Source organism: Spirillospora sp. NPDC047418, from assembly GCF_040643275.1.
In the GTDB taxonomy this organism is placed as follows: domain Bacteria; phylum Actinomycetota; class Actinomycetes; order Streptosporangiales; family Streptosporangiaceae; genus Spirillospora.
In genome coordinates, this window is record NZ_JBEYTW010000006.1 from 1 (window position 1) to 55356 (window position 55356).

Genomic DNA, 55356 nt, shown 5'->3' on the forward strand with positions numbered 1-55356 from the left:
GACGGCAATGGCTTTGACCAGGTGGCCGGCCTTGCCGGGGCTGCAGCGGAGCCTGCGCAGTAGTTTCCATGACTTCAGCTGGGGTCACCGTGGCGGGGTCGGGGCAGAACCAGCCATCGGTCTTGTTGACGGTCTGGTCGGCGAAGGTGGCGGTCACCGGCAGGTCGGAGCCGGTGAAGGTGCCGGCCAGGTTGCCGCCGTAGGTGCAGCCGATGGCGCTCATCGCGAACCCGTTGATGGTCGCGACGCCGCCGTCGAGCTTGCCGCTCCACGGCAGGTTCTGCGGCGTGACGGTGACGCCGCAGCCGCCGACGGAGGCCGAGGTGATGGACAGCGTGCCGTCCGAGGCGATCGTGCCGGACAGGGTCGAGCTGGTGCAGGTGGCGGAGATTCCCGCGTTGATGGTCATGTTCCCGTTGAGGGTGGCCGTGAAGTCGCCGGCCGTCCAGGCCAGCGCGGGGGTGGCGGTCATGGCGACGGCGACGGCGGCCGCGGCCGTGATCGAGGCGATCGCGGCCGGCTTCTTGATGCGGGACAAGGGAGTCCTCATTTCGAACGGTGGGCGTCGCGCCTGCACCCTGATTACGGGGTGGGTGCCCCACCGCCTCCTGCGCCCGCCCCGCCCTGGCCAAGGGGCGTGGCGGCACCGAATCGGGGGGCCGGGAGCCGGACGCCGTCTCGCTTCATCACGCGGGCACCGACTCCAAGTAGAACGCGTTCTATCCAGAAGATAAGAAAAATTCCCCGGCCGGTCAACGATCGGCAGGAGATCATCTGCTTTCCTTTTCTTAGGGCGTCCGCAACAGGCTGTAATGAACGTCCGTTAAGATCCCCCCGCCCATGAGAACTCGTTACATGTAGCAACCATCCGTCCGGCGGCCCACTCCGGCGGCCCCGGGCCGTCAGCCGAAGCGTTCGCGGAGGACGGGGAGGAGGTCGGCCTCAGCCCAGGTGCGGAAGTCCTTCTGGTGGTCCGGACCGGACTGGCAGAACGACACGTGCGTGAAGCCCGCGTCGGCCCACTGCTGGACGACCTGGACGTAGTCGTCGATGTTGTCGCCGCACGGCACGGACTCGGCGACGTCCTCGGGACGGACGGTCCTCGTCGCCGCCTCGAAGTTCACCGGACCGGGAAGCTCCGCCATCACCTTCCAGGCCGGAGCGGAGAACTTCCAGATGCGGTGGGCGCGCCGCTTGCACTCCTCGTAGTCGTCGCCGAAGGCGACGGGGATCTGCCCGTAGGCGGGCTTGCCCGCGCCGCCCTCGCGGCGGAAGAGGTCCGCGACGGCGCCGATGGGCTGGTCGGAGACCAGCATGTCGGCGTGCCGGGCCGCCAGCCGCCCGGCCTGCGGGCCGAACGCGGCCATCCCGATCCGGACGGGCTGGTCCGGCACGTCGTAGAGCTTGGCCGAGTCCACCCGGTAGTGCCGGCCGCGGTAGTTGACGTAGTCGCCGCCGAACAGGGCCCGGATGATCTCCACGGCCTCCTCGAACATCTCGTGCCGGACGTCCACCGGAGGCCAGTCCCGCCCGACGACGTGCTCGTTCAGCTTCTCGCCCGCGCCGAGGCCGAGGATGAACCGGCCGTCCGACAGCACGCCCGTCGTCGCGGCCTTCTGCGCCACGACGGCGGGGTGGTAGCGCATGGTCGGGCAGGTGACCAGCGTCATCAGCGGGACGCGGTGGGTCGCGTGGGCGAGCGCGCCGAGCACGGACCACGCGTAGGCCGAATGGCCCTGCTCCTCCAGCCACGGGAAGTAGTGGTCGGAGATGGTGAGGTAGTCGAAGCCGGACTCCTCGGCCTCGACACCGTCGGTGACGAGCTGCTTGGGCGGTGTCTGCTCGCAGAGCAGCGAGTATCCGAATTCCATGCCGCCTCGCATACCCGCGAGGCGGCCCCGAATCGTCAAGCGGGCGTCATTGTCCGAGGAGGTCCATGAGGTCGTCGGCGTGCTCCTCCTCCTCGGCGAGGATGTGCTCCATGATGCGGCGCGTGGTGACGTCGCCGTTGCCGAGCCAGCGGATGATCTCCTGGTAGGACTCGATGACGATCCGCTCGGCGACGAGGTTCTCCTTGAGCATGCTCTTGAGGTCGTTGTCGTCGAACGTCACGTAGGTGGTGTGGGAGCGCTCGGCGATCGTCTTCGGGTCGAAGTCGGGGTCGCCGCCGAGCTGGCTGATGCGCTCGGCGGCGCGCATCGCGTGGTCGCGCTCCTCGTCGGCGTGCTCGGTGAACTCCGCGGCGACCTGCGCACGGTCGATGCCGGTCGCGCTGATCGCGTGCCTCGCGTAGCGCATCCAGCAGACGATCTCGGTGGCGAGGACGTCGTTGAGGACGCCGATGACCTCCTCGGGGCTCCTGCCGTAGTTCTCGGTCACCGGACCGTCGGTCATCTTCGCGCGGGCGCGCTCCCGGATCGCCGCCACGTCGATGCTGAAGCTGTTGTCGGCCATGCGCTCTCCTCCTGATCATGCGTGGACAGTGGCGTCCTACCCAGCACGGGACCGTCATGCGCGGGCACGCGAAACGACGCGAGATCGCTCCCGGGCCCCCCGTACTTGGCCACGGTGCGTCACATCTGCTATACGTAGAGCTACCTTGCTGCGATACCCGTAGCGAGGAAGGGACATCCGGTATCCACCTTGAGATCCGGGCGTGACAAGGAAGAAAAGGAACCACATGAAGTCCTTCAGCTACACCGAGCTGGACATGATGGCCGGCGAGGTCCTGCCGGAGCGCGCCGTGCTGTCCACCCTCCTCGTCGGGGGCGGCGCCGACGACAACCACAACTTCAACCTCAACGGCGGCCACGGCGGCGGCGACGACAGCACCGTGCTGTCGCAGCAGTCCTGCTCGGTCGTGAACAACCAGCAGAACGCCGGCCTCCTGTCGGCGCTGGGCATCGCGTCCCAGAACCCGACCAGCACCCACAGCTGCCTGCCGGGCACGGCGATCGCCAACAACGGCTGAGTCGCCTCGATGTAACGGCGGGTTCCGGCTCGCCAAGGGAAGGGCTGGCGATCTTCTGCCAGCCCTTCCCCCTTACTCCGTCCACGCGAAAGCTGTCACATGAGCATCGAAGACCCTCAGATACTCAGCTACGCCGACCTCGATCGGCTCGACGCGGAGATCCTGCCGCCGCGGCTCGCCATGTCGGTGCCGCGCGGCGACGGCCACGGCTCCACGGTCGTCATGTACGCCTGCCAGGCCACCTACTCGCCGGGCACCACCGGCCTGCTCGGGACGGGCCTGCTGGCGCAGCCGGCCTACTCCACGCTCAGCTGCGTACCGGCCACCGCAGTCGCTCAGCACTGATGAGCACTCCAGCGATGCCGGCCGTGGCCGGCGAGCCGCCGGCCCTCACCCTGCCCGCGCTCACCGACGGCGCGGAACTCGTCGGCGAGTTCAGGAACTCCGGCTACCGGGAGACGCCCCAGCTCGTCTACCTGCCCAACCGGCAGCTGGTCCGGCTGCCGCCGCTGTTGTTCACGGTGGCGAAGGCGCTGCACGAGAACCGCGACCTCGCGGACGCCGACGTGCAGGAGGCGCTCGACCGGGTGGCGGACGCGGTCACCGAGGAGGCCGGGGCCCGGCTTACCGCCGAGCAGGTCGTCTACCTCGTCGACCGCAAGCTCGCGCCGCTCGGGGTCACGACCTACAGCGACGGGACGCCCGCGCCGCTGGCGAAGTCCGACCCGTGGCTGGCGCTGCGGTTCAAGATCGCGGTGTTCCCCGAGTCGTTCACCTGGTTCGTCGGCGGGCTGTTCGGATGGCTGTTCCGGCCGGTGGTGATGGCGGCCATGATCGCCGTGTTCCTGGTGAGCGAGGGCTGGCTGCTCAGCTCCCGGTCGATGTCGGACGCGATCTCGCTGGCGATCATGAACCCGGTCAGCATCCTGCTGGTCATGGCGCTCGGGGTCGCCTCGTGCGCGTTCCACGAGGTCGGGCACGCCACGGCCTGCCGCTACGGGGGCGTGCGGCCCGGCGCCATGGGCTGCGGGCTCTACCTGGTGTGGCCGGCGTTCTACACCGACATCACCGAGTCCTACCGGCTCGGCCGCGCCGGTCGGCTGCGCGCCGACCTCGCCGGCGTGTACTTCAACTCGATCTTCGTGGTCGGGCTGACACTGGTGTACCTGCAGACCGGTTTCGAGCCGCTGCTGGTCGCCGTGCTGTACGTCAACTTCGAGATGATCCAGCAGTTGCTGCCGACGCTGCGGTTCGACGGGTACTACATCATGTCGGACCTGGTCGGGATCCCCGACCTGTTCAAGTACATCGGGCCGATCCTGAAGCGGACGCTGCTGCGCCGCCCGGCCGACGCCCGGCTGAACGAACTCAAGCGCCGGCCGCAGATCTTCGTCACCCTGTGGGTGCTGACCGTCATCCCGATGCTGGTGTTCCAGATCGGCCTCATCACCACCCAGATCCCCGGCCTGATCGCCAAGGACTGGTGGATGATCCGCCGGCTCGCGGCCGAGGCGTCGGCGGGGGCGGGAGCGCTGGAACTGGTCACCTCCGGGCTGCAGATCCTGCTGCTCGTGCTGCCGATCGCGGGGCTGGCGCTGATCTTCTACGGCCTCGGCCGCACGCTGGTGCGGTGGGCCGTCCGCTACGTCCAGGGCCCCGCGCCGCAGCCGATGCCGGACGCCTGACCCCGCCCGGACCGGACGCCGGATGCCCGCGCCGGGCATCCGGCGTCCGCGTACCCGGCCCCGGGGAAATGCATTTTATACAATTTTTGCCTTGCGCTTCAGAGGCGCGATCGGCGGGAATCTACTCAGCATAAGGGGAGAAATAGGCCGTATCCGGCACTCCCTTTCCCCACGGCCGGCGCGACCCTCTGCCGGTGTTCCCGGAAGGCCCCGCATTGCTCCGTCGCATCACCCCCGCCGCATGGCTGGGGGCCTTCGTCCTGCTCATCCCGTCCCCCTTCGTGGATCGCTCCACCGCGGTCGCCGGCACCGGCGCGCGGGTCGTCGCCGAGACGTCCGTCGCGTCCCGCACCGTGGACCTGACCATCGACTCCCCGGCCATGGACGGCGACCAGAAGGTCCGCCTCCTGCTCCCCCGCGGCTGGTCGAAGGACGCGCACCGCACCTGGCCCACCCTGTGGCTGCTGCACGGCGGCGTGGACGACTACACCGCCTGGACGCGCGACACCGACGTCGCGGACCTCACCGCGCGCAGCGGCGTCATCGTCGTCATGCCGAACGGCGGCCGCTGCGGCAATTACTCCGACTGGTGGAACTACGGGAACGGCGGCTCCCCGCGCTGGGAGACGTTCCACATGACCGAACTCCGGCGCATCCTCGAAAGCGATTACCACGCCGGGACGAAGCGCGTCATCGCGGGCAATTCCATGGGCGGTCTCGGGGCCATGCTGTACGCGGCCCGGTTCCCCGGCATGTTCCGGGCCGCCGCCTCGTTCAGCGGGTACGTCGACACGCTCTACGGCCACGAGCCGGGCGACGACTCGACCGGCTGGGGCCCGTCCTTGGCCTGCCCCGGCACCGACTGGCGGCGCGTCTGGGGCGACCCCGACGACCAGGCCGCGATCTGGCGCGCGCACAACCCGGCCGACATCGCCGGGCGGCTGCGCGGCGTCCGGCTGTGGGTGGCCAGCGGCAACGGCAGGGCGGGCTCGCTCGGCGGGCTGCCGTTCACCGACCCGGTGGAGGCCGCCGCCGACGACAACGCGCACGCGTTCGCGGACCGGCTGCACGCCCTCGGCATCCCGGTGACCACCCGGTTCTTCGACGGGCAGCACGACTGGCCGTACTGGCAGCGCGACCTGCACCAGGCGTACCCGATGCTCCTGCACGCCCTCCGCACCGGCTGACCCGAGCACCGGCTGACCCGAGCACCGGCTGACCCGAGCACCGGCTGACCCGAGCACCGGGTGACCCGAGCACCGGGTGACCGCGCGGCGGCCGGAGGGGTCAGGTCTGCCGGATCGCGTCCAGGGCGGCCTTCCGTCCGGACCAGCCGTGCCATTCCAGCAGCAGGACGGTGGCGTCGTCGTCCAGCCGTCCCGCGTGGTGCGCCAGGATGCTGTGGATGAGGCGCCGCAGCGTCTCGGGGGCCGGCAGCCCGTCGGCCTCCCGCTTGATGATGAAGTCGACGAACCGGTGCAGCCCGAACTCCCGCTTGCCGGGGTCGCGGGCCTCCACGATGCCGTCGGTGTAGAGCAGGATGCGGTCGCCCGGTTCGAGCTGCTCGGTGCACACCTTCGGGACGATGCCGAGGCCGGTGCCGAGCGGCGTGCCCGGACGGCATTCGAGCGTGGTCACCCAGCGCCCCTTGCGGATGATGACCGGCGGGGGATGGCCGTAGGCCGCCCAGGAGAGCACACCGGACCGCAGGTCGAGCTCCGCGAGGACCGCCGTGACGAAGCGTCCGCTGCTGTCCTGCTCGGCCAGCACCTCCTCGATCCCCCGCCCGACCCCGATGAGGTCGGTGCCCCGGAGCCGGTGGTTGCGGAACGCGGCGACGGCGAGGCTGGAGGTCAGCCCGGCCGCGGTGTCGTGCCCCATGGCGTCGAAGACGCCGAAGTGCGCGGTGTCGCCCGCCAGCGCGTAGTCGAAGGTGTCGCCGCCCAGGTTGTAGGCGGGCTCCAGCGCCGCGCTGATGACGACCTGGTCGTTGGCGAAGGTCAGCGGCGGCAGCAGGCGCCACTGCATCTCCGCCGACACGGTCATCTCGCGCGTCCGCACCAGCCGGGAGAACGAGTCGCTGTAGGGGCCCTTGCTGACCATGATCAGGGCGATCATCCCGGCCAGGTACTCGGCGTCGTCCCGGCACCGCCGGTCGTCCCGGCCGATGGTGACCCGGACCGTCCCGAGCCGCTCGGTGCCGTCGAGGATCGGCAGCCAGTACTGGCAGGTCCCGTCGTCGAACACCTGCCCGACCACCGGCGCCATGGTCTGGTAGGCGCGGCCCGCGATGGTGCCCTCGATCTTCAGCTCCGGGCTCTCGGCGCCGGGCTCGCCGCCGGCGTCCGGGCCCCGCCCGGTCAGCAGCCGCAGTACGTTCTGCTGGAGGTCGGCGACGTAGATCACCACGTCGTGCAGGCCGACGCCGGCGGCGTGCCGGGCGGCCGCGCCCGGCAACTGCTCCATGGACATCAGGTGGCTCTCCGCCACCAGTTCCCTCAGCATCGGTGCACCGTCCTCCCGGGGCCCGTCGTCCGCGCCGTCCCGCGGGTTCCTACCCGTCATCACCGTCCCCATGAGGCATCCGGTCGGAGCCGGGCCAGACATAGGGCAGGTCGTCCGGCACGCCGGGGAACAGGGGCCGGTAGAAACCGGGGTCCTTGCGGACGAGCGCCGAGCGGTGGCTGCGGTGGAACGCCGGGTCGCCCAGCCAGGGCGGCACCTCCCCGGCCGCCGCGAGGCGCCGCTGGCCGCGCGGGTTCCGCACGCCCCGGGCGGCGGCGAGATCGGCCGCCAGCGTCCCGGCGCAGGTGTCGGCGTGGCCGAGGCCGCACCACCGGTCGCACATCTCCAGGCCGTACCGGACGAGCGCCTCCTCGTAGCCCGTCCACATCAGCGCCGCCGGGTGGTGCCGCCAGCCGTACCCGGGCACCGTGAGCGCGCGCAGCACCTGGATCGTCTCGACGCGCTGCTTGCCGAGCCTGCGCCGGTCCAGGACCCGGGCCGTCGCGGCGAAGTCCGCGTACGGCAGGAAGGTCTGCATGGCCGCCCCCTCTCGCCGCCCCCTCTCGCCGCCCCCTCTCGCCGCCCCCACGCGGCCGTCCCTACCCGCTGGACGGCCCGGCGCGCGGCGGGTGAGATGGACCACACCTGCGGAGCGGCGCGCTCCGGGCCGGGAACGTTCGAAGGCACAGGTCACGGGCCGGGCTTATCGTTTTCTGACAAACCGCTCCGGAAAGGCGTGCCATGAATTCCCGGAAGGACTGTGCTAAAACCCGTCTGGGGTTCGGCGAAGCGGAGGGAACGCTATGGGCGCGGCGGAGGCTCTCGCACAGGTGGCCGACACGGAACGCCATCCGCTGGCCGAGCCGGGCGGTGCCGCCTGGAACGCCATGGTCTCCCGGACACGGGACGAGCTGGCGAAATCGGGGTGCTGCGTGCTGCCCGACTTCATTCGTCCCGCATTGCGGGAGACGCTGCGTGCGGAATGTTCCAAGATCGCGCCGTCCGCCCATTATGACGTCGAAACGGTCAACGCCTACAACATCGATGTCGATACGCCATTGCCGGACGGCCATCCGGGGCGGATCACCGTCGAGCGGGGCAACGCGTTCGTCGCCCGCGACCGCATCCCGGCCGGCTCCATCGTCCAGCGGCTCTATTCGAGCGGGCTGTTCCAGCGGTTCGTGGCCAGCTGCTTCGGGCTGCCGCGCGTGCACGAGCTGGACGACCCGCTGTCGGGCCTGGTCCTCAACGTCGTCAAGCCCGGGATGGAGCATCCCTGGCATTTCGACACCAACGAGTTCACCGTCAGCCTGCTCACGCAGGAGCCGGACGACGGCGGCGTCTTCGAGTACTGCCCGAACATCAGGACGGCGGAGCGGGAGAACTTCGGCGACGTCCGGGACGTGCTGACCGGCCGCGGCGAGCGCCTCGTCCGGCGGCTCGCGCTGCGGCCCGGCGACCTGCAGCTGTTCCAGGGGCGGTACTCGCTGCACAGGGTCGCCGCGGTCCGGGGGGACACGGCGCGGCACACGGCGATCTTCGCCTACAGCGAGCGCCCGGGGGTCATCGGCAGCGTCGCGCGCACGAGGCAGCTCTTCGGCCGCGTCCTGCCCGAGCACCTGGCGGCGGAGGGGCGCGCCGTCCGGGTGGACCAGCTGCTCGACTAGGAGGCCGTTGTTGCGCGTCGACACGACAGGCAAGATCTCGCTCGACCACATCTACACGCGGCCCGACCCCCGCGCCTACTTCGGCACCCTCCGCGGCCTCGACTACAACATCCCGGAACTGGCGAAACCGCACTTCCAGCGGCTCATCGCCGAATACCGGGAAACGCGCGGCGTCCCGGTCCCGACCGTGCTGGACATCGGCTGCTCGTACGGCATCAACGCGGCCCTGGTGAAGCACGGCGCGACGATGGCCGAACTGTACGACCGCTACAGCGGGCGGCACGCCGACCGGCAGACGCGCGACACGCTGCTCGCCCGCGACCGGGAGCTGACCGATTCCGGGGAACCCGCGAACGGCGTCCGCTTCCTCGGCCTGGACGCGTCGGAAAGCGCCCTTTCCTATGCGCTCGACGCCGGATTCCTCGACGGCGCCGTCCACGCCGACCTGGAGAACCGTGAACCGACCGGGGAGCAGCGCGCGCAGCTCGCGGCGGCGGACCTGGTCATCTCCACCGGCTGCCTCGGCTACGTCACCGAACGCACCATTTCCCGGATCATCGGCTCGCAGGAGGGGCGCCTGCCGTGGATGGCGCATTTCATCCTGCGCATGTTCCCGTTCGACCCCATCGGCGAGGTCCTCGCCGCCGCCGGCTACGAGACCGTCCGCCGCGACGGCCTGTTCCGGCAGCGGCGGTTCGCGACGAACGAGGAGCAGGCGTCCGTCCTGGACAGCCTCCTGGACATCGGAGTCGACCCGTCCGGCCTGGAGGCCGGCGGCTGGTACTACGCGCAGCTCTACATCTCCCGCCCGCGCGGCTGACGCGCCGGCGTCAACGCATCGGCTAGCGGTCAACGCATCGACGACACGAGGAACGAAGTGAACGCCAGCGAAGAACTCTCGTCCCGCACCTTCGGCAACGAGGCGGGCCTGCCGCGCGTGCCGCTGCCCACGCTCGACGCGACCTGCGAGCGGTTCATGGAATGGTGCGGGCCGCTGCTGACCGACGACGAGCGGGCCCGGACGGAGTCGGCGCTCGCCGCGTTCGTCCGCCCGGACGGCCCCGGCCGCCGGCTGCACGCGGCGCTCGAACGCTACGACGCGGCCGAGGGCGTGCACAGCTGGCTCGACACGTTCTGGCCGTACCGCTACCTCGGCCGCCGCGACCGGATCGCGCTGAACGCGAACTTCTTCTTCCTGTTCAAGGAGTCGCCCGAGGGGCAGGTGGAGCGCGCCGCCGGGCTCATCGCCGGGGCGCTGGACTACAAGCTGCGGCTGGACGAGGAGCGCGTCCCGCCCGCGATGCAGCGCGGCCGCCCGCTGTCGATGGTGCAGAACCGGTTCCTGTTCTCCACGACGCGCATCCCCGGCACCCGGCAGGACACCGTCCGGGCGCCCTACACCGACGCGTGGCCGGGCCCGTCCGAGGCCCGGCACATCGTGGTGTTCTTCCGCGGCAACATGATCCGGATGGACGTGCTGGGCCCGGAGGGGCGCCCGCACAGCCTGGAGGAGCTGCGGGCCGGCCTCGGCACGATCATGAAGGCGGAGGCCGCGGCGGAGCCGTCCACCGGGCACCTCACCACCAAGGCGCGCGCCGAGTGGGCGGCGAGCCGCGACGCGCTGCTGGCGCTCGGCAACGGCCACGCCCTCGACGCCATCGAGACCGCGCTGTTCTGCGTCTGCCTGGAGGACTTCACCCCGGCCGGCACCCTGGACGCCTGCGACCACCTGCTGCACGGCGACAGCGGCAACCGCTGGTTCGACAAGGCCGTGTCGTTCATCGTGTTCGGCGACGGCACCGCCGGCATCAACGTCGAGCACTGCGGCCTGGACGGCACCACGATCCTCAGCTTCGTGGACGCGCTGCTCGGCGCGTCGCCCGGGGAGCTGTCCCGGCGGTCGGGCGCCGTGTCGCAGGGCCTGCCCGTCATCGAGCCGATCGAGTTCGTGCTGGACGACGCCATGCGGCGCGACATCGACGACGCCGCGGCCTCCTTCGCCGGGTACGCCGCCGCGACCGCCACGACGACCGTCTCGTTCGACGACTTCGGCGCCGCCGAGGCCAAGCGGCTGAAGACGTCCCCGGACGCGTTCGTCCAGATGGCCTACCAGCTCGCTCACCGGCGCGCGAAGGGCCTCACCGGCACCACCTACGAGTCGATCGCCACCCGCCAGTACCGGCACGGGCGCACCGAGGCGATGCGCGTCATCACGCCGGAGGTGCTCCGCTTCGCCGAGGTGATGGACGACCCGGTGGCCGGCCCCGAGGCCCGCCGGAACGCCTTCCGCGCCGCCGCCGAGGCGCACGTCCGGCGGGCCAAGGAGTGCCAGGCCGGACAGGCCCCCGAGCAGCACCTGTGGGAGCTGCAGCTGATCGCCGAGCGACGCGGCGCCGAACTCGGCGTCACCGGGCCGCCGACCCTCTTCGAGACGCCCGGCTGGCTCAAGATGCGGGACGACTACCTCAGCACCAGCTCGGCGCCGTCCGCCAGTATCCGGTACTTCGGGTTCGGCTCCACGAGCGAGCAGTGCATCGGCGTCGCCTACGTCCTGCTCCCGGACCGCTTCAACGTCTACCTGAGCACCCCGCAGCCGGTCGCGGACGCCATGTACACGTTCGCGAACCGGCTCCGCGAGGCCGTCCGGGAACTGCGCGACCTCCTCTCCTGACCGGACCCCGGTCAGGAGAGGCGCTCGCCGCCGGCGTTGGTGTCAGGAACGAAGGGCGCGCAGGCCGGTGCGGATTTCGCTGACCAGGATCTCGGGCTGTTCCAAGGCGGCGAAGTGCCCGCCCTTGTCGGCCTCGCCGTAGTGGATCAGATTGCTGTAGGTGTCCTCGATCCAGCTTCGCGGCAGGCGTGGGATGTCCCTCGGGAAGACGGTCACCGCGACCGGAAGCGTCAGCTTCGGGCCGGCGAGAGTAGCCGATTTGTTCTCCCAGTAGATGCGGGCGGACGACGCCGCGCTGTTGGTGAACCAGTAGAGGGATATCACGTCGAGCATGTCGTCGATGCCGATGGCGTCTTCGGCGAGCCCGTGGTTGTCGGTCTTGGACTGGAACTTCTCGTAGATCCAGGCTGCCTGACCGGCGGGAGAGTCCGCCAGGGCGAATCCGGCGGTCTGCGGCTTCGTGCGCTGAAGGTGGTTCGACCCACCGAGATCGCCGGTGTAGAGGGCGAGGCTCTCCACGGCGTAGCGCTCTTCGGGCGACAAGGTGTCGGGTATCTGTGCGGGAAAGGCGTACTGGCTGTTCAGATGAATTCCGAGAAGCCCCTCAGGTCGCATGGCTCCGAGGGCGGTGGTGACGACGGCACCCCAATCGCCGCCTTGCGCGGCCCATCTCGTGTAGCCGAGACGCTTCATCAGCTCCACCCACGCGCTTGCGACGCGCGATACCGTCCACCCGGTCTCCGTGGGCTTCTGGGAGAACCCGAACCCGGGGAGCGACGGGATGACGACGTCGAATGAATCGGCGGCGTCTCCTCCGAACGAAACCGGATCGGTCAGCGGGCCGATCAGCTTCAGGAACTCGACGATCGAGCCCGGCCATCCATGCGTGAGTATCAGCGGCATCGCGTTGGGATTCTTGGACCTGACGTGGACGAAGTGGATGTCCAGCCCGTCGATCTCGGTCAGGAATTGGGGGAAGTGATTGAGTTCGGACTCGAGGCGCCGCCAGTCGTAGCCGCGCTCCCAGTAGTCGACCAGAGATCTGGCGTTCTCCACCCGAACCCCTTGCGACCAGTCGCCCACCGTTTCCGGATCCGGCCATCGAGTTCTGGCCAGTCGCTGCTTGGCGTCGTCGATCTCCGAATCCGGAATCGAGACGGTGAACGGGCGGACGAGGGACGAGGTGGGTGGCGTCGGTGCGGTCATTGCCTTCTCCTCGGCTGTGAGGCACAGCGCAACTGTCCATTGCACACTGGTGTGCAGTGTACTTCGCTTCACACCGGTGTGCAACGATGGTGTCGTGCCCACCGAGTCCTCCCGCGTGCGCTCGATGACCGAGACACGCGACCGCATCCTCGACGTCGCCCTCGACGTGCTGGGAGAGAACCCCGACGCCGGAATGGGCGACATCGGGACCGCTGCCGGCGTCGTCCGCCGCACCGTCTATGGCCATTTCCCCTCGCGCCTCGACCTGGTCCGGACACTCACGGAACGGGCCGTCACGGAGATGACGGCCGTGCTCACCGAAGTCAACGCCTCCGGCGCGGAAGCGGACGCGACGTGGGCCGAATTCGTTGCCCGCCTCTGGCCGGTGGCGCACCGGTACCGAGTGCTGCTGGCACTGCGCCGCGGCGAGTACGGCGAGGCGATCCACGGCCTGCTCGGGCCACTCGACGAACTCCTCGCCGACCTCGTGAAACGGGGCCAGGACACCGACGTGTTCGCACAGCACCTGCCGGCGGGCATTCTGAGCCAGGTCGCCTACGGCGCCGTGTTCGCCATCGCGGACAGCGACCTGTCGAACGGTCCCCTCGGCGCCCGAGCGGCGGCGATCACGAGCCTGCTGATGCTGGGAGTTCCCGAGACGCGCGCAATCGCTCTCGTCGACGACCAGGTCACGCGGCCGGGCGGCTAAGCGGGTGGGAAGAGCGCGTCCACGAAGGAGTTGCCGAACTTGCCGGTGGGATCCAGTTCGCGGGCCAGCCGGGCGAAGTCGGGTGCGCGCTCGTAGCCGGAAATGACCTCCGCGGCGGGCGCGGCGCTGACCTTGCCCCAGTGCGGCCGGGCGCCCAGCGGGAGGAGCCGCTCCTCCAGCCGGCCCACCACGGGCAGCACCCCGGCGGGGTCGTCGCGCCAGGTGAAGTGGAGGGTCACCGAGTCGCGCCCGTGCGCCGGGCTCAGCCAGAGATCGTCGCCGCGGACGGTCCGGATCTCGGAGATGTGCAGGACGGGCGCGACCAGCTCGGCCAGCCGCCGGACCTCCGCGATGGCCTCGGCCGCCGCCGCCCGGGGCAGGAACCACTCGGACTGGAGCTCCTCCCCGGCGCTCGGGGTCAGCTCCGGCCGGAAATGCGGAAGGCGCTCGTGCCACGGGCCGGGCGTCCCGAGCTGGACGGTGCAGGCGGCCGGGTCCATGCCGGGCACGGGATGCACCGGGCCGGGCGCGGCGCGCCCGCCGCCCCACACCGGCTCGGGCCCGCCGCCGCGGCACTTGAGCCACACGGACGCCTCGCCGCGCCAGTCGGTGAACACGCTGACGCTGTAGGCGGCACCGAAGACCTCGTCGAACCGGGCCACGACATCGTCGAGCGCGACACCGACCCGGACGCTCTGCGCCACCTCGAACGCGGGCTCCACGTCCAGCGTCAGCCGGGTGACGACGCCCAGCGCACCGAGCGCGACGACCGCCCCCGGGAAGTCGGCGTCGGCGTCCCGCCGGAGTTCGACCAGGTCGCCGTCCGGGCCGACGAGTTCCAGCGCGGCGACGGACGCGGACAGGCACCGCAGCCCGTCCCCGGATCCGTGGGTGCCGGTCGCGCACGACCCGGCGACCGAGATGTGCGGCAGCGACGCCATGTTCGGCAGCGCGAGCCCGCTCCGGTACAGCTCCGCGGCGACGTCCGCGTACCGCATCCCGCCCGCGACGGTCGCCGCCCGCCGCGCCGCGTCGACCTCCACCAGCGGCGGCAGCCCGTCGAGCCGGACGAGATCGCCGCCGGTGTCGGCGACGAGGCTGAACGAATGCCCGCTACCGAGCGCCCGCACCCGCCGGCTCCCCGCCACGACGCGCCGCAACTCGTCCACCGACTCCGGCCGATGCGTCCGGACGGCCCCGAAGGTCACGTTCCCGGCCCAGTTGCTCAAACGCACACGCTGATCCACGTTGGCACCGTACTCGCCCGCCGACCCCGCACGCGGGCCCGGCTGGGGCCGGGTGGAGCGGGGTGGAGTCAGTCGGTGTGGGTGATCTTGTTGCCGAGGACGAGGTCGCCGCGGATCTGGATGTCGCCGCTGAAGACGGTGGTTCCCTGGGGGCCGTCGGGGTCGGGTGAGGGGCGGGCCGGCGGGGTCGCGGTGCCGGCCAGGTACATCCAGGCCTCGGTGGTCATCTCCTTGACCTTGAGGGTCACGCGTTCGAAGGCGGCCGGGTCCAGCGGGCCGTGCAGGTGGGCCACGTAGGCGTCGTAGACGAACGGCGAGACGATGAAGCCCAGGTCGGCGCCCCTGTCGGCGAGGGCGGCCTTGAGGACGGGGGCCTCCAGGATGCGGGCCGTCTGGATGATGGCCTGGCCGTTCAGGCCCTCGGCGTCGCGGGTGACCGGGCCGACGTGCAGGGCGACGCGGAGCTGGACGCGGACGGCGGCGCTCGCGCGGTGGTTGTGCCGGCGCAGGGCGACGGCCAGGTGCCCGGCGAGCGGGTCGATCAGGGACGCCGTCGGGACGGCGGGCGAGACGATCACCAGGGCGCCGTCGCCGCGGTCCTCGCGGTAGATGTCGGCGGGCGGGACGTCCGAGGCCTCCAGGGCCGACAGCAGCACGTTGTAGACGACGTCGCGGACGACCTGGCGGTCCTCGTCGTCGCGGGCCGGGTCCCCGAACCCGGCGATGTCGCAGAACAGGACGGAGCAGTTCAGGCCCGACCAGCGGGTCAGCGCGCCGGCGGGCGTGCGGTCGAGGGGGGCGTCCACGGTACGAGTGAACGCCCCGGGCGGCGGGTTGTCCATGTCACCGGGCACAAAGGGCCGGGCATGCCGGCGTGTTATGGCCTGCTGGCATTTCCCGGGGTTCGGCCGGCAGTGCGACTTTTGTGGCGTTCCTTGGACCCCTCGCGCGGGGATCTCCGGCCGGAATCCCCCCGGCACCGGCAACGGGAGTCGCGCGGGGGGCATCGCACGGCGCCGGGAGAACGGCGGAGACATGAGAACGCGTACCCGACCCGCCCGGGCACGCCGGCGGCTCGCGGCCGGAGTCGCGGGAGTGGCCGCGGCCACCCTCGCGGCGACGACCGGGGTCGCCTCGGCGCAGGACCTGCCGATCACGCAGCAGGTGCAGCAGCAGAACCAGTGGTGCTGGGTCGCCAGCGGCCTGACGATCGCCACGTTCTTCGGCAAGGGCAACGTCAGCCAGAACGACTTCTGCAACCTCGGGCGCGGCTACCCGCGCGGCAGCTACTGCCCGAACCAGGCCGGCTATCTGGAGTACGACCAGCGGGCGTTCCAGGCGCTCGGGCTGTCCCCGGGCCAGGTGTCCGGCCCGCTGTCGTTCGCGTCGGTGCAGGGCGAGATCAACGGGCAGCGGCCCATCCTGACCGGCATCTACTGGACGGCCGGCGGCGGCCACGCCCAGGTCATCTACGGCTACTCGGGCCAGACGGTGTCCTACGGCGACCCGTGGCCGTCCAGTCCCCGGTACGGGGAGATGGCGTACAGCAGCTACGTCAGCAACTACCAGTTCCGCTGGGGGCAGGCCCTGTCCCGGATCGGGGGTTGAGATGCGCACGATGATCATCGCAGGGGCGGTGCTCGGCGGGACGGTGCTGATGGGCGGGAACGCGGCGATGGCCGCCGGGCCCTCCGGCGGCGGCGCCGCAGGGCCCGCTGGCGGCGGCGCCGCGGAGGCCGCCCGGTCCGCTGCGGCCCAGCAGCGGCTCGGGGAGTTCTTCGTCCACCTCGACCAGCACCAGAAGGGGCAGCTGACCAGCCCGTCCGTCCCGAAGGCCGCGGTGCGGGCCAAGGCGCCCCGGCTGGAGACGCCGGTCCGGCGGGTGTACTCGCTGAACCCGGCGTTCGTGAAGGGTGGGAGCGTCCCCGTCGCAACGTTCGCCTACATGGCGGTCGGCGCGGCGTCGGCGAGCGGGCAGCACGCGACGATGTGGCTGACCGGGTCCGGCGGAAGCTGGAAGATCATGAACATCATCTCCGGTTCGGACGAGGCGGCCTACCCGGCGCGGGCGGACGGCGGCACGGTGTTCACCGAGCCGCAGATCCACGCCTGGTACCGGCTGAAGGACGGCCGGGTCACCGCCCTCAACGACACGGCCAGGACGTCGGTCGGCGAGAGCGGCGTGACGGTGGCGGCGTACCAGCGGCTCGTCCACGCCCGGTATGCCGACAAGCTCCCGGGGACGGAGTACCAGCGGTCCGGGAAGCTCGGCGGCTACTCGCCCGCGACCGGCATCGGCGAGCCGGCGCCGGATCGGGGCCCGGCACCCGCTCTGCTGGCGCTCGGCGCGGGCGGGGCGGTGACGGCCGCGGGGATCGCCGCGGCCAGGCGCCGCAAGGGCGGCTACTAGCGGCCCGTGCGCGGGTTCCGGGGGTTCCCGGGACCCGCGCTCAGCCGGCGGCGGGCAGTTCCGGGTGCGCCTCGGGATGCTCGTCCCACCATTCGCCGTACACGCGCTGGGCCCGGACGAGGTCGAGGTAGACGTCGGTGAAGAGGCCGCGCAGCCGCCCCGCCGCCCGTTCCGCCTCGGGGCGCCACACGAGCACGACGCGCTGCCCGAGCGGGTCCCCGGTGATGCGGCGGAACGCGATCCCGTCGCGGGGGCCGGCGGTCGGCTGGTAGATGCCGACGGCGCGGCCGGACCGGACGAGCGACGAGGAGATCTGCCAGTCGGTCGACCAGAACCGCACCCGCGGCCGGAACCCGGCCCCGGCGCACACGCCGCGGAAGTAGGCGGGCCACGGGCCGTCGTCGAGCGGGTCGTCCAGCCAGTCCTGGTCGGCGAGATCGCCGAGGTCGACGGTGGCTCCGGCGGCGAGGGGGCTGGCCGACGCCATGCCGACCAGTGCCGGTTCGCACGCCACGAGGACGAGCCGCCGCAGCCCGTCGCGCGGGCGCGGATCATGGCCGACCGGCTCCTGGAACAGGCCGATGTCGAGCGCGCCGGACGCGAGCAGCGCGGGGATGCGGCCGCCGCCCGGGTCGACCCGCAGGTGCAGCCGCGCCTGCGGGCTCAGCTCGCCGAGGTGGTCGCCGAGCCGGGTCAGCGCCGGGCACGCCTGGATCCCGATCCGCAGCAGCGGCATCGCCGCGCGGTGCCGGTGCGCGAGGGCGGCGTTCAGGTCGTCGATCCCGGCGAGCGCGGCGCGGGCGCGGGTCGCGACCTCGGCGCCGACGGGCGTCGGCGTGACGCCCTCCGGGGAGCGGACGAACAGCTGCACGCCGAGGTGGCCCTCGACGCGGCGGAGCATCGTGCTGACGGCGGGCTGGGTGAGGCCGAGCCGCGCGGCGGCCTTGCTGATGCTGCCGGTGGCCGCGATCGCCTCGATCATCCGGAGGTGGTGGGGGCCGAGGTCCACGGGCGCTCCTGACCTGTGCGTGCCCCGTCCGGTCCGTTCTCAGCGGCATGGTAACCCCGGACCACTGCGGGCGGGTTGGCAATCCGTGCCGGGACGGTCAGGGGCGGGCGGTGCGGCGGCGCAGTTCGCGGGGGCTGACGCCGAAGCGCTGGCGGAACGCGTGGCTGAGGGCGCTGGCGGAGGAGAAACCGGTCGCGTGGGCGAGGTCGGTGATGGTGACGCCGCGGAAGAGCGGGTCGCGCAGCCGGTCCCGGACGAGCCGGAGCCGCTCCTCGCGGACCAGCGCGCGGGGCGTGGTCCCGGCCCGCTGCAGGGCGAGCTGGATCTGCCGCAGCGACCAGCCGAGGTCCTGGGCCATCGCCGCTCCGGTGAGGCCGGGGTCGGTGGCGTGCTCGCGGACGTACCGGCGCACGACCGCCTCGACCTCGGCGAGATGGCCGGTCGCCGGCGGCCGCCCGGTGCCCGCGAGGACGAGGCACAGCAGTTCGGTGATCCGGTCGCAGGCGGCGTCGAACTGCGGTTCGGAGAGGGTGGCGCGCTCCTCGCCGACGGCCCGCACCATGTCGGCGACGACGCGGCCGAGGCCGGCGGTCAGGTCGAGGCCGGTCACCGGCCGGGCGGGCAGGTTCAGCCGCTCGTGCGCCGGGATCGTCATGACGAGCGCGCGGGCGGGGCCGCGCCGGACGACCCGCAGCGGCGCGGCCGGCGGGACGAGGCCGCCCGTCCCCGGGCGCAGCCGCGCCTCCCGGCCGTCCTGGAGCATGAGCAGCTCGCCGTGCAGCGGCAGCAGGAACCGGTAGCCGCCGCCCGCGGGGACGGGCGCGGCGCCCGGGGCGGCGTGCGCGGCGGTGGGGTGCTCGGTGCGGTCCGTCCCGTACAGGACGAGCCGGTAGGCGCCGTCCGGCCCGCCGAGGTCGTCCACCGCAGGCCCTTCCGCCGGTCCGCGCCGCGCCCGGCACGATGATCACTTGCGCGCCCGAGCGTAGTACGATCACCGCCCCCAAAACAGGTGAATCCAGCAGAAAGTAACGCGATTCAGACTGTGGGTGATCTTGCGATGCGCCCGGCCGCAACTTCCTTGCGCGCGAGCACAAGCACGCCCCCGCGAACCGCCCTACGGTGCCGGTTCTGTGGCCTGTTCGGCGCCACTCCCCCAGCCCCCGGCCGCAGCGGCCGGTCCACCTCGCCCGAATCCCCTCTGCACCGAGGATCTGATGGAGCAATTCCTCTTGGTGGCGGCGTTCGTCATCGTGGCGGGCGCCGGCATCGCCGCCGGCGTCCTGCTGGCACGCCAGCGCCAGGCGACGGCTGCCCTCCGCGCGCAGAACGCCGCGCTCGCCCGCGGCCTCGACCTGCGCGAGAAGGAGCTGCGGCACCTCGCGGACGTCCGGCTGCCCGAGCTGATGGAGTCCCTCACCAACCCGGGCGTCCGGGTCGCCGGCCCGCTGCACGACCTGGACCGCGAGGCCCCCGCCTACGGCCAGGCGGTGCAGACCGTGGTCGACCTGTTCGCCGGGTCCGCCGCGCGCGTCCAGGAGCGCGCCGACCGGTCCGCGAAGTCGACGCTGCGCGCGATGATGCGCGCCGTGCAGAGCCTCGCGAACGAGCAGCAGCTCGCGATCTCGCACATGCAGGAGCGCCACGACGACCCGGACGTGCTGGAGGGCCTGCTCCGCATCGACCACATGAACGCCCAGCTCGGGCGGCGCGCGCAGGCGACCGCCGTGCTGTGCGGGTCGTGGCCGGGGCAGCAGCGGTCGGCGTCCACGCTGACCGATGTGGTGCGCGGCGCGACCTCCCGCATCCGCGACTACCTGCGCGTCAACCTGGAGGGGACGCTGAACGGCGCGGTGACGAGCCGGGCCGTCGAGCCGGTCGTGCTGACGCTCGCCGAACTCCTCGACAACGCCGCGCGGCATTCCCGCCCCGACACCGCCGTCGAGGTCAACTTCCGCTCCGCGCACAACGGCGTCGCGATCACGATCGACGACGCGGGCGTCGCGATGGACGCCGACGAGCTGCAGCGCGCCGCCGAGCTGCTGTCCGGCGACGCCTCGGTGGACATCCACCGGCTCGGCGACCCGCCCCGCGTCGGGTTCGCGGTCGCGGGCGTGCTCGCCGCCCGGTACGGGTTCCGGGTGTCGGTCGACAGCCAGTCCCCCTACGGCGGCGTGCGCGCCGTGGTGTTCGTGCCGAGCGCGCTGCTCACCGCCGTCCCGGACGGACGCGCGCCCGAACCGGCGGCCGCGTCCCGCGCGGCGGAGACCACCGCGGCCGCCTCGACGCCCGGCGGGCTGCCCAAGCGGAGCCGCGTCGCCGTCGCCGAACGTCCGGCCGAGCCCGCCGCACCCGCCGAGCCCTCCGAGCCCGCCGCCGCGCCCGCCCCCGGGGACAAGCCGCCGGCCCGCCCGGCACGGGAGACCGCCGCCGGCCTCGGCGCCTGGCAGCGCGGGACGCGCTCCGGCCGCGCCGCCACGCCGCCGGACGGCACGGACACCGACAGCAAGGAGCCGCGGCCATGAACTCCGCAGCCGACGACGAGGGATGGAACGGCTCGATGGACGACGGTACGAACCGGCTCGGCTGGATGCTGGACGACGCGCTGCGCATGCCGGAGACCCGCTACGCGATCCTGCTGTCGGCCGACGGGCTGCTGATGGCGCACTCCGAGCGGATCGGCCGGGACGAGGCGGAGCGGCAGGCCGCCGGGATGGCCGGCCTGCAGTCCCTCGCCCGCAGCACCGCCGAGTTCTGCGGGGACCCCGGCACCACCTGGCGGCAGACCGTCAACGAGTTCGACGACGGCTACGTGTTCCTCGTCGCCGCCGGCCCCGGCGCCTACCTCGCGGTGTCGGCGACGCAGCGGGTCGACATGGAGACCGTGTCGTTCCGGCTCCAGGAGCTCGTGCAGCGGCTGGGCAAGGAGCTGACCAGCCCGCCGCGTCCGGGCGCGGGCAGTCCCGCATGACCCCGCGCCGGAACGAGCGCGCGCTGGTGCGCCCGCACGTCGTCACCGGCGGCCGCGCGCACCCGACCCGCAACGTGTTCGACCTCGTCACGCTCGTCATCGCCACCGGCGACCTGCCGCTTCGTTCCGGGGGGACCGGCCTGTCCCCGGAGAAGGCCCGCATCCTCGCGCTGTGCCGGGGCGGCGCGCTGTCGGTCGTCGAGATCGCCGGGCACCTGCGCCTGCCCGTCGGGGTCGTCAAGGTGCTGCTGTCCGACCTCGTCGACGGCGGGCACCTCACCACCCGGGCGGCCGCGCCCGCCGCCCGGCAGTCCAAGGCCCGGCTCCTTCAGGAGGTGCTCGATGGACTCCGCGCCGCCCTCTGACCCGTCCCGCTCCGACCCGCGCTACGTGCGCGCCAGCGTCCGGACGGCCGTGAAGATCCTCATCGTCGGCCACTTCGCCGTCGGCAAGACCACCTACGTCGGGACGCTGTCGGAGATCCGCCCGCTGCGCACCGAGGAGCGGATGACGCAGGCCGGGGCGACCGTCGACGACCTCGCCGGCATCCGCGACAAGACGACCACCACCGTCGCGATGGACTTCGGCCGCCTCACCCTCAGCGACGACCTCGTCCTGTACCTGTTCGGCGCGCCCGGCCAGCAGCGCTTCACCCGCCTCTGGGACGACCTGGCGCGCGGCGCGCTCGGCGCGCTGGTCCTCGTCGACACGGCGCGGCTCAAGGAGTCGTTCGACGTCATGGACCTCGTGGAGAAGCAGGGCCTGCCGTACGCGGTGGCCGTCAACCACTTCGACGGCTCGCCGGCCTTCCCGGACGCCGAGGTGCGCGAGGCCCTCGACCTCGCGCCGGGGACGCCGCTCGTCACCTGCGACGCCCGCGACCGCAGGTCGTCCGCCGAGGCGCTGATCTCGCTCGTCGACCACCTCCTCACCCTCGATCGGGAAACCGCATGACCGAACCGCAGCGCTTCCCCCTGTACGGCCCGGAGTACGCGCGGGACCCGGCCGCCACCTACGCGGCGATGCGCGCCCACGGCGACCTCGTGCCGGTCGAGCTGTCGCCGGGCGTGCCCGCGACGCTGGTCATCGGGTACGAGGCGGCGCTGGAGATCCTGCGCGACCCGGACACGTTCCCGCGCTGCAGCGAGGTGTGGGAGGAGGAGGTCGGCCCGGACTGCCCGGTGCTGCCGATGATGATGGCGCGGCCGAGCGCCCTGTTCACCAACGGGCCGGTCCACGCACGGCTCCGGTCGGTGATCGTCGACAGCCTGGACCGCGTCGACCCGGTGACGCTGCGCGAGCACGTCCAGCGGAGCGCGGACACCCTCATCGACCGGTTCGCCGCCGACGGCAAGGCCGACCTGATCGGCCAGTACGCGCGGACGCTGCCGCTGCTGGTGTTCACCGAGATGTTCGGCTGCTCCCGCGACATCGGCGACAAGCTCGTCCGCGGCATGCGGGCCCTCTTCGACGCCGAGGGCGCCGCGGAGGGCAACGCGCTGCTCGCGGAGGCCGCCGGAGAACTCGTCGCGCAGAAGCGGCGGGCGCCGGGCGCGGACGTGACGTCGTGGATGATGCGGCACCCGGCCGGACTCGACGACATGGAGATGGCGCACCAGCTCACGCTGCTCGTGGGCGCCGGCACCGAGCCGGAGCAGAACCTCGTCGCCAACGGCATCCTGCTGCTGCTGTCGGACGACCGGTTCGGCGGCGACCTGTCCGGCGGCAGCCTGCCCGTCGAGGACGCCCTGGACGAGATCCTGTGGACCGACCCGCCGATGGCCAACTACGGGACGACGTTCCCCCGCCGGGACACCGACTTCCACGGCCGCACGCTGCCCGCCCACCAGCCGGTGCTGATCAGCTACGCGGGCGCGAACACCGACCCGTCCCGGGCGGCCGCCGACCGGAAGGGCAACCGCGCGCACCTGTCCTACGCGGGCGGGCCGCACACCTGCCCGGCCAAGAGCCACTCCCGGCTGATCGCCTCCGCCGCCATCGAGGTGCTGCTCGACCGGCTGCCCGACCTGGAGCTGGCCGTCCCGAGGGAGGCGCTGGAGTGGCGGCCGGGCCCGTTCCACCGCGCCCTGGCCGCCCTGCCCGTCACGTTCCCGCCGGCGGAGACCCGGCACTGACGGACCCGTCCGCATGGGCGCGCAGCGCGCCGATCACGGCGGTCAGCTGCGTGATCAGGCCCGCCACGCTGGTCTGGTCGGCGCCGTTGACGGTGACGGTGCGCAGCTCGTCCGGCTTGGGGAGCCTCGCCATGATCTCCGGGAGCGAGGCGATGAGCCGCGCCTGCAGCGCCGCGGGCGTCCGGTCGTTCTCCAGCGCGGCCGCGGCCGCCTCCCGCTCCAGCTCCAGCAGCGCCTGCTCGTGCCGGGACCGCGCGCGGGACTCGGCCAGCGCCAGCTCGCCCTCGGTGCGGAGCCGGGCCAGCTCGTGGTCGCGCTCGATCCGCAGCCGCCCGGTCTCGGCCTCCTCCGCGTGCCGCTCCCGCTCCATCCGCAGCGCGTGCCGCGTCGTCTCGGTCTCCAGCCCGGCGACCTCGCGGGCGTCGTCGTGCTCGCGCCGCGTGCGGCGCAGCTTCTCGGCGGCCTCGGCCTCGAACAGCCGCGCGTCGCCCGCCGCGCGCAGCTCGGCCAGCTCCCGCTCGTGGTCGAGCCGCTGCGACTCCTTGGTCCGCGCGGCCGCCATCTCCCGCTGCCCGACGACCTCCTCGGCCTCCAGCTCGGCCAGCCGCGCGACCTGCCCCTGCTGGGCCCGGTAGGGCTTCTGCAGGTTCTCCCACAGCTGGGACGAGCTGACCACCGCCTCCTTGATCTGCACGGTGACGATCCGCAGCCCGAGGCCCTGGTCGCTGTTGTCCTCGCCCTCGGCGACCGCGCGCAGCCGGGCCGTCAGCTCCTCGATGATGGGCTGCTTGTCGCTGAGGACGTCCCGCACGCCCATCGTGGAGACCTTGTCCTTGATCGCCGCCTCGGCCTGCTCGCGGAGCTGCAGGTTCACCAGGCGCATCGAGTCGCCGCCGTCGCCGAAGTCGAGCTTGCGGTAGGCGGTCCCGAAGTCCTGGATGATCCACTGCACGTAGCCCTGGACGAGCACGCCCTGCAGCTCCCGGCAGATGCAGTACGCGTTGATCAGGATCGTCTGCGTCGCGCCCGGCACCACGATGAACGAGTCGGTGGACGGGTTGAACCGGAACGACACCCCGAGCCCGATGTGCAGCGGCTCGGCGCGCCCGCGCCGGGTGTGCACGACGAACGCGTTCGGCGGGACGAGCACGTTCTTCCACCGCCAGAACCCGGTGACGCGCACGTCCACGGGACCGGGCCCGCCGCCGTCGCCCGCGCCGCGGCCGAGCGCGCGCTCGCGCTTGGCCAGCGGGCCGGGGGGCGGCGGCGGGAGGGCGCCCGGCGCGGCGGGCATCGGCATCGGCGCGCGCCTGCCCTTGAGGTCGTCCTCCAGCACCGCCTGCTGCGCGACGACCTTCTCCAGATACGTGTTGCTCCCCGGCTGCTGGGCGCTCATCTCGCTCCTCGGTGCGATCAGGGGGCCGGGCGGACCGGCCGGAACGGAGGCCGCCTCGGCGGTCGGTCCCCGTGCGAGATGCGGCTTGGCGGCCACATTAATGAACTTTCCACCCGGCTGTACGCGTATTTCGACCCGTGACGACACATGAGGCGAACCCGGCCCGGCCCCCGGCCCCGGCCGACCGGGCGATGCTCGTCATCGGGGCCGGGGCGCTGGCGCTGGTCGTCCTCGTGCTCGTCATGCGGCTCGGCGGCGCGTTCAGCGGCAGCGCGACCCCCGGGCTGTCCCAGGCGGGCGCGCTGACCAAGACCGGTCTGTCGGTCGCCAAGCTCGGCGGCGACGTCGCGGCGGTCCTCACCGTCGGCTGGCTGCTCGTCGCTGCCGTGTTCGTGCCGGGGGCGTCCGCGCTCGGCCGGCGCTGCCTGCGCGCCGCCGCGCTGACCGCGCTGGCGTGGGCGCTGTCAACCCTGGCGCTGATCCTGTTCACCGCCCTCGACCTGTTCGGGATCGGGTTCGCGGGCCTCACCGGCGACATGATGCGGACGCTCCTCGTCGAACTGCCGCAGGGACGGGCGCTGCTCCTCGTCCTCGCCGCCGCGGTCGCGCTGGCGGTCGCGGCGAGCCTGCCCCGCGCGGCCGGCGGCGCCGGGTACCTGCTGGCGGGCGCGCTCGCGGGGATGCTGCCGCCGCTGTTCACCGGGCACGCCGCGAACGCCTCCAACCACGCACTCGCCGTCTACAGCCTCGCCGCCCACGTGCTGGGCGTCGCGCTGTGGGTCGGCGGGCTCGTCGCCCTGGTCACCGTCGCGCCGGACGTCCGCGACGGGCTCCCCCAGGACGCCGGGCACTCCCCCCGGGACACCGGGCGACAGAACGAAGCGCGGCAGGACGCCGAGCCGCGCTGCCTCGTGCGGGTCGTGGAACGGTACAGCTCCCTCGCGCTCGTCGCGTTCGCGGTCGTCGGGGTCAGCGGCGCGGTGAACGCCTGGGTGCGGCTCGGCGGCGTCCACCTCGGGTCCCGGTACGGGATGCTCGTCGTGGCGAAGGGCGCGGCGCTCACCGCGCTCGGCGTGCTGGGGTGGCGGCATCGCCGCGCCACAATCCCGGCGCTGCGGGACGGGACGGGCCGGCGCCCGTTCCTCCGCCTCGGCGCGGTCGAGATCCTCGTGATGACGGCGACGATGGCGCTCGCGACCGGGCTGTCCCGCACACCGCCGCCGGAGAACGCCCCCGGCACCCTCGACATCACCGCGCTGCGGCTCGGGTTCCCGCTGCCCGGCCCGGCCGGGATCGGCCCGTACCTGGCGAGCTGGTGGATCGACCCGCTGTTCCTCGTGCTGGTCACCGCCGGCGCCGCCGGGTACGGCGCCGGTGTCGCACGCGTCCGGGACTGGCCCCTCCGGCGGACCGCGGCCTGGACGGGCGGCCTGCTGGTCCTGCTGCTCGCCACCGGGAGCGGGATCTCCCGCTACAGCATGGTGCTGTTCAGCGCCCACGCCGTCCAGCACGTCCTCGTCGGGCTCATCGCGCCACTGCTGCTGCTCTACGGGGCCCCGGTACGGCTGGCGCTGACAGCGATGCGCGGCGAGGGCCGAGCGCTGGTCGCCGCTGCCGCCGGCAGCCGGGCCGTGCGGGCGCTGACCAACCCGATCGTCGCGTCCGCGCTGCTGCTGCTCAGCCTCTACGCGTGGTACGTGTCGCCGCTGTTCCCGCCGTCGCTCGGCAACCACGCCCTGCACTCGCTGGCGATGGTCGACTTCCTCGTCATCGGGCTCGCCTACTTCCACGGGACGGCCCGGCCGTCCGGGCCGGCGAACACCGGCCCCGCCGGGGGAACGGGCCGCGGGACCGTCCCCTTCGCGGTGCTTCCGCTGCACGTGGCCGCCGGGGTCGCGCTCATGCGGGACGGGACCGTCCTCGGCGGCTGGTACGAGACCCTCGGCCGCCGCTGGGGCGCGTCGCCGCTGGACGACCAGCACCTCGGCGCGCTCCTGCTGTGGACGGCCGCGGCGGTGGTCACGACCGCGCACGCGGCCTGCGGCTACTGGCGGAGCCGCCGGTCGACGACGCGGCTGAGCGCCTCCACGACCGCCGGGTCGTACTCGGCGGCCGAGTCGAGCCGCAGCCGCTCCAGCACGGCGGCGCCCCGGTCGCGGTCGGCGGAGTCGCCGACGAGGTCGTCGTAGGCGTTCGCGACCTTGATGATGCGGCCCGCGAGCGGCGGCGGGAGCGGCCGGTCCGCCGCGTCGCCGGCGGGCTCGTGGCCCGTCCGGTACGGGTGCGAGGACAGCTGCACGATGTAGGCGACCCGGTCCAGCACACCGGTCTGCTTGATCACCTCGGCGCCCAGCTCGGCGATGCGGCGCTGCTCCACCGGGGACGCCAGCACGGTCGCGCCGCCCGGGATCGGGTCGCCGAGCGACAACTGCCCGATGTCGTGCATCAGCGCCGCGTACTCCAGTTCGAGCAGCTCCTCCTCGGACATGCCGAGCTCGCGGCCCATCGCGACCGCGAGCCGCGCGACCCGCCGCGAGTGGCCCGCCTCCACGTAGCCGCCGACCTCGGTGACCCGCGACAGCGCCCGGACGGTCTCCAGGTAGGTGGCGCGGATCCCCGCGTACCGGCGGAACGCGAACTGCGTCACCAGGATCGGCACCGTGAAGATCAGCAGCGCGGCCTCGCCCATCGCGGTCGTCGCGACCGCGATCAGCATGGCGGTCGCGCTGGTCGCGGCGCACAGCGCCATCTTCGCGTCGATCTCGTCGCGCAGCGCGATGCCGAACCGGGCCCGGACCGCCTCCGCCCGGATCATCGCGGCGATCAGCACGTCGGTGAAGCAGGACGCGATCACCACGACGCCCATCACGGCCAGCAGCAGGTACCAGGCGAGGTCGAGGCCGAGCACCGGCCGGAAGCACAGCGCGATCACCGCGACGTTGAACAGCCGGCGCGCCATCGCGTCCGGCCGCGGCGTCCGGCCGACCGCGATGTGCGGCAGCGAGCCGACCAGCATGCCGACCGCGGTGACCGCGACGACCTGCAGCGCGGAGTGCTCGGCCGGGACGACGCCGAGCGCCGCGTCCGGCGCGGCGCCCTCGGGACCGACGCCGACCAGCAGCGCGTACCCCATCGCGCCCGCGCTGGCGATCGGCGCGACCTCCCGGTTGCCCGGCATCACCATGCGGAACAGCTCGCCGAGCGCGATCAGCACGCCGAAGATGAGCGCGACGTTCGGCTGGTACAGGCCGACGGCCGCGACCTGCGTGATCGCGACGACGACGAACAGCCCGGCGGTCGCGATCAGCAGCAGCTGGCCGGAGTCGATGGTCTGCCACGCGGCCCGCTCGCGGGCGGGGATACGGCCGGTCGTCACTGGTGCCGCACCTCGTCGCCGCCGGTGACCCGCAGCGGCGCGCTCGGGTCGTCGTGGTCCTGCTGGGTGGTCTCGGCGACGGCGTCGTCGGGCAGGACGACGGGCCGCGGCGGCTCCCAGCCCTCCCGCTCGACCGCGCGCAGGAACGCCTCGACCATCATCGGGTCGAAGTGGTCGCCCATCCCGCGGCGCAGCTCCTCGACGGCCTCGTCCTTGGTGCGGGCCGCCCGGTAGGAGCGGTTGGAGGTCATCGAGTCGAACGCGTCCGCGACGGAGATGACCCGGGCGAACTCGGGGATCTCGTCCCCGGCGAGGCCCATCGGGTAGCCGCGGCCGTTCATCTTCTCGTGGTGGTGCATGATCCCGGCGAGCGCCTCGTCCAGGAAGCCGATCTCCCGGACGATCTCCAGCCCGCGCATCGGGTGCAGCTGGATCGCCGCGAACTCCTCCTCGGTGAGCGAGCCCGCCTTCTGCAGCACCTTGGTGGGGACGCCGAGCTTGCCGACGTCGTGCAGCATCCCGGCGTAGCGGATCGCCTCCACCCGGTCGGCGCGCATCCCGATCTCCTGCGCGATCATCACCGAGCCCCGGGAGACGCGCTCGGAGTGGCCGCGGGTGTAGAAGTCCTTGGTCTCGACCGCCTGGCACAGCGCGGCGAGGGTGGCGGCGTGCGCCTGCTGCTGCGCGTACGCCTGGTCCATCGCCCAGCGGGCGATGAACAGCGGGAGCAGGACGAGGACGGCGGCGAACGGCCCGACCCGCGGCCACAGCCCGGCGATCAGCAGGCCGACCATGCCGTAGCCGAGGCAGCCGACGGCGACCTGGCCGCTCTCGTGCAGCAGCTCGCGCGGCGCGGCCTGCCGGCTGAGCAGCAGCACCCCGGCCATCAGCGTCAGGTTGACCAGGACGAAGGTGACCAGCGCGCCGAGGAACGGGCCGATGACGTGCTCCACCCAGCGGGCCTGCTCGGGGTGGAAGCGGGCGCCGCCGAGCAGGTCGAAGACCGTCCCGGCGAAGAACCCGCTGAGCGCGAACTGCGCGCCGTTGAAGACGCGCTTGACCGGGGCGAAGAACCGCTGCCCGGTGACGACGGCGACGAGGCCGAGCAGCGCGGCGCCGACCGGGCCGAGCAGCACCACCGAGGCGAGGCTGGCGGCGAAGCTCAGCGACACCCGGGCGCGGGTGATGTTCAGCCGCGCCGGCGCCGAGTCGCAGATCAGGAACAGCAGGGCCAGGACGGCCAGCTTGCTCCAGTCCAGCTCCGCGAAGGACGACGTCGCGATGAGGCCGGCCGCGAGGGCCACCACACCGCAGACGTACGCCCAGGCAGCGAGAGGTAGTCCACGCATTGCCGCCCCTCGGGGAGTGACGAGATGGCGGGCCGCCGCCGGGGTGCCGGGTGCCTGCCGGCACCTAGACCCAGGACACGCCCTTGGTCAGCATCAGCGACGACGCCGCGGCGCTCGGGCGCCCGCCGTGTCCTGCCGGCGGCACACGCTTGAACATGGCTCCTTGCCTCCCCCCGCCGAACCGGGTCGTCCCGGCCTCGCGGGCCGGCCTCCATCCGGGGGCCGGGCGCGGGCCCGGCTTCCCGGGCGAGCACATACCCCGAATTGCATCGGTGCGCACGTGCTCCCGTCGCTGATTTCGGCACAAGCCTAACGCGAACTGCCCAGGTCACACACACGTGAAGGAAAAACTGAGCAAAGCGTGAACTGATCGTCACCATAGGTGATCAATTGCCCCGGTGAATGCACTCAACGTAAGCGCACAATCTGGGTGCACACCAGAATGCACGTGCATCGGCGAATGCACGGAGATCGCACCTCGCGGATGAGAAAAACTCACCTCTTGGAAATGGCCACAATACGACAACCCCGTGATTTGGGGTATGCAGCCGAATTCAGCCGTACCGCCGGGCGGCGTCAGCGCGGCGCCGGGTGCCGCTCGCGCGCCCACGCGACGGTCGCGGCGAGCCCCTCCGCGAGGCCGACCGCCGGCTCCCAGCCGAGCACCTCGCCCGTCGCCCGCGGGTCGACGGCCATCGCGGGCAGGTCGCCCAGCCGCGGCGGCGCGAACTCCGGGTCGTCGGGCGCGCCCGCCGCCCCGGCGACGAGCGTGTGCAGGTCCCGGTCGGTCGTCTGCACCCCGGTGCCCACGTTGAGGCGGCGGCCGCCGCCCGCCTCCCCCGCCGCGCGGGCGAACGCGTCCACCACGTCCAGGACGTAGACGTAGTCGCGGGTCTGCGTGCCGTCGCCGTAGACCTTCGTCGGCCGGCCGGACAGCAGCGCGTCGGTGAAGATGGACACGACGCCGGCCTCGCCCTCGGGCGTCTGCCGCGGCCCGTAGACGTTCGCCAGCGTCAGCGTCGTGAAGTCGATGCCGTGCAGCCGCCGGTACATCCCGGCGTAGACCTCGCCGGAGACCTTCGAGGCCGCGTACGGCGACGCGGGCCGCAACTCGGCGTCCGCCGGGACGGGCAGCGCGTCCGGCACCCCGTACACCGCGCAGCTGGAGGTGACCACCACCTTGCGCCCGCCGGCCGCGCGCGCCGCCTCCAGCACGTTCGCGGTGCCGAGCACGTTGGCCCGGGCGTCGCCCAGCGGGTCGGACACGCTGACGCGGACGCTGACCTGCGCGGCCAGGTGGCAGACCACCTCGGGGCGGCGCCGCGCGGCCCGCTCGACCAGTGCCGGGTCCGCGACGTCCATCTCCCACAGCTCCACGCCGGGGCGGACGTTGCGGCCGGACGACAGGTCGTCCACGCCGATGACCTCGTGGCCGTCCGCGACGAGGCGGTCGACCAGATGGGACCCGATGAACCCGGCCGCGCCGGTGACGAGTGCGAGCACCCGCAGCACGATACCGAAGCCGCCCCGCGGCGGCGCCCGGCCGGCGTTCCGGCCGGGCACTCCGCTCGGGCGACCCGGGTCGGGCGGACCCGCTCAGGCGGTCTCGGTCAGGCCGACTCGGTCTTCTCGGCGGTGCCGGACGCCTTGATCTCGCCGCAGATCTCCTCGATCCGGCCGAGCACCTTGGCGCGCAGGTCGGTGGGCGCCTGCTCGCATCCGCAGGACTTGTTCACGATCTTCTTGACGGCCTCTTCGAGCCCGTACTCGCGCAGGCACGGCCCGCACTCGTCCAGGTGCTGCCGGACCTCGCCGCAGCCGCCCTGGTCGAGCTCACCGTCGAGATAGGTGTAGACCCGCGCCAGTACCTCGTCGCAGGGCGTCTCGTGGTGGTTGCCGCAGCTCATGATGACCCCCTGCCGGCACGGGTGAGCCCGCGCCCCTCAGCGTAGTCCTCCAGCATCCCGCGGAGCTGGCGCCGGCCGCGGTGCAGGCGGGACATCACCGTGCCGATGGGCGTGCCCATGATCTCGGCGATCTCCTTGTAGGCGAAGCCCTCGACGTCGGCGAGGTAGACCGCGATGCGGAACTCCTCCGGCAGGTCCTGCAGCGCCCGCTTCACGTCCGAGTCGGGCAGGTGCTCCAGCGCCTCGGCCTCGGCGGACTTCAGCCCGCTGGAGGTGTGCGACTCGGCGCGGTGGATCTGCCAGTCCTCGATGTCCTCGGTGGCGGCCTGCTGCGGCTGGCGCTGCTTCTTGCGGTAGGAGTTGATGAACGTGTTGGTCAGGATGCGGTAGAGCCAGGCCTTGAGGTTCGTCCCCTCCTTGAACTGGTGGAAGGACGCGAACGCCTTGGCGAACGTCTCCTGGACGAGGTCCTCGGCGTCGGCCGGGTTGCGCGTCATGCGCAGCGCGGCCGAGTACAGCTGGTCCAAGAACGGGAGCACGTCGCGCTGGAACCGCTCCTGGCGCTGCTCCACGGTCTCCGTGGTGCCCGGTACCTGACCCACCCCCTCGGCTGTGGCGCCCTTGGCCCGGACTGGGCCGGCGGCGTCGTATCCCACAGACGATATCGGTCCGCGCGGCCGCCCGACGCGGACGGGTGCCCGCGCGTCGCCGCCGGGCGCCGCCGTACCGGCTCTCCGCTGCTGATCGGCGACGGCTGTGGTCATCGGCTAGCACCTCCGTGTTGCTCCCTGTGAGACGGTGCAACACCCGAACGGCCCCGCCGATTCCCCGGGCCGGCGGCCGGGGCGGCCGGCGACCGGTTCACCCAGGGTGATGACCGGCCCCGGATGGGGAAAGAAGTGACGTATACGGCGAGAACAGGAGCAATTGGTGCACTCCGTGCATTCGGCGCGACCTTCCGAGCCCACCATCGCCAGCCTGCGCGACAGCTCCGGGGCCGCGGCCGGGGACTCCCTGGCCCGCTACTGGACGTTCTACCGGGCGGTGGCGGACGCCCAGCTGACCAGGTGGCTGCCGCGCAGACCGTCCCGTGTACTGGACATCTCGGGCGGCCACGGGCGCACCGCCGACCATGCCGCGGGCGCCGGCCACGCGGTCCTGGAGGTGCGCGACCCCGAACGCCCCGGCCGGCCCGCGCCCCGCGCCGAACCGAGGCGCCCCGCGCGGGGCACGACCCCGCTGGTCGGCGACTCCGGCACGCTGTCCTACCTCGTCGACGCCTCGGTGGACGCGGTGATCGCCGAGAACCGGGTGCTGTCCCGGCACCTCGCCACCGAGGCCACCATCGCCGAGATCGCCCGCGTGCTGCGCCCCGGCGGCCGCGTCCTGCTCTGCGTCGACTCCCTGACGCTCGGCCTGGCGCTGCTCGCCGAGCGGAACTACTGGGCGCACCTGTCGGACGTCCCGAGCGCCGAGGTCGTCCTCGTCCCCTGGCCGGACGGGACGATCACGCGCTCGTTCTCGTCCCACCAGCTCCGCGAGCTGCTCGCCGACGCGGGCCTCGACGTCGAATGGATCAGGCCCCGCACCGCGCTGTCGCCCTCGACGGTCGAGCACGTGCTGACCGAGTCGCCGGGCGCGCTCCCCCGGCTGATCCGCACGGAGCTGGGCGCCGGGCGGCCGGACGAGTCCCTCGGCGTCCACCTCCTCGCCAGCGCCCGCAGGACCCCCGGGCCCGACTCGGCCGGCTAGCGGCGGCGGTCGTGCCCGGCCTGGCAGGTGATGCAGCGGGCGGCGTCCGGGCGTGCCTCCAGGCGGCCCGCCGGGACCGCCTCGCCGCAGTCGACGCACCGGCCGTAGGTGCCGGCGCCGATCCGGTCCAGCGCGGCGGCCACCCCGCCGCGGTGGCGTTCGAGGGACTCCAGCGCCGCCGCCACGCGGTCGTGGGCGGTGAGGCCGGCCCCGGCGTCGGCGGCGGAATTGTCCCGCTCGGGGGTCTCGCCGCGGAGAATGGCGATGGACCGGTCAAGATCGGCGAGCATGCCCGCGAGGCGGGAACGGGCGGCGGTGGTGTCCACGATCGTGCGCACTCCCATCCCCCGAGGCCGCTGCGGTCGGAACAGGGCGGTCGGAACAGGGCGGCGGTCAGAACAAACTGTCGGACCGATTACCCGGACTATCCCCAGAATTCGCCGGTTCTATGAGTTCCGGCCCGTTGTTTCGCACGCTGTTGACGGCCTTTGACACCGGGTAGGCCTCCATTGTCCCGGCCATGGCGGGCACGAGGAGGCCGCGGACCCGCTCGGTGTCGGTCAGCTCCGGATCGAGCCAGGCGTCCCAGCGGTCCCGCTCGACGACCATCGGCATGCGGTCGTGGATGCGGCCGAGGTCGTCCGGCGCGTCGGTGGTGATGACGGTGCACGTCCAGATCCACTCGTCCTCGGGCGACTTCCACAGTTCGTAGAGCCCGGCCATCGCCATGCCCCCGCCGTCGCCGGGGTGGATGAAGTAGGGCTGCTTCTGCGGCTTCTTCTTGGCCTTCTTCTCGCCGTCCGCCGGGTCCGGCGAGGGGCCCTGGTCCTGGAGGGTGTACCACTCGAAGTAGCCGTCGGCGGGCAGCAGGCAGCGCCGCCGCGCGAACGCCCGGCGGTAGGACGGCTTCTCGTGCACGGTCTCGAACCGCGCGTTGATCATGCGGGAGCCGATGGACAGGTCCTTCGCCCAGGACGGGACGAGCCCCCAGCGCACCGTCCGCAGCTGCCGGACCGCGGGCTCCTCTTCGGGAGCGTCCTTCGGGCGCCGGTTCAGGACGACCGGGACCTGCTTCGTGGGGGCGACGTTGTAGTCGGGCTGGATGTCCCCGTCGACGGCGTCGAGCTGGACCTGGAACTCGTCCAGCAGCTCCTGACGCGCGCGGGTGGTGGCATAGCGTCCGCACATGGGTCCCATGACACCACGCGCCGGGGACAGCGGAACGGGCGCGCGCTTGAGGTGCGGCGCGCTGGGCATGTAGCGGGCTATGCGACCCTTCACGACCCTGGCCCGCCCGCTCGTGGCGGCGCCCTACATCATGACCGGCCTGGACGCGATCCGCGATCCGCGCGAGCGCGCCGAGCAGGTCGGCCCGGCCGTCAAGCCGGTCGCCGACCGGCTCGACTGGATGCCGAAGGACCCCGAGACCCTCGTCCGCATCGAGGGCGCGCTCAGCCTCGGCACGGGCGCGCTGCTGCTGACCGGCAGGTTCCGCCGGCTGACGACGCTGGTGCTCGCCGCGCAGCTGATCCCGGCGCTGGCGACCGAGCACCGCTACTGGACCGAGGACGACCCCGAGCGCCGCGCGAACGAGCGCTCCCACCTGCTGAAGAACGCGGCGCTGTTCGGCGCGCTGCTGATGTCGGCGACCGAGCCGCGCCGCCCGCCGCGCACGGCGGAGCTGCGGCGCGCGATGCGCGAGTCGCAGATCAGGACCGGCGCGGAGGCCAAGGCCATGCGCAAGGAGGCCGCCGCGACGCTGCGGAGCGCCCGCCGGGAGGCCGCACACCAGGTGCGGACGGCCCGCGCGGAGAGCGGCCGCAAGGCCGCCGCGCAGTCCGCGAAGGCGGCGCGCCGGATGCCGGCCGCGAAGCCGGGCCGCATGTTCGGGGCCGGCAAGACCGGCGGGACGGGCCTGTTCAAGACCGGCAAGGCGGGCGGCAAGGCGGGCAAGGGCGGCATGGCCAAGGCCGGCCGGGCGGGCGGCGCGCTGACGAAGATCGGCGCCGCGGGCTCGTTCAAGGCGGGCAGGGCGACCGGCGCGCTGAAGGGCATGGGCACCCGGGGCCGGTCCAGGGGCGGCTTCCTCTCCCGCGGCGGCAATCCGGACATCCGGGAGATGGCGGCGTTCCGCGCCGGGCAGGCGGCGAAGGCCGGCAAGGCCGCGGGCAAGAGCATGAAGGCGGGCGGCGCGACGCAGGCGGCCAAGGCCGTGAAGGCCGGCCGGACCGTGCGGACGGGCACCGCCGTCCAGGCGGGGAAGGTCATGGAGGCGGTCAAGCGCTGACGTCCCGAGCCGACTTCCCGAAGGGAACCTTAAAAGACCCTCAAGCCCGTTGAACCCTGGGGCAGGGCGGCCCGTACTGCCAGGTGACCAGTTGCAATCACCGTCCCCCACAGCCCCCACCCACCGCCAATCAATCGACGAGCTTCGCTCGGCGACCGTCCTCCAGCCCCCACCCACCGCCATTCAATCGACGAGCTTCGCTCGGCGATGGCCCTTCAACGGAGCGCCCCGGCCATGGCCCTTCCCGGATCGACTCCCGGATCGACCGGACGCCAGCCCGGCGGGCTGCGGAGCCTGCTCCGCCGCCCCGGCACGGCAGGTCCGCCATCGGCCGCGAGCCCGCCGCGCGACGACGACGAGATCGTCGCCGCGCTGTACCGCGAGTACCATCGGCCCCTCCTCGCGTTCGTCCTCCGGCTGACCGGCGGTGACCGCCAGTGGGCCGAGGACGTGGTGCAGGAGACCATGATCAGGGCGTGGCGCAGCGCCGACCGGCTCGATGACCGGACGTCGTCGCTGATGCCGTGGCTGGCCACGGTCTCCCGGCGTATCGTGATCGACCACCGGCGGCAGCGCGAGGTCAGGCCGCCGGAGGTCGGCGACGGCCCCCTGGAGAACCTCCCGATGGCGGACGAGATGGACGGCCTGCTGCGCAAGGTCGTCGTGGCGGAGGCGCTGGAGTCGCTCTCCCCCGCGCACCGGCAGGCGCTCACGGAGACGGTGCTGCGCGACCGTACGGTCAACCAGGCCGCCGAGTACCTCGGCATCCCGGTGGGGACGGTCAAGTCCCGCGTCTACTACGCGCTGCGCGCCCTGCGCGTCGCCTTGGCGGAAAGGGGGGTGACCTCATGAGTTCCCAGATCGAGCACACCGACGTCGGCGCCTACGCCCTGGGCCTTCTGGAAGCCGGCGACCGGCGGGCGTTCGAGGCGCACCTGCACGGGTGCGGCCGCTGCCGGGCCGAGCTCGGGGAGCTGTCCGGGACGGCCGGGGCCCTCGCCGAGCTGGCGTCCGGGGCGGCGGAGCCGGGCCCGGAGGCGGCCGCGGAGGGGGACGAGCCCTCCGCACCGCCCGCGCCCGTGCTCGACATGGTGCGCCGCAGGCGGCGGGCGGACCGCCGGTTCCGCCGCACCGCCTACGCGGCCGGCACGGCCGCCGCGGCGGTGGCGCTGGGCGCGGGCGTCGCGGTCGGGGCGGCGCTGGGCGGCGACGGCGGCGAGGAGCGCAGGCCGCCGCCCGTGGCGCAGCCCGTCACCGGTCAGCAGTTCCGGGCGGTGGACGCGAGCACGGGCGCGTCCGGGACGGTCGGGCTCGTCGACAAGGGCTGGGGCACGCAGGTCAGCCTGGAACTGCGCGGTATCAAGGGGCCGCTGCGCTGCCACCTGGAGGCCGTGTCCCGGAGCGGGGAGCGCAGCGTGGTCGCGGGCTGGCGCGTCCCCGACCAGGGCTACGGCGTGCCCGGCCAGCCCAAGCCGCTGGTCATGCAGGGCGGGACGGGCCTCGACCGGCAGGACATCGACCACTTCGCCGTCCGGCTCGACGACGGCGGGACGCTGCTGACGATCCCCCTCTGATCCTCCTCTGATTCCCCTCTGACTCCCGCCGGGTCCCCGCTGTGATCCGCCCGGCCGGATAGCCTTGGGCCATGCCCTCTCCGCATTGGTCCGCCCCGGTCGCGCACGCCCCGGTGGACGCCGTCGTGCCGCTGCCCGGTTCGAAGTCGATGACGAACCGGGCGCTGATCCTGGCGGCGCTCGCCGACGCGCCGTCGTGCATCACCCGGCCGCTGCACAGCCGGGACACCGAGCTGATGGCCGACGCCCTCCGCGCGCTCGGCGCCGGAATCGGCGACGACTTCGACGACTGGCAGGTGCTGCCCGGCGAGCTGCGGGGCCCGGCGCGGGCGGACGTGGGCCTCGCCGGGACGGTGATGCGCTTCCTGCCGCCCGTCGCTGCGCTGGCGTCCGGCGAGGTCGTCGTCGACGGCGACCCGCGCGCCCGCGAGCGGCCGATGGGCCCGGTCATCTCCGCGCTCCGCGCGCTGGGCACCGTGATCGACGACGGCGGACGGGACGCGCTCCCGTTCACCGTGCGCGGGACCGGTGCGGTGAGCGGCGGGCGGGTCACCATCGACGCGTCCGGGTCGTCCCAGTTCGTCTCCGGGCTGCTGCTGGCCGCGCCGCGCTTCGCGAAGGGCGTGGAGATCCGGCACGAGGGCCCGCCGGTGCCGTCGGCGCCGCATCTGGCGATGACCGTCCACATGCTGCGCGAGGCGGGCGTGCGGGTCGAGGCGCAGGAGAACCTGTGGCGGGTCGCGCCCGGACCGATCCGGGGCGCCGAGTGGGTGATCGAGCCCGACCTGTCGAACGCGGCGCAGTTCCTCGGCGCCGCGCTCGTCACCGGCGGGCGGGTGACGGTGCCGGACTGGCCCGCCGAGACGGTGCAGCCCGGGGACGCGCTGCGCGGCCTGCTCACCGCGATGGGCGCCGAGGTCTCCCACGGGCCCGGCGGCCTGACCGTGCGCGGCCCGGGCGGGTTCGCGGGCCTGACCGCCGACCTGCACGACGTCGGCGAGCTGACCCCGGTGCTCGCGGCGCTGTGCGCGCTCGCCGACTCCCCGTCCAGGCTGACGGGCATCGCGCACCTGCGCGGCCACGAGACCGACCGGCTCGCTGCGCTGGTCGCCGAGATCAACGGGCTGGGCGGCGACGCCGCCGAGCTGCCGGACGGGCTGGAGATCCGCCCGCGCCCGCTGCGCGGCGGCGTCTTCCACACCTACGACGACCACCGGATGGTGATGGCGGCGGCGGTGCTCGGGCTGGCCGTTCCCGGCATCGAAGTGGAGAATCCCGGCACCGTGGGCAAGACTCTTCCGGACTTCACTCGGCAGTGGGCGTCGATGCTGGCGCCCGCCTGACGGCAGGGACGGACCACTGGCTCGACGAACGCAGGACTACGACGAGGACGACGTCCGGGTCCGGCCCGGACGCCGCGGGTCGCGGCCGCGCACCCGCCGCCGTCCCGCGCACGAGGACGCCTCCGGCGGGTTCGTGATCGCGGTGGACCGCGGCCGGTACCGCTGCCTGGTCGCCGCCGGCACCGGCGACGAGCGCGGCGTGACCGCGATGCGCGCCCGCGAGCTCGGCCGCAAGGGCGTCGTCGTGGGCGACCGGGTGGCGCTGGTCGGGGACGTGTCCGGCGCCCCGGACACGCTCGCCCGGATCGTCCGGGTGGAGCCGCGCACCTCGTCGCTGCGCCGCACCGCCGACGACACCGACCCCTTCGAGCGGATCATCGTCGCGAACGCCGACCAGCTCGCCATCGTGACCGCGCTGGCCGACCCCGAGCCGCGCCCCCGGATGATCGACCGGCAGCTCGTCGCCGCCTACGACGCCGGGATGGACCCGCTGCTCTGCCTCACCAAGGCCGACCTCGGCGACGCGGGCGCCCTGGTCGCCGAGTACGCGCCCCTCGGCGTCCCCTACGTCGTGACCCGGCGCGGCGGCGGCCTGGACGAGCTGCGCGGGCACCTGGCCGGCCGCACCAGCGTCCTCGTCGGCCACTCGGGCGTCGGCAAGTCGACGCTGGTGAACGCCCTCGTCCCGGACGCCGAGCGCGCCGTCAGCCACGTCAACGCGGTCACCGGCCGCGGGCGGCACACCTCCTCGTCCGCGATCGCGCTGGAACTGCCCGGCGGCGGCGGATGGATCATCGACACCCCGGGCGTGCGCAGCTTCGGCCTGGCGCACGTCGACCCGCGCAACGTGATCAACGCGTTCGAGGACCTCGCCGAGGGCGCCGCGGAGCGCTGCCCGCCGCACTGCGACCACTTCCAGGACGACTGCGGGCTGGACGCGTGGGTCGCCGAGGGCCACGCCTCGCGGGCCCGTCTCGACTCGCTCCGCCGCCTCCTGTCCTCCCGCGAGGGCGACTCCCCCGCCCGCGAGGGCGACTCCTCCCGCGAGGCGGAAGCCGAATAGCGGGCGGCGCCCGCCGGGGCGCGTCGGTAGGGTCGCTGCATGCCTCAGACGATCGCGGCGCGGTACGAGCTGCTGGAGGTGCTCGGCCGGGGCGGGATGGGCGCGGTGTGGCGCGCCCGCGACCGGACCCTCGACCGCGACGTGGCGGTGAAGGAGGTGTCGCTGCCGCAGGGCCTGGACGGCGCGGCGGTCGAGCGCCTGTACGCGCGGACGTTCCGGGAGGCGCGGTCGGCGGCGCGGCTCGACCATCCGGGCATCGTGACGGTCTACGACGTCGTCGAGGAGGACGGCCGGCCGTGGATCGTGATGCAGCTCGTCCGGGCGGAGGGCCTCGACCGGGTCATCGCGCGGGAGGGGCCGCTGCCGCCGGCGCGGGTCGCCGCGATCGGGCTCGACCTGCTGGACGCCCTCGGCGCCGCGCACGCCGCCGGCGTCGTGCACCGCGACGTCAAGCCGGGGAACGTGCTGCTGCCGCCCGGCCGGGCCGTCCTCACCGACTTCGGCATCGCGACCGTGGCGGGCGACGAGACGCTCACCCAGGCGGGCGCGATCGTCGGGTCGCCCGCGTACCTGGCGCCCGAGCAGGCCCGGCACCAGAAGGCGACGCCGGCGTCGGACCTGTGGTCACTGGGCGCGACGCTGTACGCCGCCGTCGAGGCCCGCCCCCCGTTCGGGCGCCCGGACGTGTGGGGCGTGATGGCCGCCGTCCTGTCCGACGACCCGGACCCGCTGCGCCTCGCCGGCCCGCTGACGCCCGTCCTGCACGGGCTGCTGCGCAAGGATCCCGGGCAGCGGATGGGCGCCGGGGAGGCCGGACGGCTGCTCCGCCAGGCCGCGCAAGCCGTACCGGGGCCCGGGGCCGCGCCCGCCGGGCCGCCGCACAACCGGACGCTGGACCCGCGTCCGGCCGGCCCGACAACGGTCCCGCCGCCGCCCGCACCGCCGCGACACGTCCCGTGGCCGCTGCTCGTGCCCGCCGGGATCTTCGCGGCCGCGCTGGTGGCCGCCATCGTCGCGGTCGTGCTGTTCACCAACGGGGACGAGAACCGGAGCGGGGAGGGCGGGCCGGGGACGTCGTCGACCGCATCGGGCACGTCGTCGCCCGGGACGGCCTCGGTGCCGGCGGGGTACCGCCCGTACAAGGGGGCGTCGTTCACCGCCGCCGTCCCCGAGGGCTGGAAGGCGGAGCCCGAGGGCGACGACGTGACGTTCCGGGACCCGGCGAAGGGCCTCGTGCGCGGGCTGGCGTTCCAGCGGCTCGGCTCGTCCTTCCAGAGCCCCGGGGACGGTCTCGCGTCCGCCATCGGCCAGATGAAGAACGACTCGGGCAGCTACCCGGGGTTCAGGCAGGAGAGCTTCGACCGGAACGTCCCCTACAAGTACGGGCCGGCGGCCGAACTGCAGTTCACCTTCACCAAGAACGGCACGCCCAGCCGCGCGCGCGTGCGGGTGTTCAAGTCCGCCGGCGTCTTCTACCAGGTCCTGCTGGTGACCGAGCAGGCGCACTGGGACGAGAGCGTCGCCTACTACGAGACGTTCCTGCAGAGCATGACCATGACGGGCTAGCGGTACTGCCCGCACGGGCTAGCCGTACTGCCCGCGCGGGCTAGCCGCGGGACTCCTCGAAGAGGGTGCGGGCCCTGGCCTCGGCCTCGTTGAGCGCCTTGACGTGCCGGGGCGCGAGTTCCTCCACGCAGCGGGTCATCTCCTCGGTGACATGGCTGAACGCGCTCTCCTCCGCGCCGCGCAGCGCCGCCCGGACGGTGGCCGACCGGGCGCCGAGCGCCGCCCACTCCAGCTCCAGCCGCGCCACGGCCTCGTCGAACGCCCGGGACGTCTCGGCGCCCGCGCTCCGCAGCTCGTCCGGAACCGGCCCCCGCCCGGCCTTGCGGGCGTGGCCGGACAGGGTCGAGATGCGGCTGGCCAGCGTCAGGCCCTCGCGGGCGAGCGGCAGCACGTCGTGGATCAGGTCGGTGACCGCCTTGGCGAGCTCCTCGACCCGAGTGAGGAGGGTCTGCGTCGACTCCTCCAGCGCCGCGGAGGTCCGTTCGGCGACCAGTTCGGCGACGTCCTGCTGCTGTTTGGACAGCACCGGGACGACGTCGCGGTCCAGCAGCCGGCGCAGCTCCCGCTGCCGGGCGCCGTGCTCGCCGGGCCCGGCCTGCCCGGCCCAGTCGGCCCAGACCCGCTCGATGCGCTCGGCCCCGGACGCGGCGATCTCCGCCGTGATCTCCTCCAGGGCCTCGCCCACCCGGGCCTTCAGCCGGTCCACCCGGCCGTAGAGCGCCTCGCGCTTGAACGGGTCGTTGAGCTCGTTGAGCTGCGCCTGCAGTCGACGGGACACGTCGATCGCGTGCTCTGCCAGGGGGACGAGGCGGTCGGCGAGCTCGTCGAGCGTCGCCGCCCGGCGGGGGTCGGTCAGCTCGGCCACCCATGCGGGAAGGTCGTGCGCCATGGCCCCCATGCTGCCACCGACCGCCCCGCGACACCGGCCGCCGCGCCCGGCGCGCCACGTCCGGAAGACCGAAAAGCCGGATCGGCACGGGTAAGTGTGTCTGGACGGGCGGTGATCAGGGTAGCGTGGCTCGCCGTGGCGGGCTATTCCGATGACCTGCGTCTCGCGCACGTGCTGGCGGACGGGGCCGACGACATCACGACCAGGCGTTTCCGCGCCCTCGATCTCGACATCGAGACCAAGCCGGACCTGACGCCGGTCAGCGACGCCGACCGCAGCGTGGAGGAGCAGATCCGCGGCACGCTGAAGCGGGCCCGCCCGCGCGACGCGGTGCTCGGCGAGGAGTACGGCAAGACCGGGTACGGGAACCGCTGCTGGATCATCGACCCGATCGACGCGACGAAGAACTTCGTGCGCGGCGTCCCGGTGTGGGCGACGCTGATCGCGCTGATGGAGAACGACGAGATCGTCGTCGGCGTCGTGTCGGCCCCGGCGCTGAACCGGCGCTGGTGGGCGGCGCGCGGCGGCGGCGCCTGGACGGGCCGCAGCCTCACCCGGGCCAGCCGCATGAACGTGTCGGCGGTGAGCGAGCTGTCCGACGCGTCCCTGTCGTTCTCCAGCCTCGGCGGCTGGGAGGAGCAGGGCCGCCTCACCCATTTCCTCGACCTGACCCGGTCGGTGTGGCGGACGCGGGCGTTCGGCGACTTCTGGTCGCACATGATGGTCGCCGAGGGCGCCGTCGACATCTCCGCCGAGCCGGAGGTCTCCCTGTGGGACCTCGCCGCGCTCCAGGTCATCGTGGAGGAGGCCGGCGGCATGTTCACCGACCTGTCCGGCGTCCCCGGCCCGGACGGCGGCAGCGTCGTCTGCACGAACGGCCGCCTCCACGCCGAGGTCCTGCGCAACCTCGGCGGCGGCCAGCTCTCCCTGCGCATCTGACGCCCCGCCGGCCGGGCGCACGTCCCGCGCGGTGCCGCGGCAGGCTTCGCACCGCACGTCAGGGGGTACCCCTTCCGGAGCGGTGTCGGCACCCGGAAGGCAAAAGGCTGCCTGGCATTGGCTTTCGGGGCGACTCGCGACATATCGTGGAACAGCGGTCGCGGGACGGCCGTTGTCCTAGATGGGCGGCCCGTAACGGAGGTACCAGATGTCGACCCAGACCAAGGTAGTGATCGGCGGAGTCGTCGTCGGCTTCCTGACCCTGTTCGTCTTCCCCTGGTGGCTGAGCGCGCTGATCATCCTCGGCGTCCTCGGCGCACCGCTCGTCGGGTACATGATGCTCGACCCGTCCCAGCGCAAGCGGGTGCGGTCGCAGGGGCGCAAGCGCCTGGGGAGCTGACCGCGGCGCACCGCTAGGGTGCGGGTGTGGCGGAGACGAGGGTCGGGGTCGTCGGCGCGGGGATTCTCGGGCTGGCGATCGCGCGCCGGCTGACGCGGACGCGCCCTGACGTGGAGGTCACGGTCCTCGACAAGGAGGACCGTGTCGCGGCCCATCAGACGGGCCGCAACAGCGGCGTCGCGCACGCGGGCCTGTACTACGCCCCGGGCTCGCTGAAGGCGACGCTGTGCAGGCGCGGGATCGGCCTGCTCAAGGAGTACTGCACCGACCGGAAGCTTCCCTACGAGGAGTGCGGCAAGGTCGTCGTCGCCCGTGACGCGTCCGAACTGGCCGCCCTGGACGAGATCGAGCGGCGCGCGGCGGCCAACGGGGTTCCGGGGCTGCGGCGCCTGACCGGCGGCGGGCTGCGGGAGATCGAGCCGCACGCCGCCGGGGTGGCGGCGCTGCACTCCCCCACCACCGCGATCGTCGACTTCCCGGCGGTCGCCCGCGCGTTCGCCGACGACGTCGCCGAGGGCGGCGGCCGGGTCAGGCTCGGCTTCGAGGTCGTCCGCCTCGGGCGGGCCGGTGACCGTGTCACGGTCGCGTCCCCGCAGGAGGAGCTGGTGTTCGACCGGCTCGTCGTGTGCGCCGGGCTCCAGTCGGACCGGGTGGCGCGGCTGGCCGGCGACTCACCGGCACCGGCGATCATCCCGTTCCGGGGCGAGTACTACCGGCTCGTCCCGTCCCGGACCGAGCTGGTCCGCGGCCTCATCTACCCCGTGCCCGACCCCCGCTACCCGTTCCTCGGCGTGCACTTCACGCGCCGCGTGGACGGCGGCGTGGACGTCGGCCCGAACGCCGTCCTGGCGCTGGCCAGGGAGGGGTACCGGCGGCGCGACGTCCGGCCGGCCGACGTGTGGGAGACGGTCCGCTGGCCCGGCTTCCGGCGGCTGGCGCGGCGGCACTGGCGCACGGGCGCGAAGGAGCTGTACGGGTCGGCGGTCAAGCGGGCGTTCGTCGCCGAGGCGCGCGGCTTCGTCCCGGAGCTGACGGCGGCGGACGTCGTCGCGGCGCCCGCCGGGGTCCGCGCGCAGGCGGTGGACCCCGACGGCTCGCTGGTCGACGACTTCCGCATCGGGCGCGTCGGCCCGGTCGTGACCGTCCGCAACGCCCCGTCCCCGGCGGCGACGTCCTCCCTGGCCATCGCCGAGCACGTGGCCGGGCGGCTCTAGGTTCGGGCGGCTCTAGGCGGCGCTCAGTCCCAGAGCTTGCGGACGTCGCCGCGCGGGTCGGTGACGGTCGCGTCGCCCGGCCCGTCGAACATCCGCACCGCCCGCGTGGACGGGTCGAAGCGCTCCCAGCCGGGGTCGCCGGTGGCGGCGAAGCCGACCCAGTGGCGGTGCATCCGGTCGGCGAGCGCCTGCGGCGGGTTCGGCCCGGTCAGCCCGTCCGGCTCGGCGGTCAGGTTGTCGAAGACGAACCCCAGCTCCAGCGCGTGGCAGGCGCCGAGGCCGTGGTTCGGCGACCGCCAGGCGAACTCGTACATCCAGGTGCGCCCGCCGGACGCGGCGTGCCCGGCGGCGGCGCGGTTCGCGGGGATCCGGAACAGGTGGTCGGTGATGATCGTCGCCATCAGCTCGCCGGCCGTCATGTCCGGGTGGCGGTCGCGGTAGGCGGCGGGCAGCCCGGCCGGGACGCCCATCCCGGCGGTGACCATGCCCACGATCTCGTGGGTGAGCTGGGCCGCGAGACCGGTCGGCATCAGGAAGAACCGGAACTCCTCGGAGGTGTAGCCGGTGAGGAGGTCGACGTCGCGGCCGGCGCCGGCGGCGATGGCGTCCTGCGGGCGGCGGGCGAGCAGCTCGCCGTCCAGGACCGGGGTGAGGGACATGCCGCCCGCGGCCGTGGTGGCGCCCCAGCGGCCCGGGTCCGGAACCATCGTGACCTCGGCGGCGACGGACGCCTGCGCGGGCAGGATCGCGGCCGGGTCGAGCGCGGCGAACGCCGCCGCGGTCGGCTCGATGCCGAGCCGCGCGGCCATCTCCTTGGTGACGAGCAGGGCGTCGTCCGGGTCCTGCGCGATGTGCCCGGCGCCGCTCTGCGCGATCGCGCGCCGGAACAGCCCGAGGTCGAGGGACACGAGGGTGGTGACGCTCATCCCGCCCGCGGACTCGCCGAAGACGGTGACGTTGCCCGGGTCGCCGCCGAACCCGGCGATGTTGTCGCGGACCCATTCCAGCGCGGCGATCTGGTCGAGCAGCCCGCGGTTGCACGGGGCGCCGGGCAGGTTCGCGAAGCCCTCGACGCCGAGCCGGTAGTTGATCGTCACGCAGACGACGCCGTCGCGGGCGAAGTTGTGCCCGTCGTAGACGGGCACGGCCCCGGACCCGTTCCGGAACGCGCCGCCGTGGATCCACACCATGACGGGCAGCCCCGCCCCGCCGGGCTCGGGCGTCCAGACGTTGAGGTTGAGGCAGTCCTCGCCGGGGGTCGTGGGCTCGGGCAGCAGCATGTCGTACGGCCTGGGATAGCCGGGCTTGGGCGCGGTCGGCCCGTACTCGAAGGCGTCGCGGACGCCGTCCCACGGCTCGGGCGGGCGCGGTGCCCGGAAGCGGTTCGGGCCGAACGGGGGCGCGGCGTAGGGGACGCCGAGGAAGGCGGTGACGCCGTCCCGTGCCCTGCCGCGCACCTTCCCGTGGGACGTCTGGACGACCGCCTCCATGCCGCGCCTCCGGTTCTAGAACGAAATTCGACAAACCGGAGCGTACGGGACGGACGCGCCCGGCGGAATGCCGCTCATCCCCCGGTGCGCGGAGCGGGGTGGAGCATGCGGGTGAGGTAGCCGCGGGCGAACGCGCGGACGGCGTCGTCCCCGTCCAGCGCGAGCCCGCCGCCGGGGACGAGCAGCAGCGACACCGCGAGCCGCAGCAGCACCTCGGCGACCGTGTTGTGGTCCTCGGCGCCGCCGGGGCGGGCCCGGCGCAGCCGGTCGGCGAGGATGTCGCGGGCGGCGAGCATCACCGCGCCCCCGTTCATGCTGAGCTGCGGGACGAACGCCTCCGGCTCGCTCTCCAGCACGCGCCGCGTCAGCGGGTGCGTGCGGGCGCTGCGCAGCCCGACCACGAACCCCTCCACCACGGCGTCCTCGGCGGACGGCAGGCCCTCGGTGGCCTCGGAGATCGCGGTGAGGAACCGGTGGCACTCCCGCAGGATCACCGCCTGGAGCAGCTGCTCCTTGTTGGTGAACCGCCGGTAGATGGTGGTGCGCGCGACCCCGGCCCGCTTGGCGACGTCCTCGACGCTGACCCGGCGCAGCCCGTAGGTCTCGAACTCGGCGAGCGCCGCGTCCAGGATGCGGGTGTCGAGGTCGTCGGCGCCGCCCTCCGGCGCGGCCAGCCGCGCCAGCAGCTCGTCCGGGGACGTGGCATCCATGGTCATGACCAGCACCTTAACGGGATCGGGGCGTCCGGCTCCTGGCGCCGGACGATACAGAGCTACAATAATCGTCGATCTGTACTTCTGTCTCCTCATCGCGGCGGTGCCCATGACCGACCAGGCCGAGACCCAGGCCGAGACCCAGCCCCCGGCCCCGCTCGGACCGGGCTCGCTGACCTGGCGCTACTTCGGCGACACCCGGATGCTGCTGGTCGGGCCCCGGGCCGCCGTCCTGCAGAACATGCTGCCCGCGCTGGGCCAGGGCGTCCTGGACCACTCGGTGTTCTTCTCCGAGACGTTCGCACGGGTGAAGCGGTCCGCCGGGCCGATCCTGGACACCGTGTACGGCGCGGAGCGGTCCGCCGAGACGGGTCGCAAGGTCCGCGACTACCACCGCGACATCAAGGGGACGATGCCGGACGGCACCCGCTACCACGCGCTCGACCCCGAGACCTACTACTGGGCGCACGCGACCTTCCTCGACACCATGCTCTACGGGATCGAGACGTTCATCCGGCCCCTCAGCGACGCGGAGAAGCGCCGCATCTACGACGAGTCGAAGACCTGGTTCCGCATGTACGGGGTCAGCGACCGCGCCATGCCGGCGGACTGGGCGGAGTTCCAGGTGTACTGGAAGCGGATGCTGGACGAGGAGATCGTCCCGCACAAGACCGCCCGGTACGGCGTCGGCTACACCAAGAAGGGCCTGCCGAGGCCGAAGCAGGTCCCGGCACCGCTATGGCGCGCGGTCTCACCGCCGCTGAACGCGATCGCCCGCTTCATCACGGTGGGCGGCCTGCACCCCCGCATGCGCGATCTGCTGGACCTGCCCTGGACCGCCGCCGACGAGCGCCGCTACCGCCGGTTCGCCGCAGCCGTAAGGGCGGGAAACCGGGCGTGGCCGCTGCTACCGGAGTCGGCCCGCTACCTCCCCCAAGCCCGCCGCGCCTTCCGCAAGACCCGCCCCCACCGAAGTTGACCTGCGGCGTGTTGTTGTTATGGAGTGGCTCATAACAACAACACGCCGCAGATCAACGTCAGCTCGTGGAGCGGATGCGGGCGTCGTAGTTCTTGCGGGCGTCGGGGTCGTAGTCCAGGAAGATCTTGTCCAGGCCCAGGCGGCTGGTCGTTGCGCGGCGCAGACGCTCGGGGAGCAGCGCGCCCAGCCTTACCTGCCTGCCGAGCTTTTTCGGGACCGCCACCTGCGGGCGCGGCCTGCCGATCAGCTCGACGACGGCCGCGGCGATGTCCTCCGGCTCGCAGTTCTTCTGCCCCTTCGGGCTGCGCGTCCCGGCGACCAGGTCGGTGTTGGTGAACGTCGGCAGGACGGCGCCGACGTGCACGCCCCTGTCCCGCACCTCCAGCCGGGTCGCCTCGGTGAACGCGAGGACGGCGGCCTTGCTGGCGTTGTAGAGGGCGAGGCCGGGGGTGAACATGACGCCGGCGATCGACGCGATGTTGACGATGTGCCCGGACCCGCGCGGCAGCATCCGGCCGAGGGCGAGCTTGGTGCCGAGCATGACGCCGTGCACGTTGATGTCGATGCAGCGGCGGGCGTCGGCGTCGCTCTCGTCGGTGACCGGCCCGATCGGCATGATCCCGGCGTTGTTGACCAGGACGTCGAGCGGCCCGGCGGCCTCTTCGACCCGGTCGAGGAACGCGGTGAACGACTCGCGGGACGTGACGTCCACGACGAGGCCGGTGACGCCCAGCGACTCGGCGGCCTCGGTGACTGCGGCCTCGTCGATGTCGCCGATGACGACGGTCGCGCCCTTCGCCTTCAGCGCGCGGGCCGTGGCTAGCCCGATCCCCCGCGCGGCCCCGGTGATGGCGATGACCTTGCTCATGGCTGCTCCTTATGTGGGGGGGCGACCCCCCGCGCCCCCCGGTTCGCTTCGCTCATTACGGTTCCAAGCGGTCCAGCCGGACGGGGAGCCCGTCCTTCGGCGAAGGTAGGGACGTGGTGTCCAGGGGCCATTCGTAGCGCGCCGGGACGCTCCACCGGTAGCGCTGGAGCACCTGGTGCAGGATCGTCTTGACCTGCATCCCCGCGAAGTACATCCCGATGCACTTGTGCGCGCCGCCGCCGAACGGCGCCCACGCGTACTTGTGGACCTTGTCCTCGCGGCGCTCCGGGGAGAACCGGCCGGGGTCGAAGGCGTCCGGGTCGGGCCACCACTGCGGCATGTGGTGATTGCTGAGCATCGGCACGACGACGAGGGAGCCGGCCGGGATGTGGAAGCCGAGGACGGAGGTGTCCTTGACGACCTTGCGGGGCAGCGCCGGGACGGGCGGCAGCATCCGCAGCGACTCCTTCATCACCATGTCGATGCCGGTGAAGGAGTCGAGGTCGTCGTAGCCGGGCTGCGGCCTGCCGAGGGCGAGGGACTCCTCGCGCAGCCGCTCCTGCCATTCGGGGTACTTGGCCAGGTAGTAGGACATCGTCGTCAGCGTGATGGTGGTGGTGTCGTGCGCCGCCATCAGCGCGAAGATCATGTGGTTGACGACGTCCTCGTCGGTGAACCGCTCGCCGTCGTCGGTCTCGGCCGCGCACAGCGCCGCGAACAGGTCGTCGCCGCCGTCGCGGCGCTTGGCGGGCAGGTGCCGGTAGAAGAACTCCTCCAGCACCTTGCGGGCCTGGAGCCCCTTGTGCCAGCGCAGCCCGGGGACAGGGAACCGCACGTAGGCCGTCCCCGCGCGGACGGCGTCGATGAACGCGCCGTTCACCCGCGAGCGCTCGGCGTCGTCCAGCTCGACGCCCATGAAGACGTCCACGGCAAGGTCGAGGGTGAGCTTCTTGATGTGGTCGTACACCTTGAAGCCGGGGCCGGGCTCCCACGACTCGACGCCCTTGACGATGCCGGGCGCCATCGCCTCCATGTACGCCTGGAGCCGCGGGCGGGTGAACGCCTCCTGCATGATGCGGCGGTGGTGCAGGTGCTCCTCGAAGTCCAGCATCATGATGCCGCGGGTGAAGAACGGGCCGATGAAGTAGCTCCAGGCGGGCCCGTTCGCGAACGCCTTGTCCCGGTTGACCAGGACGGCCTGGGCCGCCTCGGGCCCCTGGACGGTGACGGTGCGCTGCCCGAGCAGCCACCCCCAGGCGACGGGCCCGTACTGGTCGTAGCGCTTGCGGGCCATCCCGATCGGGTCGCGCATCACCGCGAGCGTGCTGCCGATGTACGGGACGCCGGGCACGCCGGGGACCGGTTTCAGGCCGCTGCCCTGCGGCGGCGGCGCGAGGACGCTCGTCATGACCCCTCCGGACGCGTGCAACAAATAAGCGAAATCTGTTGCTTTGTTCTAACGTAGCGGGCGCCCGTAAGTCCAGACTTATCCGCGGTGACTTGCGCGTCAGCGCGGTCAGCGCGCCTCGCGGGCCGCCCGGACGCGGAGCAGCCGCCGCCGCGCGGTCTCGGTGAGCGGCCGGTAGGCGCCCGCCTTGTCCCGGTAGTAGACCGGCCCGTCCCCGGCGGCGGGGACGCCCTCGTCCCGCAGCGGCGCGATCCGCAGCCGCCCGCCGGTCGTGACCGGCATCTCGTCCACGACCCGGACGAGCGCGGGCCGCAGCCCCGGCTCCACCCGCAGCAGCGCCTCGGAGATGTCGATCGGCTTGAGCGTCTCTTCCGAGGAGGGGCGACCCCCCACGCCTCCCGCCCGGCTCCGCCGGGAGCGTGTGCCGGTGCCGCGCAGGCCGACGGCCGCGGCGGCCAGTTCGGTGCCGCCCACGGGGATCCCGTAGACGGCGACGGTGTCGACGTAGGGGAGATCACCGAGCGCGTCCCGGATCGGGCCGGGCGGGACGATGCCCTCCGCCGTGCGGATCAGCTCGGTCTCCCGCCCGACGAGCCAGTAGTCGCCGTCGGCGTCGCGCCGGAACAGGTCCCCGGTGATCGTCCAGGCGTCCTCGGGCCGGAACACGCCCCGCACCGGGCGCGCCGCCGCACCGATCGCCGAGAGCCGGACGCGGGCGAGCAGCATGCCGATCTCGCCCGGCTCGCAGCGGACCGCGAACCCGTCCGGCCCCTCGGCCAGGCGCCCGCTCTCCAGGTCGTAGCGGGCGAGCCGCACGTGCGCGCTGCCCGGCAGCGGCCGCCCGAGCGAGCCGGGCTTCTTGCCGCTCAGGTTGACCAGCACCGCCTCGCCCTCCGTCGAGGCGTAGAACTCCAGGACCCGCGCGGGCGCGAACCGGTCCTCGACCCGCCGCCACAGGCCGCGCGGCATCCCCGACCCGATGAACAGCCGGACGGCGTGGTGCCGCTCGGCCGGGTTCGGCGGCGCGTTCACCAGGTCGCGCAGCAGCGTCCACGTGTAGGACGCGACGGTGACGCCGTAGCGGCGCGCCTCGTCCCAGAACGTCTCCGGATCGTAGGCACTGGCAAGAGCAAGCCGGGCGCCGCCGGCGACCGCGCCGCCGAGGCTCATCAGCAGCGCGGACGGATGCTGCAGCGGCGTGATGCTGTAGACGGTGTCGGACGGGGACAGCGCGGCCGACGACGCCGTCCCGAACGCCGACAGCGCCCACCGCCGGTTGGTGATCCGGCTGGCCCGCAGATGCTCCCCGTCCCCCCGGAAGACGACGAACGCGAGATCGCCGGCGCGTCCCGGATTCGGCCGGTACCACCCCGGCAGCTCCACCTGCTCCGGGTCGATGCGCTCCATGTCCACGAGGGAGCCGCGGTCGCCGCGCCCGATCCCGCCGAGCAGGTACCCCTGGACGTCCGCGAGCCTCCCGGCGAGTTCCGCGTGCTCGGGATCGGCGATGACCCGCGTCACCTGGCTGAGCCGGGCCTCCGCCGCGGGATCGCCGTCGGGGCGGAGCAGCACCGCGACGGCGCCGAGCCGGCTGAGGGCCGCGACGAGCGCCAGCGCGGTCGGCCGGGTCCCCATCAGCACGCCGACCGCGTCACCGCGCCGCACACCGATGTGGATCAGCCCGCGCACGACGGCGTCGACGCGCCGCTTGGCCGCGTCGTGGGTGTGCGCGCGCCCCTGGTACAGGAAGAAGACCTCGCCGGGCCGGTGCCGCGCCTGCTCGTCCAGGAGCAGCCCCATCGACATCCGCGTGTCGGACTGGATGCGCTCCAGCCGCGCCAGCCGCGGCAGGTTCTGCGCGGCCTCCCCGCTCAGCTGCCGGCTGCCGTGCACGACCTGCGCGGCGGTCCGGAACGCCGACCTCGCGGCGCTCGTCCCGATGCCCATCGCCAGGTGCAGCCCGTAGCCGGCCGGTCCGCCGGGCAGGTCGGCGGTCGCGGCCTCCTCGTCCCCGGCCACGGGCACGACGATCTCCGGGAGCTCGTCCTTGCCCTCCCGCCACAGCGCCCACGACGCGACGGCGGGCCAGGTCTGCGCGATCGCGAGGCTGCCCACGACGAGCCCGAAGTGCCCGGCCCGCAGCGACGCCTCGTACACCTGGGCGCGCGGCGCGGCCCGCCGGATGCCGCGCACCATCGGCGGCGAGGCGATCTCGTCGACCTCGCCGACGAACGTGAGCACCGGGCAGGTGATGTCGGCGAGCGCGACGAGCCGGTCCCCGATGACGAACCCGCCCGTGAGCATCCGGTTGTGCTGGATGAACTGGCGGAGGAACTCGGCGAGCGCGGGCCCGGGCCACGACACCCACCCCTCCCGCTCCAGGAACCGGCGCTGCCGCTCGCGCGGCGCGAGCCGTTCCCGGTCGTGCAGTTGCAGGATGAAGTCGACCCGCGACCGCACGGACTTGACCGGGCTGAGGACCTGGAAGCCGAGCCGCGTCACCCACCCCGGCACGGCGAACCCGCCGAGCACCCAGTCGGGGATCCGCTCGACGCCCTCCGAGGCGAGCCGGCCGGGCAGCCCGAAGGGCAGCCCCTGGCTCGTGTCGGACGGGCTGCCGAACGTCACGATCGACGCGATGCCCTCGCTGCGCCGGCAGGCCGCCGCCTGGTAGACGAACATGCCGCCCTGCGAGTACCCGGCGAGATGGACGTCCCTGCCCGTCGCCCTCCGGATCCGGTCGACCGCGTCACTCACCGCCAGCACATGGTCGCTGATGGTCCGCTCGAGTCCCCCGGGTTCCCGCTCGGGCGCCCCGAAGTCGACGACCCACGGGTCGACCCCGAGATCGTGCAGCACCTTCACCGCGCTGACCCGCGAGGAGATGTCGTACACCTCCGCGGTGATCATCAGCGGCGGGACGAGCAGCATCACCGGCCCGCCCGCCGCCTCCGGGAAGTAGTGCCGCAGCCGGTACACCCGCTGCTCGGTCACGACCTCGCAGGGGGACGCGTCCTCGCCGGTGTCGAACCCCCCGAAGCGGGCGACCTCCAGGGCGTTCTGGGCGGTGGATCCCAGGCGGGCGCCCAGGCGGAACAGCGTTCTGGCAACAGACGGCATCGTCGACCTCTCGCAGCGTCAACGCCATGGTGTCCTGTTATCAGCGGCTTTAGCAATTACGCGACGACCCGCGCCCCGTCCAGGTGGCCGCCCTGGAGCCGCTCCCACATGTACCGGCGGCGGGGCTTGCCGCTGGACGTCCGCTGGATCAGCCCGGCGCCGACGACGACCGTGATCTCGACGTCGTCGCCGACCCGGCGCCGCAGCGTCTCGCGCACCGCGGGGACCCACTCCTCGCTCTGCGTCTCGGCGAACAGCGCGAGCCCCTTCTGCCCGGCGCCCGGCACGCCGACCACCACGATCCGGCCCTTCCCGAGCCCGCTCACCTCGGCGATCTTGGATTCGAGGTCCTCGACGTACACCGACCGCCCGCGGACCTTGATGCTGTCGCCCATCCGCCCGAGGACGAACAACTGCCCCTCGTGGAAGAACCCGGCGTCCCCGGTGTAGACCTTCCCGTCGATGAACCGCGTCGACTTGGCCTCGGCCCCCGCGTAGTACCCGGGGCAGGCGGACGCGCCGCCCACGACGATCTCCCCGAGCAGCCCCTCGGCAAGCTCGTTCCCGTCATCATCGACGATCACCACGGGCACATCGCTTTCAGGCGTCCCGCACCCCACGACCCACCCGGCCTTGGCGCCGATCGACTCGGGCCCGAGCCGGTGCTGGTCGAGGATCCGGACGGGCTGCCCGAACGTCAGCGCCTCCGGGTCGGGACGGACGGCCAGCGGGTCGCGCCGCTCGTTGTCCATGGTGACCAGCAGCGTGGTCTCGGCCATCCCGTAGGCCGGCTTGAACGTCGCCCGCGAGAACCCGAACGGCTCGACGAGCTGCGCGAACACCTCCAGCGCGTGCGGGTCGATCGGCTCGGCGCCGATCAGCGCCATCTTCCAGCCCGACAGGTCGAGCCCCTCCAGCTGCTCCGGCTTGACCCGCCGCGCGCAGTACGCGTAGGCGAACGGCGGCGCCGCCGTGTGGCGGGCCTCCGCGAAGCACCGGATCCAGCGTGCGGGGTCGCGGATGAAGTGGTCGGGCCGCATCAGCCGCAGCGTCCCCTGCCGCGCGATCGGCGTGATGAAGGCCCCGATGAGCCCCATGTCGTGGTAGAGCGGCAGCCACGAGGCCACCACGTCGCCGTCCTCGTACCCGGACATGCGCGCGATCAGGTCGCTGTTGGCCTCCAGGTTCTCCCAGGTGACCATGACGCCGCGCGGGGCGCCGCTGGACCCGGACGTGAACTGCAGCAGCGCCAGTTCCCCGGCCGGCCGCACGTCCGCCTCCTCGCCCTGCTGCGGCTGCCACGGCTCGCCGCTGAGCCCGGCCTGGTCCATGGCCCGTCCCGCGTACTCGGCGAGGTCCTTGGACGCGACCACGAGCACCGGCGACGCCTGCCGCAGGATCGCCGCGACGTGCGCGACGTAGTCGTCGCCGTCCTGGAACAGCGGCGGCGTGATCAGGCAGACGGTCGCCCCGGCCGCCCACACCCCGAAGTAGGTCTCGATGCAGGTGAAGTCCGTGGGCAGGATGAGGCACACGACGTCCCCCGGCCGGACGCCCTCCTCGATGAGCGCCCCGGCGGTGCGCCGCGCGGCGGCGGCCAGCGCACCGTAGTCGCGGTACTCCCAGCCGCCGTCGTCGGCCGCCAGGTGCACGCCACGTGCGGTGTTCGGCGTCTCCAGCCATGCGCGCAGCGCAGATGCCATCGGTGTTCCCCTTCAACATGATCACGGTCACCCACGTGACTCGCGGGTAACTTCACCAGGACCGCGCGCCCGCCGTCAACCGGTTCGATCAGTCAAAGAGACCAGGCGGTCACTTGGCGGAGGCCGACAGGGCCCGCCCACCCGCGACTCGGGCCAGGGCCCGCCACCCGAGCAGCGTCCCGCCGAGGAACAAGAACGCCACGATCACGAAAGCAAAAGCAGTCCCCTGCCCGGAAACAACCCGGAGCAGCATCCCCACCCCCGCGGCACAGAGCCAGACGCCGACGCCCACGGGCACCAGCGCGTCGGCCCGCCGCCACGCCCGCAGGGCGCCCCATCCGACCGCGAGCCCCACCAGGAACGGCCAGGCGGTGGTGGCGTACCCGCTCAGACTGGCGGCCTCCTCGTGAGAGGCCCGCCCGATCGCCACGAAGACGAGCACGCAGCAGACGTCCACGACCCCGCCCACAAGATTGCGCATCCCCCCAGCGTATGCGCCCCCGCCCCGCACCCCGGAGCGGGTGCTGACGGGGCCCGTTCGGGGTAAGTCGGTGTGATGACCGAGCGAAAGAACGACTGGCCGCGATTGAAGCTCGCAGACTGGACGGCGACACGCGAAACCCTGCACATGTGGACGCAGATCGTCGGCAAGATCCGGATGGCCCACGCGCCGCTGCTGAACCACTGGTGGCAGGTGACCCTGTACGTGACGCCGAGGGGGCTGACGACCTCCGCCGTCCCCTACCGGGACGGCGCCTTCGACCTCGAGTTCGACTTCGTCGAGCACCGGCTCCGCCTCAGGAGCAGCGACGGCGGGTCCCGCACGGTGCCCTTGGA

The 55356-nt window shown here is 73.1% G+C and carries 53 protein-coding genes and 1 pseudogene (1 of these 54 only partly in view); 28 read left to right on the plus strand and 26 right to left on the minus strand.

Annotated features, from left to right (window positions below; genetic code table 11):
* From ABZ806_RS05215 to ABZ806_RS05225, 3 genes are all read right to left on the minus strand, one after another.
* A partial coding sequence (locus ABZ806_RS05215) for a PraA/PraB family alkane oxidation protein activator (RefSeq protein ID WP_500215518.1) occupies window positions 1-538 on the minus strand: 538 nt, incomplete at its 3' end.
* 364 nt (window positions 539-902) lie between these two features.
* Window positions 903-1871 carry a TIGR03557 family F420-dependent LLM class oxidoreductase gene (locus tag ABZ806_RS05220; RefSeq protein WP_500215520.1) on the minus strand — a complete coding sequence of 323 codons (969 nt, stop codon included), beginning with the start codon at window positions 1869-1871 and terminating at the stop codon, window positions 903-905.
* Window positions 1872-1917: 46 nt separating this feature from the next.
* Window positions 1918-2454, minus strand: a complete 537-nt coding sequence (locus ABZ806_RS05225; protein WP_500215521.1) for a ferritin-like domain-containing protein — start codon at window positions 2452-2454, stop codon at window positions 1918-1920.
* A 226-nt stretch (window positions 2455-2680) separates the two neighbouring features.
* Between ABZ806_RS05225 and ABZ806_RS05230 the strand changes: the two genes are divergently transcribed.
* From ABZ806_RS05230 to ABZ806_RS05245, 4 genes are all read left to right on the plus strand, one after another.
* On the plus strand, window positions 2681-2971 hold the full coding sequence (locus ABZ806_RS05230) for a hypothetical protein (RefSeq protein WP_500215523.1): 291 nt from the start codon (window positions 2681-2683) through the stop codon (window positions 2969-2971).
* Between the two features lie 99 nt (window positions 2972-3070).
* Entirely contained in the window at window positions 3071-3316 is a 246-nt protein-coding gene (locus tag ABZ806_RS05235; RefSeq protein ID WP_500215525.1) for a hypothetical protein, read from the plus strand.
* The gene (locus ABZ806_RS05240) at window positions 3316-4656 is read left to right on the plus strand and encodes a hypothetical protein (protein ID WP_500215527.1); all 1341 of its coding nucleotides are present in this window, start codon (window positions 3316-3318) and stop codon (window positions 4654-4656) included. Before ABZ806_RS05235 ends, ABZ806_RS05240 begins: the two co-directional genes overlap by 1 nt.
* Before the next feature lie 215 nt (window positions 4657-4871).
* Complete coding sequence (locus tag ABZ806_RS05245; RefSeq protein WP_500215529.1) at window positions 4872-5843, plus strand: alpha/beta hydrolase; 972 nt, start codon at window positions 4872-4874, stop codon at window positions 5841-5843.
* A 100-nt stretch (window positions 5844-5943) separates the two neighbouring features.
* On the opposite strand, the gene ABZ806_RS05250 is transcribed toward ABZ806_RS05245, so the two are convergent.
* Window positions 5944-7221: a PP2C family protein-serine/threonine phosphatase gene (locus ABZ806_RS05250; RefSeq protein WP_500215530.1), complete on the minus strand. Its 1278-nt coding sequence runs from the start codon at window positions 7219-7221 to the stop codon at window positions 5944-5946.
* Entirely contained in the window at window positions 7211-7699 is a 489-nt protein-coding gene (locus ABZ806_RS05255; protein ID WP_500215532.1) for an MSMEG_6728 family protein, read from the minus strand. Before ABZ806_RS05255 ends, ABZ806_RS05250 begins: the two co-directional genes overlap by 11 nt.
* Window positions 7700-7964: 265 nt before the next feature.
* Here ABZ806_RS05255 and ABZ806_RS05260 point away from each other — a divergent pair, with 265 nt between their 5' ends.
* Genes ABZ806_RS05260 through ABZ806_RS05270 form a run of 3 tightly spaced genes read left to right on the plus strand, consistent with a single transcriptional unit; the run spans window position 7965 to window position 11499 of the window.
* Complete coding sequence (locus tag ABZ806_RS05260) at window positions 7965-8828, plus strand: HalD/BesD family halogenase (RefSeq protein ID WP_500215533.1); 864 nt, start codon at window positions 7965-7967, stop codon at window positions 8826-8828.
* Between the two features lie 10 nt (window positions 8829-8838).
* Window positions 8839-9648: a class I SAM-dependent methyltransferase gene (locus tag ABZ806_RS05265; protein WP_500215535.1), complete on the plus strand. Its 810-nt coding sequence runs from the start codon at window positions 8839-8841 to the stop codon at window positions 9646-9648.
* A 57-nt stretch (window positions 9649-9705) separates the two neighbouring features.
* Window positions 9706-11499: a choline/carnitine O-acyltransferase gene (locus tag ABZ806_RS05270; protein ID WP_500215537.1), complete on the plus strand. Its 1794-nt coding sequence runs from the start codon at window positions 9706-9708 to the stop codon at window positions 11497-11499.
* 42 nt (window positions 11500-11541) lie between these two features.
* Here the strand turns inward: ABZ806_RS05270 and ABZ806_RS05275 are convergent, their stop codons facing one another.
* On the minus strand, window positions 11542-12705 hold the full coding sequence (locus ABZ806_RS05275) for an epoxide hydrolase family protein (protein ID WP_500215539.1): 1164 nt from the start codon (window positions 12703-12705) through the stop codon (window positions 11542-11544).
* 124 nt (window positions 12706-12829) lie between these two features.
* On the opposite strand from ABZ806_RS05275, the gene ABZ806_RS05280 reads away from it, so the two are divergent.
* Window positions 12830-13414: a TetR/AcrR family transcriptional regulator gene (locus tag ABZ806_RS05280; RefSeq protein ID WP_500215541.1), complete on the plus strand. Its 585-nt coding sequence runs from the start codon at window positions 12830-12832 to the stop codon at window positions 13412-13414.
* On the opposite strand, the gene ABZ806_RS05285 is transcribed toward ABZ806_RS05280, so the two are convergent.
* The gene (locus ABZ806_RS05285; RefSeq protein WP_500215543.1) at window positions 13411-14661 is read right to left on the minus strand and encodes an FAD-binding protein; all 1251 of its coding nucleotides are present in this window, start codon (window positions 14659-14661) and stop codon (window positions 13411-13413) included. The genes ABZ806_RS05280 and ABZ806_RS05285 overlap by 4 nt on opposite strands.
* A gap of 68 nt (window positions 14662-14729) precedes the next feature.
* Window positions 14730-15467, minus strand: a complete 738-nt coding sequence (locus ABZ806_RS05290) for a nucleotidyl cyclase domain-containing protein (RefSeq protein WP_500215545.1) — start codon at window positions 15465-15467, stop codon at window positions 14730-14732.
* A gap of 229 nt (window positions 15468-15696) precedes the next feature.
* On the opposite strand from ABZ806_RS05290, the gene ABZ806_RS05295 reads away from it, so the two are divergent.
* On the plus strand, window positions 15697-16269 hold the full coding sequence (locus ABZ806_RS05295; protein WP_500215547.1) for a papain-like cysteine protease family protein: 573 nt from the start codon (window positions 15697-15699) through the stop codon (window positions 16267-16269).
* Window positions 16270-16279: 10 nt separating this feature from the next.
* Window positions 16280-17071 (plus strand): hypothetical protein, encoded by a 792-nt coding sequence (locus ABZ806_RS05300; RefSeq protein ID WP_500215549.1) that lies wholly within the window; start codon window positions 16280-16282, stop codon window positions 17069-17071.
* Window positions 17072-17111: 40 nt separating this feature from the next.
* Here ABZ806_RS05300 and ABZ806_RS05305 read toward each other — a convergent pair whose 3' ends face one another.
* Together ABZ806_RS05305 and ABZ806_RS05310 are read right to left on the minus strand one after the other, a co-directional pair.
* Window positions 17112-18080: a LysR family transcriptional regulator gene (locus ABZ806_RS05305; protein ID WP_500215551.1), complete on the minus strand. Its 969-nt coding sequence runs from the start codon at window positions 18078-18080 to the stop codon at window positions 17112-17114.
* Window positions 18081-18177: 97 nt separating this feature from the next.
* Window positions 18178-19002, minus strand: a complete 825-nt coding sequence (locus ABZ806_RS05310) for a helix-turn-helix domain-containing protein (RefSeq protein WP_500215553.1) — start codon at window positions 19000-19002, stop codon at window positions 18178-18180.
* A 292-nt stretch (window positions 19003-19294) separates the two neighbouring features.
* Between ABZ806_RS05310 and ABZ806_RS05315 the strand changes: the two genes are divergently transcribed.
* Genes ABZ806_RS05315 through ABZ806_RS05335 form a run of 5 tightly spaced genes read left to right on the plus strand, consistent with a single transcriptional unit; the run spans window position 19295 to window position 23183 of the window.
* Entirely contained in the window at window positions 19295-20602 is a 1308-nt protein-coding gene (locus ABZ806_RS05315; protein ID WP_500215555.1) for an ATP-binding protein, read from the plus strand.
* Window positions 20599-21048 (plus strand): roadblock/LC7 domain-containing protein, encoded by a 450-nt coding sequence (locus ABZ806_RS05320; RefSeq protein WP_500215557.1) that lies wholly within the window; start codon window positions 20599-20601, stop codon window positions 21046-21048. The genes ABZ806_RS05315 and ABZ806_RS05320 overlap by 4 nt, the downstream gene beginning before the upstream one ends.
* On the plus strand, window positions 21045-21413 hold the full coding sequence (locus ABZ806_RS05325; RefSeq protein ID WP_500215558.1) for a DUF742 domain-containing protein: 369 nt from the start codon (window positions 21045-21047) through the stop codon (window positions 21411-21413). The genes ABZ806_RS05320 and ABZ806_RS05325 overlap by 4 nt, the downstream gene beginning before the upstream one ends.
* The gene (locus ABZ806_RS05330) at window positions 21391-22002 is read left to right on the plus strand and encodes a GTP-binding protein (protein ID WP_500215560.1); all 612 of its coding nucleotides are present in this window, start codon (window positions 21391-21393) and stop codon (window positions 22000-22002) included. Before ABZ806_RS05325 ends, ABZ806_RS05330 begins: the two co-directional genes overlap by 23 nt.
* Window positions 21999-23183 (plus strand): cytochrome P450, encoded by a 1185-nt coding sequence (locus ABZ806_RS05335; RefSeq protein ID WP_500215562.1) that lies wholly within the window; start codon window positions 21999-22001, stop codon window positions 23181-23183. The genes ABZ806_RS05330 and ABZ806_RS05335 overlap by 4 nt, the downstream gene beginning before the upstream one ends.
* On the opposite strand, the gene ABZ806_RS05340 is transcribed toward ABZ806_RS05335, so the two are convergent.
* A complete protein-coding gene (locus tag ABZ806_RS05340; protein ID WP_500215564.1) occupies window positions 23152-24579 on the minus strand; it encodes an SPFH domain-containing protein in 1428 nt (475 codons plus the stop codon). The two genes, ABZ806_RS05335 and ABZ806_RS05340, sit on opposite strands and share 32 nt — an antisense overlap.
* 680 nt (window positions 24580-25259) lie before the next feature.
* Here ABZ806_RS05340 and ABZ806_RS05345 point away from each other — a divergent pair.
* A pseudogene (locus ABZ806_RS05345) lies at window positions 25260-26576 on the plus strand (bifunctional copper resistance protein CopD/cytochrome c oxidase assembly protein); the annotation flags it as partial.
* A gap of 47 nt (window positions 26577-26623) precedes the next feature.
* Here the strand turns inward: ABZ806_RS05345 and ABZ806_RS05350 are convergent.
* From ABZ806_RS05350 to ABZ806_RS05370, 5 genes are all read right to left on the minus strand, one after another.
* Window positions 26624-27955: an HD-GYP domain-containing protein gene (locus ABZ806_RS05350; protein WP_500215566.1), complete on the minus strand. Its 1332-nt coding sequence runs from the start codon at window positions 27953-27955 to the stop codon at window positions 26624-26626.
* Complete coding sequence (locus tag ABZ806_RS05355) at window positions 27952-29304, minus strand: HD-GYP domain-containing protein (protein ID WP_500215568.1); 1353 nt, start codon at window positions 29302-29304, stop codon at window positions 27952-27954. Before ABZ806_RS05355 ends, ABZ806_RS05350 begins: the two co-directional genes overlap by 4 nt.
* 576 nt (window positions 29305-29880) lie before the next feature.
* A complete protein-coding gene (locus ABZ806_RS05360; protein ID WP_500215570.1) occupies window positions 29881-30807 on the minus strand; it encodes an NAD-dependent epimerase/dehydratase family protein in 927 nt (308 codons plus the stop codon).
* 107 nt (window positions 30808-30914) lie between these two features.
* Entirely contained in the window at window positions 30915-31211 is a 297-nt protein-coding gene (rsrA, locus tag ABZ806_RS05365) for a mycothiol system anti-sigma-R factor (protein ID WP_500215572.1), read from the minus strand.
* Window positions 31208-31813: a sigma-70 family RNA polymerase sigma factor gene (locus ABZ806_RS05370; RefSeq protein WP_500215574.1), complete on the minus strand. Its 606-nt coding sequence runs from the start codon at window positions 31811-31813 to the stop codon at window positions 31208-31210. Before ABZ806_RS05370 ends, rsrA begins: the two co-directional genes overlap by 4 nt.
* 337 nt (window positions 31814-32150) lie before the next feature.
* Between ABZ806_RS05370 and ABZ806_RS05375 the strand changes: the two genes are divergently transcribed.
* Window positions 32151-32963 (plus strand): class I SAM-dependent methyltransferase, encoded by an 813-nt coding sequence (locus tag ABZ806_RS05375; RefSeq protein WP_500215730.1) that lies wholly within the window; start codon window positions 32151-32153, stop codon window positions 32961-32963.
* On the opposite strand, the gene ABZ806_RS05380 is transcribed toward ABZ806_RS05375, so the two are convergent.
* Both ABZ806_RS05380 and ABZ806_RS05385 read right to left on the minus strand, forming a co-directional pair.
* The gene (locus ABZ806_RS05380) at window positions 32960-33307 is read right to left on the minus strand and encodes a TraR/DksA family transcriptional regulator (protein ID WP_500215575.1); all 348 of its coding nucleotides are present in this window, start codon (window positions 33305-33307) and stop codon (window positions 32960-32962) included. The genes ABZ806_RS05375 and ABZ806_RS05380 overlap by 4 nt on opposite strands.
* A 49-nt stretch (window positions 33308-33356) precedes the next feature.
* The gene (locus tag ABZ806_RS05385; protein WP_500215577.1) at window positions 33357-34151 is read right to left on the minus strand and encodes an SOS response-associated peptidase; all 795 of its coding nucleotides are present in this window, start codon (window positions 34149-34151) and stop codon (window positions 33357-33359) included.
* A 79-nt stretch (window positions 34152-34230) separates the two neighbouring features.
* On the opposite strand from ABZ806_RS05385, the gene ABZ806_RS05390 reads away from it, so the two are divergent.
* The 6 genes from ABZ806_RS05390 (at window position 34231) to ABZ806_RS05415 (ending at window position 40796) form a co-directional block, all read left to right on the plus strand.
* Window positions 34231-35250, plus strand: coding sequence for a DoxX family protein (locus tag ABZ806_RS05390; protein WP_500215579.1), 1020 nt, complete (start codon window positions 34231-34233; stop codon window positions 35248-35250).
* A gap of 234 nt (window positions 35251-35484) precedes the next feature.
* Window positions 35485-36102 (plus strand): sigma-70 family RNA polymerase sigma factor, encoded by a 618-nt coding sequence (locus ABZ806_RS05395; protein WP_500215581.1) that lies wholly within the window; start codon window positions 35485-35487, stop codon window positions 36100-36102.
* Window positions 36099-36824, plus strand: a complete 726-nt coding sequence (locus tag ABZ806_RS05400) for an anti-sigma factor family protein (protein WP_500215583.1) — start codon at window positions 36099-36101, stop codon at window positions 36822-36824. Before ABZ806_RS05395 ends, ABZ806_RS05400 begins: the two co-directional genes overlap by 4 nt.
* Window positions 36825-36895: 71 nt before the next feature.
* Complete coding sequence (gene aroA, locus ABZ806_RS05405; protein WP_500215585.1) at window positions 36896-38167, plus strand: 3-phosphoshikimate 1-carboxyvinyltransferase; 1272 nt, start codon at window positions 36896-36898, stop codon at window positions 38165-38167.
* A 16-nt stretch (window positions 38168-38183) separates the two neighbouring features.
* Window positions 38184-39230, plus strand: coding sequence for a ribosome small subunit-dependent GTPase A (gene rsgA / locus ABZ806_RS05410; RefSeq protein ID WP_500215731.1), 1047 nt, complete (start codon window positions 38184-38186; stop codon window positions 39228-39230).
* 39 nt (window positions 39231-39269) lie between these two features.
* The gene (locus ABZ806_RS05415; RefSeq protein ID WP_500215587.1) at window positions 39270-40796 is read left to right on the plus strand and encodes a serine/threonine-protein kinase; all 1527 of its coding nucleotides are present in this window, start codon (window positions 39270-39272) and stop codon (window positions 40794-40796) included.
* A 40-nt stretch (window positions 40797-40836) separates the two neighbouring features.
* Here the strand turns inward: ABZ806_RS05415 and ABZ806_RS05420 are convergent, their stop codons facing one another.
* Window positions 40837-41685, minus strand: a complete 849-nt coding sequence (locus ABZ806_RS05420; RefSeq protein ID WP_500215589.1) for a hypothetical protein — start codon at window positions 41683-41685, stop codon at window positions 40837-40839.
* Window positions 41686-41820: 135 nt separating this feature from the next.
* Between ABZ806_RS05420 and hisN the strand changes: the two genes are divergently transcribed.
* The 3 genes from hisN (at window position 41821) to lhgD (ending at window position 44238) form a co-directional block, all read left to right on the plus strand.
* Window positions 41821-42624 (plus strand): histidinol-phosphatase, encoded by an 804-nt coding sequence (gene hisN / locus ABZ806_RS05425; RefSeq protein ID WP_500215591.1) that lies wholly within the window; start codon window positions 41821-41823, stop codon window positions 42622-42624.
* A 208-nt stretch (window positions 42625-42832) separates the two neighbouring features.
* Complete coding sequence (locus ABZ806_RS05430) at window positions 42833-43024, plus strand: tail-anchor membrane protein (RefSeq protein WP_138639205.1); 192 nt, start codon at window positions 42833-42835, stop codon at window positions 43022-43024.
* Between the two features lie 26 nt (window positions 43025-43050).
* Window positions 43051-44238: an L-2-hydroxyglutarate dehydrogenase gene (lhgD, locus tag ABZ806_RS05435; protein ID WP_500215593.1), complete on the plus strand. Its 1188-nt coding sequence runs from the start codon at window positions 43051-43053 to the stop codon at window positions 44236-44238.
* A gap of 23 nt (window positions 44239-44261) precedes the next feature.
* Here the strand turns inward: lhgD and ABZ806_RS05440 are convergent, their stop codons facing one another.
* Together ABZ806_RS05440 and ABZ806_RS05445 are read right to left on the minus strand one after the other, a co-directional pair.
* Window positions 44262-45728 (minus strand): carboxylesterase/lipase family protein, encoded by a 1467-nt coding sequence (locus tag ABZ806_RS05440; RefSeq protein WP_500215595.1) that lies wholly within the window; start codon window positions 45726-45728, stop codon window positions 44262-44264.
* A gap of 74 nt (window positions 45729-45802) precedes the next feature.
* Window positions 45803-46444, minus strand: coding sequence for a TetR/AcrR family transcriptional regulator (locus ABZ806_RS05445; protein WP_500215597.1), 642 nt, complete (start codon window positions 46442-46444; stop codon window positions 45803-45805).
* Window positions 46445-46550: 106 nt separating this feature from the next.
* Between ABZ806_RS05445 and ABZ806_RS05450 the strand changes: the two genes are divergently transcribed.
* The gene (locus ABZ806_RS05450) at window positions 46551-47420 is read left to right on the plus strand and encodes an oxygenase MpaB family protein (RefSeq protein WP_500215599.1); all 870 of its coding nucleotides are present in this window, start codon (window positions 46551-46553) and stop codon (window positions 47418-47420) included.
* 58 nt (window positions 47421-47478) lie between these two features.
* On the opposite strand, the gene ABZ806_RS05455 is transcribed toward ABZ806_RS05450, so the two are convergent.
* The 5 genes from ABZ806_RS05455 to ABZ806_RS05475 all read right to left on the minus strand — a co-directional run bounded on the left by ABZ806_RS05455 (window position 47479) and on the right by ABZ806_RS05475 (window position 55000).
* Window positions 47479-48288 carry an SDR family oxidoreductase gene (locus tag ABZ806_RS05455; protein ID WP_500215602.1) on the minus strand — a complete coding sequence of 270 codons (810 nt, stop codon included), beginning with the start codon at window positions 48286-48288 and terminating at the stop codon, window positions 47479-47481.
* Between the two features lie 55 nt (window positions 48289-48343).
* Window positions 48344-49696, minus strand: a complete 1353-nt coding sequence (locus tag ABZ806_RS05460) for a cytochrome P450 (RefSeq protein WP_500215604.1) — start codon at window positions 49694-49696, stop codon at window positions 48344-48346.
* 108 nt (window positions 49697-49804) lie between these two features.
* Complete coding sequence (locus ABZ806_RS05465) at window positions 49805-52816, minus strand: AMP-binding protein (protein WP_500215606.1); 3012 nt, start codon at window positions 52814-52816, stop codon at window positions 49805-49807.
* A gap of 56 nt (window positions 52817-52872) precedes the next feature.
* Window positions 52873-54519 carry an AMP-binding protein gene (locus tag ABZ806_RS05470; RefSeq protein WP_500215608.1) on the minus strand — a complete coding sequence of 549 codons (1647 nt, stop codon included), beginning with the start codon at window positions 54517-54519 and terminating at the stop codon, window positions 52873-52875.
* 109 nt (window positions 54520-54628) lie between these two features.
* Window positions 54629-55000, minus strand: coding sequence for a DUF3054 domain-containing protein (locus ABZ806_RS05475; RefSeq protein WP_500215610.1), 372 nt, complete (start codon window positions 54998-55000; stop codon window positions 54629-54631).
* Window positions 55001-55072: 72 nt separating this feature from the next.
* Between ABZ806_RS05475 and ABZ806_RS05480 the strand changes: the two genes are divergently transcribed.
* Window positions 55073-55356 carry the start of a DUF5996 family protein gene (locus ABZ806_RS05480; RefSeq protein ID WP_500215612.1) on the plus strand. The gene runs 655 nt beyond the window's last position, so only the first 284 of its 939 coding nucleotides appear in the window; its start codon is at window positions 55073-55075; the stop codon falls past the right edge of the window.

Excerpts from the sequence above, each read along its gene's own strand:
- ABZ806_RS05380 (WP_500215575.1), bottom strand. The coding sequence starts at position 33,307 with ATGGGAGTGCGCACGATCGTGGACACCACCGCCGCCCGTTCCCGCCTC.
- ABZ806_RS05250 (WP_500215530.1), bottom strand. The coding sequence starts at position 7,221 with ATGACGGGTAGGAACCCGCGGGACGGCGCGGACGACGGGCCCCGGGAG.
- ABZ806_RS05465 (WP_500215606.1), bottom strand. The coding sequence starts at position 52,816 with ATGCCGTCTGTTGCCAGAACGCTGTTCCGCCTGGGCGCCCGCCTGGGA.
- ABZ806_RS05475 (WP_500215610.1), bottom strand. The coding sequence starts at position 55,000 with ATGCGCAATCTTGTGGGCGGGGTCGTGGACGTCTGCTGCGTGCTCGTC.
- ABZ806_RS05235 (WP_500215525.1), top strand. The coding sequence starts at position 3,071 with ATGAGCATCGAAGACCCTCAGATACTCAGCTACGCCGACCTCGATCGG.
- ABZ806_RS05280 (WP_500215541.1), top strand. The coding sequence starts at position 12,830 with ATGACCGAGACACGCGACCGCATCCTCGACGTCGCCCTCGACGTGCTG.
- ABZ806_RS05460 (WP_500215604.1), bottom strand. The coding sequence starts at position 49,696 with ATGACGAGCGTCCTCGCGCCGCCGCCGCAGGGCAGCGGCCTGAAACCG.
- ABZ806_RS05455 (WP_500215602.1), bottom strand. The coding sequence starts at position 48,288 with ATGAGCAAGGTCATCGCCATCACCGGGGCCGCGCGGGGGATCGGGCTA.
- ABZ806_RS05335 (WP_500215562.1), top strand. The coding sequence starts at position 21,999 with ATGACCGAACCGCAGCGCTTCCCCCTGTACGGCCCGGAGTACGCGCGG.
- ABZ806_RS05450 (WP_500215599.1), top strand. The coding sequence starts at position 46,551 with ATGACCGACCAGGCCGAGACCCAGGCCGAGACCCAGCCCCCGGCCCCG.
- ABZ806_RS05400 (WP_500215583.1), top strand. The coding sequence starts at position 36,099 with ATGAGTTCCCAGATCGAGCACACCGACGTCGGCGCCTACGCCCTGGGC.
- ABZ806_RS05240 (WP_500215527.1), top strand. The coding sequence starts at position 3,316 with ATGAGCACTCCAGCGATGCCGGCCGTGGCCGGCGAGCCGCCGGCCCTC.
- ABZ806_RS05220 (WP_500215520.1), bottom strand. The coding sequence starts at position 1,871 with ATGGAATTCGGATACTCGCTGCTCTGCGAGCAGACACCGCCCAAGCAG.
- ABZ806_RS05390 (WP_500215579.1), top strand. The coding sequence starts at position 34,231 with ATGCGACCCTTCACGACCCTGGCCCGCCCGCTCGTGGCGGCGCCCTAC.
- ABZ806_RS05260 (WP_500215533.1), top strand. The coding sequence starts at position 7,965 with ATGGGCGCGGCGGAGGCTCTCGCACAGGTGGCCGACACGGAACGCCAT.
- ABZ806_RS05320 (WP_500215557.1), top strand. The coding sequence starts at position 20,599 with ATGAACTCCGCAGCCGACGACGAGGGATGGAACGGCTCGATGGACGAC.
- aroA (WP_500215585.1), top strand. The coding sequence starts at position 36,896 with ATGCCCTCTCCGCATTGGTCCGCCCCGGTCGCGCACGCCCCGGTGGAC.
- ABZ806_RS05315 (WP_500215555.1), top strand. The coding sequence starts at position 19,295 with ATGGAGCAATTCCTCTTGGTGGCGGCGTTCGTCATCGTGGCGGGCGCC.
- ABZ806_RS05275 (WP_500215539.1), bottom strand. The coding sequence starts at position 12,705 with ATGACCGCACCGACGCCACCCACCTCGTCCCTCGTCCGCCCGTTCACC.
- ABZ806_RS05470 (WP_500215608.1), bottom strand. The coding sequence starts at position 54,519 with ATGGCATCTGCGCTGCGCGCATGGCTGGAGACGCCGAACACCGCACGT.
- ABZ806_RS05415 (WP_500215587.1), top strand. The coding sequence starts at position 39,270 with ATGCCTCAGACGATCGCGGCGCGGTACGAGCTGCTGGAGGTGCTCGGC.
- ABZ806_RS05325 (WP_500215558.1), top strand. The coding sequence starts at position 21,045 with ATGACCCCGCGCCGGAACGAGCGCGCGCTGGTGCGCCCGCACGTCGTC.
- ABZ806_RS05230 (WP_500215523.1), top strand. The coding sequence starts at position 2,681 with ATGAAGTCCTTCAGCTACACCGAGCTGGACATGATGGCCGGCGAGGTC.
- ABZ806_RS05430 (WP_138639205.1), top strand. The coding sequence starts at position 42,833 with ATGTCGACCCAGACCAAGGTAGTGATCGGCGGAGTCGTCGTCGGCTTC.
- ABZ806_RS05340 (WP_500215564.1), bottom strand. The coding sequence starts at position 24,579 with ATGAGCGCCCAGCAGCCGGGGAGCAACACGTATCTGGAGAAGGTCGTC.
- ABZ806_RS05440 (WP_500215595.1), bottom strand. The coding sequence starts at position 45,728 with ATGGAGGCGGTCGTCCAGACGTCCCACGGGAAGGTGCGCGGCAGGGCA.
- ABZ806_RS05225 (WP_500215521.1), bottom strand. The coding sequence starts at position 2,454 with ATGGCCGACAACAGCTTCAGCATCGACGTGGCGGCGATCCGGGAGCGC.
- ABZ806_RS05395 (WP_500215581.1), top strand. The coding sequence starts at position 35,485 with ATGGCCCTTCCCGGATCGACTCCCGGATCGACCGGACGCCAGCCCGGC.
- ABZ806_RS05300 (WP_500215549.1), top strand. The coding sequence starts at position 16,280 with ATGATCATCGCAGGGGCGGTGCTCGGCGGGACGGTGCTGATGGGCGGG.
- ABZ806_RS05420 (WP_500215589.1), bottom strand. The coding sequence starts at position 41,685 with ATGGCGCACGACCTTCCCGCATGGGTGGCCGAGCTGACCGACCCCCGC.
- ABZ806_RS05445 (WP_500215597.1), bottom strand. The coding sequence starts at position 46,444 with ATGACCATGGATGCCACGTCCCCGGACGAGCTGCTGGCGCGGCTGGCC.
- ABZ806_RS05255 (WP_500215532.1), bottom strand. The coding sequence starts at position 7,699 with ATGCAGACCTTCCTGCCGTACGCGGACTTCGCCGCGACGGCCCGGGTC.
- ABZ806_RS05385 (WP_500215577.1), bottom strand. The coding sequence starts at position 34,151 with ATGTGCGGACGCTATGCCACCACCCGCGCGCGTCAGGAGCTGCTGGAC.
- ABZ806_RS05295 (WP_500215547.1), top strand. The coding sequence starts at position 15,697 with ATGAGAACGCGTACCCGACCCGCCCGGGCACGCCGGCGGCTCGCGGCC.
- ABZ806_RS05355 (WP_500215568.1), bottom strand. The coding sequence starts at position 29,304 with ATGCGTGGACTACCTCTCGCTGCCTGGGCGTACGTCTGCGGTGTGGTG.
- rsrA (WP_500215572.1), bottom strand. The coding sequence starts at position 31,211 with ATGAGCTGCGGCAACCACCACGAGACGCCCTGCGACGAGGTACTGGCG.
- ABZ806_RS05330 (WP_500215560.1), top strand. The coding sequence starts at position 21,391 with ATGGACTCCGCGCCGCCCTCTGACCCGTCCCGCTCCGACCCGCGCTAC.